The following is a 57,671-nucleotide window of genomic DNA, read 5'->3' as shown; positions in this document are numbered from 1 at the left end:
GCGGTGAATGTAGCTTCAGACAAAGCGGTGGCTGATCACGAAGGCTCAGTTCCAGTTGCAGCTGATAACAGCGCTGAGCACGGCGCTGCAGATACTGTTGCAGTTGTTGTAACAGATGCCGTAGCGGTGCCAGTAATTGTGGGTGATGTTCAATTTGGTACCACAATTCAAGCCGGGCACAGAATTGGTCCGGCGGCTGGTAATAATGCAGCAGTGGTGGTAACTGACCTTGGATCTGTTGCAGATAATGCTGCAATTCTGCACCAAAACGCCGGCTCAGCTCGGTAGCCGGTAACTGTAGCAGCGCGCCAAGCTGGCCGATGCCAAGCCGTTGCAGCTGTTGTAATAGTGCGGGCGCTAAATCCAGCAGCGTGACCGGACACTGTGAAAGTGCCAGGCGCTGCGCAGCCTGGGTTGACGCGATCTGACCGGGCTGCGTCAGGCACAACAACCGGGCAGCTTCGGCAGTGGCAGCCCCGCCATACTGAAATTGCAGGCCCGGCTTTTGTTGCAGCATCTGCTGCAGTTGCCTGAGAAAGCTATCCAGCCCGCCATACAGTTGCAACATCGGGTCCAGCCGCAGCCACAAAGCAGCAGGCGGCGCCAGTGCCAGATCGGCACAAAGCTGATAACAATCCTGCGCCAGTAGCTCCAGCAGCTGTTGTTCCAGCTCACGCTGCCAGGGCAGTACCTGCAGCTTCGCACAAAGCGCACAGGCATGCGCCAGACTCTGGCCGGGCCGGATGCCCAAAGCCTGCGCCGCCGGATTCGCCTGTTGTACCTGTAACTGTTGTGGATGCAATAATACCACTGGTTTGGACAAATCTGGTGTTGCGGCATCCGCCTGCAGCTGTGGCAATAAATCCAGCTGCAGTTGCGGGAAATATAAATAAAGCCATAAGGTCTGCATCAGCGCCCCCCCAAGCGTCTGTGTGGCGCGGGTATGACACTCAATGGACTGAAGTTTTTCATCGGTCAGATCGCCAGAGCTGCAGGAGGCGTCAGTTGTTCTTTCTGCGGCGACAGTACTGGCTTAACCAGCCTTGGCCAGCGCTGACTGAAATTAACCAGCTGCTGTGCGCCGGGCCAGCCGCCGCGACGTTTTAACACCCGCACCTGCAGGCCTTGTGGTGCCGGGTTCAGCGCCAGGCTCAGCCCTACCGGTAAACTCAGCTGCGACTGCTCAGAAGGGCGTAGCAGAAATAACTCAGCCTGGCCTTCTGCCGCAGCCAGTTGCAAGCGTTTGAGCCGGGCAATATTCAACGATTGCTGCCACAACAATACCGTGCTGCAGCAGCCACTTTTCAGGCATTGCTCGGCGGCCCACAGCGCATCCTGCTCCTGAGCGCGAACTTCGAGCTGTTGCCATAGCGGTAAGCCCTGATTGCTGAGAAAAGGTGCATGCAACTGGGCGGGGGCGTTGATATAGACCTGTAATTTATTCCGGCTGCTTTGCTGTTGCAGATAGGGCAGTAATAAGCGGAATTCACCGATACCAAAGGCTGTGCGCAGTTCAATCACTTGCTGACAGGGCCAGCCGCCTCCGAGTAAGACGTCGAGTTCAGCAAAACCGGTTGGGTACAGTGTTTGTTCCGGGCGCGGTGCCTGGTTCAGATGCCAGACATGACCTTGTTGTTTCAGTTCAGACAGCTGCATAATCTCACCAATACACTGTTTATATATACAGTATATTACTTCAGTTTGATGCTGCAAGAGGCTGGCAATAAAAATGTCCGGTCAACCTGTTCAGACCCTTTGGTGCAGGACAGGCGACAGCTCTGTAACCAGCGCTGTCCCACTTTTTCTACCGGTTATCTGAATGATTCGAAAATTGAAGCAGTTAGCAAAACCAGATCTGTGGCAGCACGCAGCCTTTGTTACAGTCTGAAGCCGGCTATTCACAACTATTTCCTGCAGATCTGCGACTCTGATCATGGCGATAGCAAACAGGAGAGCCATCATGCGTACATTGTTATTTATCTGTTGTGTGTTAACCAGTTCCGCAGTTGCGGCCCAAACCCAATATGTGGCGGCAGATCAGTCGATGGAAACGGCTTTGTGTATCAGCGCTGCTACTGACAAAAAAGCTGATTTTAAGCAAGAGCTGAAATACAACCGGGTTGGTGCAGCTGTTGCGGCCAACAAGCTGGTCTGCAATGACATGCCGGTGGCCAGTTTTGCCTTTCAGGCCGGTAATATCGCGGTGTATCAGCATCTGAAAAAATATGTGCGTGGTCATGTCGACATTCAGGATATTGCCGCCAAACCGCTGCAGGGCAGTGTGATGGTGCAGGGCCGTTGAGATGACAATCAGCAGTTGCGCAAAGGCCCGCGCCAAGCGGGCTTTTGCACTGTCAGCTGCCGGGCAACCCCAGGCTTTATCAAGGTAAATCAAATAACAACGCAAAAACCGGTTCAGCGCCACTGCTGAATTGCCAGTCGGTCAAATCAGCGATTTTCACCCCGTCACCCGGCTGCAAGCTAATGTGCTGTTCGCCACTTTGGCCACTCAGACTACCTGACACCAGATGCAGATAGAGTTTACGTCCGGCCTGCGTCTGAAAGTTCAAGGCACTTTGCGCGTCCAGCCGCAGCTGAAACAATTTGGCATTCTGCTTCAGTCGCAAACTGCCTTCTGCGCCATCTTTTGAAGCAACCAGCGTCAGCCCCGGTGTTTGGGCAAAAGGTTTTTGCTGGTAACCCGGTTCACCACCCAGGCTGTCCGGCTCAATCCAGATTTGCAGGAAATGTAGATCCTGATTGGTTCTGGCGTTAAATTCGCTGTGCATAATGCCGCGACCTGCGCTCATCAGCTGATACTCCCCGGCCGGCAGCTCGGCGACCTGACCGGTGGAGTCTCGGTGCGCAATGACACCATCGAGCACCAGACTGATAATTTCCATATCGCGATGGCCATGAGTATCAAAACCGGCACCCGGTGAGACGCGGTCATCATTGATCACCCGAAGGGCAGAGAAGCCCATTTGCGCCGGGTCGTAATAACGGCCAAAGGAAAAACTGTGGCGGCTTTGTAACCAGCCAAAATCGGCACTGCCGCGTTGACTGGATTTTCTGAATTCGATCATCGGATGACTCCTGTATAACTTGTGAGCGTCAGACGGCGACCGCCGGGTCGCCGTTCATTGGGATGCGGTGCTTGGGGGCTGCTGCGTTAGGCCAGTTTTTTCGCCAGCCAGTTGTCGATGGCAAAGCGACCAGCACCGCTGAACGTCAGGGCCACACTGATAGCCAGCAGCGACAGCGCAAATTCATAGCCGTTGTTGCTCATAAACAGGCCGTTGGCAAAGTGCACGCTGAAAATTGCTACCAGCATGGTAATGGCCAGCACAAAAGCCGCCGGACGAGTCAGCAGACCCAAAATTAATGCCAGCCCACCGAAGAATTCAGCACCACCGGCCATCAATGTCAGCGGAATGCCTGGAGTTAACCCGATGCTTTCCATCCAGCCGGCAGTGCCTTGCAGGCCATAACCGCCAAACCAGCCAAACAGTTTTTGCGCGCCGTGTGCGGCGAAGATGATGCCGGCCGGAACCCGCAGCGCCAGACTGCCGATGCTGTTGGCTGAATCTTGAGTGTTTTGTACGAAAGTTTTGATTAAGTTTTTCATTTGTCTTGCTCCAATATGTTGTTGAGGTTCTGCCGCATTCGCGATGACTACCTGCATTGCTGCCTGCGTTCTGCTGCGTTGAGATAAATGTAGCCGGCTTGCTATTGCGAAAAAAGCGGAATAAATTGACACACATGTTCAAAATATTTGAATTAAGGATATCCCGCCGATGGCCATGCAGCCCGTATTGACTCTTGAGGCACTTAGAGCGCTGGATGCTATTGATCGCAAAGGAAGTTTTGCTGCAGCGGCTGAGTCTCTATACAAGGTGCCTTCGGCGCTCAGTTACACCATCGCGCGCCTCGAAAGCGATCTTGGTGTGCAATTATTTGACCGTAGCCGGCAAAAAGCGCAGTTGACCCAGGCCGGTCAGCTGCTGTTGCAACAAGGCCGGCATTTATTGCTGGCCAGTCAGCAATTAGAAGAAGCGGTACGGCAACTTGATACTGGCTGGGAACGCCAGCTGGTCATTGCGGTGGACTCAGTGGTGCCGCTGCAGCCGTTATTCAGTCTGATTGATGAGTTTCACCAGCTGGGCCGGCTGACACAAATCGTGTTGTCGGAACAGGTGATGGCGGGTGGCTGGGAAGCATTACAAAGCGGCCGGGCTGATTTGGCGATTGGTTTATCCGGTGAAGGTGTCTCTGGCCAGTTTCAGTTGCAACCAATGGCGCCGCTGGAATTTGTGTTTGCGGTCGCGCCACATCACGAACTGGCCCAGTTGGACCGGGTCGTCACTCAGCAGGATTTACAACAGCAAACGGCGATTGTGGTCAGCGATTCGGCGCTGGACCTGCCGGCGCGGGATTCCGGCCTCTATGACAGCCGGCGCCGGGTCGTGGTCAGCAGCATGCAGGCTAAAATCGCCGCGCAGCAGGCCGGGCTTGGCGTGGGTTTTTTGCCCAGGCATCTGGTCAGTGATGAGATCCGCGCTGGCCGGCTGATTGCCAAAGCCTGTGAAGTACCGCGGGCCAGCACGATGATGTATCTGGGCTGGCGTCGTCAGAGTCAGCCGGGGCAGGCATTGTTATGGTTCAGCCGGCAGCTGAGCCAATATGACTGGGCTGCCGTATTTCATGCGCCCTATGAATAAACCAGCCACTGACACAGGACCTGCAGCATGCAATTAGGTGAACATCGCGGTGTAATTTTTGATTTAGACGGCACGCTGGTGGATTCCCGGCTGGATTTTGGTTTGTTATGCCAGCGGCTTGGCTGGCCGGCCGGCACGCCAATCCTGGAACATCTGGCGACGGTCAAAGACCCACACGAGTATCAGCGTGCGCTTGGTATCATCGAACAGTTTGAACTGGAAGGCGCGGCAGCGGCACAGTGGATGCCGGGCGCAGCCGACTTGCTGGCTTTGCTGCAACAACAGCAAATCCCGACCGCAATTCTGACGCGCAATATGCGCAGTGCCACCTGGCATTGCCTTGAGCGCCTTGGGATTGCTGTCGATATCGTGCTGACGCGGGAAGATGCGCCCGCCAAGCCAGATCCGGCTGGTTTACTGCAGATAGCCAGCGCATGGCAGTTGCCACCTGCTGAGTTAATCTTTATCGGTGATTTTCATTTTGACCTGGCGACAGCGCGGGCCGCCGGTATGCCGGGCTGTTTGTACCTCAATGCCCAGAATGGCCATTACCGCACACAGGCCGATTTTGTGCTGGCACACTTTGCTGACCTCAGTCTCTGTTATCGAATGGCACCGCTTACATCTGGTTAGGCAAAGGTTTGCATTTTCATTACATGTCCGGCTTCTTCCCGGGTAAAAAACGCAGAACATCAGCCAGATCAAAGACATTTACAGCATAGGTTGCTAGACTGCTGAGAGTTTCAGTCTTCAGTTCCAGCAGTCAGAATTATCCGGCTAGGTTAAATCTATAGCCGAATCAAAGGTGTGGCGTGTCAGTTGCAAAAATAAGTCCGTCTCAGGTCAAGATTGGTTATTTCATTCAGTTACCCGTGAACTGGATGAAACACCCGTTTCTGACCAATAAATTCAAAGTCGAAAATCATGAACAAATTGCCATTATCCAAACGCTGGATTTGGAATTCGTTTATTTTTTTCCGGATAAAAGCAGCGTAGCTGTATCCGATGAGGCAGCCCCGGCTGAGGAACTGGCTCAGCATGCCAGCGAGTTACGCTATAAGCTGGAGCGGGAAAAAAACGAACGGATTGAGCAGGCTAAAGAGCAGCGTCGTCAGCTGCAACGCACCGAAAAAGCTTTTGAGCAGTCGATGGTGCAGGTGCGCAATGTGATGTCGAAAATTGGCAGCCGGCCATTGCAAGCTGTTGACGAAGCAACGGAACTGGTGCATCAGATTGCAGATACGATCATCAATGCAGATTCATTAGTGTTGCATCTGATTTCGCAAGCCAGCAAAGAGCAGGAGAGTATTTACTTTCATGTGTTGAACGTGTCTGTATTGTCGATGATGCTGGCAAAAAATCTCGGTATGACAGCAGAGCAAGTCAAATTGACCGGACTTGGCGCTCTGTTCCATGACATTGGCAAGCTCAAAATTCCTACTCAGATCCTGCGTAAAACCGAGCCTTTAACCGCGCCAGAAGCCAACTTACTGAAAATGCATACCCGCTATGGTATTGAACTGCTGAAACTCACAGAGTCTTTCCCCAAAGCGGCCTGGCCGGTCGTGGAACAACATCACGAATATTTAGATGGCAGTGGTTATCCGCTGGGTATCAAAGATGCCGAGATTGACGCCATGGCCAAAGTGGTGGCCGTGGTCAATGAGTTTGATAATCTGTGCCATCCGGTGGATGTCAGTAAAGCCCGCTCACCGCATCATGCCATGTCATTTTTGTTTAAATCGATGAAAGGCAAACTCGGTGCGAATGAAATGGGTCAGCTGATTAAAATGATGGGCGTGTACCCGCCCGGCACTATAGTGCAGCTCAGCGACGATCGGGTCGGGTTGGTGATGTCAGTCAACAGCGATCAACTGTTGTACCCGAATGTACTGGTTTACGACTCACAAATTCCGCGGCTGGAAGCGCCGGTGATTTCCTTGCAGGAAGGCAAACTCAGTATCGCCAAAGTGCTGAAGCCTTCTGCACTGCCGCAGGCGGTGTATGAATATTTGAATCCGCGGGCGCAGGTCAGTTATTTTATTCAGGGGAACGAGCGTAAATGAGAGCAAGCGCTCAGAACTGCAGCTTAAATAACAACTCAGCCAGATCCGGTTGCCAGTGATATTGCGCTGGTACTTTGATACCACACACTATCACCCCTTCAGTCCGTAACAGGGCACTTTGCTCGGCAGCCTCTGCACTGCCGGGTGCAAAAGCCAGGCTCAGGTTGCTGCGTACCACCCGATACCAGGGCAATGGCGTCGGGCTGTAACCCAGCGCTTTTCCGACCAGCCGGGCACGTCCGGGCAACCCCGCTAAATCAGCGATTTGGCCATAACTCGCCACTTTCCCGGCCGGGATTTGTTGCACTGTTTGCCAGATCCGGCTGTAATGAGGGTTCATCTGCACCTGATATCAATAAAGTTTTGGAGTCTTTATGCCTGCAGCGCCCATTCCTGTCAAATTGCTGGAAAAACCGGAACCACCCGGTAGTAACGAGTGCTGTGGCAGTGGCAGTTGCTGTCCATGCGTCTGGGATTATTACCGCGAACAACTGGCGTTGTGGCAACAACAGCAAAAACAGCAGTCTGGTACAAAAACAGCAACAGAATAACTGTCCGGGCCTTGCTCAAACGTAGATTGCTGATTAGTGTTCAAGCAGTGCCGGTTGTTTGCCGGCCTTAAGGATGTTGTCGAATGGCTGTGCCTGAGGGTGGATCGCTGCAAAGTAGCATTTTATTCAGCATTCTGGTGTTATTCATCGCCACCACCGCTTATTTGCTATTTATCCGCTCTTTGCCGGGACAGCCTCAGTCACATCAACGCCGTGCCTTACAGCTGTTTAGCTGGTTTTTCCTGACTGAGTTCCTGGCCTATCTGGTGTATTGCCTGCGTTTTATCGATATGTACCTGGTGTCTGTCGTCTTGAATAATCTGCTGTATCTGTGTGGCGTGTACTTGTTTTATTGTGGCGTCAGGTCGCGCTATCAACTGGACATCAGCCGGAAAATACTCGGCTTCATCTGCATCCACCTTCTGGCTTTAGGGGTTTTGCTGTATTGGTTTACTGCGATTCATAATGAGATTTTTATCCGTCTGCCGCTGGCGCTGGGATCATTTTGCGTGCCTGTGTTGATTACCTTTTCCCTGATCCGACAGCAGCAAAGACCGGGCAATCTCGGCGACCGGGTGTTACTGCTGTGCACCATAGTCACATTGTTGCTGTTACCACTGTTGTACCCGATTTTTGGTTATTTACTGCAGCCAGACCAGCAAGGCCAACTGATGGTGATGACGCTCGTCACTCTGACTCTGGAGACCTTGTGTATCGGTGGGTTGGCTATTTCATATATCTATGATTTGATTGATAAACTTCGCAGTGATGCCAATACAGACAAACTGACCCAAAGCAGTAATCGCCGCTACTTTTTTAAAGTGGCACCGCAATTTCAGCAACGGGTCGCCGCGGGGGAACAGATCAGTCTGGTTTTGCTGGATATCGACCATTTTAAGCAATTAAATGACCGCTACGGCCATCAGGCTGGTGATGCGGTGTTACGCCATTTTGCGACATTGCTACGCCAGCATCTGCAAAGCAAAGATCTGATTGTCCGTTACGGTGGTGAAGAGTTTTTATTGGTATTGCCCGGATATACGCCTGCGCAGACTTTACCGTTATTGCAGCAGTTTCAGGCCAGATTACGCCAGTCGCCGCTGCAGTATGAGTCAGAGGAACTGATAGTGCGCGCCAGCTATGGCGTAGCGGCATTACACGCCGGGCAAGATATTGATCATTGCGTGCACCGTGCAGATTTAGCTTTGTATCAGGCCAAAGCCAATGGCCGTGATAACGTTGTACTGGACAGTCCGGCCACCGCTTCCTAAATCAATCCGGCATGGTATAGTACGGCCCAAGCCCTCCTTGGCGCTATATAACGATAACAATCAATTCCGGGATCCCTATGACCTCAACACATGACGTGCTGGCTGGCCAGAAACAATGGCTGGGCCATCCGGTCGGACTTTTTGTCTGTTTTTTTACCGAAATGTGGGAGCGTTTTGCCTTTTACGGCCTAAAAGCGCTGCTGTTTCTTTATCTGACCCAACATCATTTATTTAACGACAAAAACGGCTATTTGCTGCTCGGCACCTATGCAGGTCTGGCTTATGCACTGCCGGTGGTGGGCGGACTACTCGCCGATAAATATCTTGGTATGCGTAAAGCCGTGACTTTTGGCGGTGCGCTGATGGCCGTTGGTATGTTAGGCATGGCTTACAAAGGCACGCAGGCCAGTGCCGAAGGCGGTGCCGATTTACTGGCGCTGCAGGTGATGTACGCCTCGTTAGCCCTGGTGGCGGTGGGTGTTGGTTTCCTCAAACCCAATATCTCCACCATTGTTGGCCGGCTTTATACCGACAATGATCCGCGCCGCGATTCAGCGTTTACGCTGTTTTATATGGGCATCAATTTAGGCGCGATCTTCTCCAGTTTGTTTGTCGGCTGGATTGGCATTGCCTACGGCTGGGAATATGGCTTTGGATCGGCCGGTATCGGTTTATTGCTTGGTTTAGTGGTGTTCTTAAAAGGCTCTAAACACTTCCACGGTCAGGCTGAACCGGCCAACCCGACGTTACTCGATGAAAAAGTCGCAGGGCTGCGCCGTGAAACGCTGATTTATCTGCTGGCGCTGGTTGGTGTTGCTGTGGTGCAGCAAATTCTGCAAACCAGTATCGATTTTGGTGCTTTAGGCGCATTGCTTGGTATGGCGCCAGGCGCGGAAATTACCGCCACTGAGGTTGTCGCTGTGGCTTTGACGCTGGTGCTGATGGTCTGGTGGTTTAAATTCATTTTCATTCAGTGTAACGCTTTGGAACGCGCCAACATGATTATGCTGATGGTGCTGACCGCCATTTCAGCGGTGTTCTGGGGGTTGTACGAACAAACCTACGGCAGCTGGCTGGCCTATTCGGACCGGGTCATGCAGAGCCCGACTTTTGATTTAGGGTTCTTCAGCTTTGCGTTTAACTCTTCACAGCTGACTTTTGTCGCGTCGTTTTTTATCGTGCTGCTGGCATTTCCATTTGCCTGGTTATGGCCCTGGCTGGACCGTAAAGGCTGGAATCCTTCGGCTCCGAATAAATTTGGCATTGCGCTACTCTGCGCCGGCCTTGCCCATTTTATCCTGCAATATGCGGCGCTGAACCCACTGGAGAGCGGCCTCGCTGGTTTCTGGTGGTTTATTCTGGCGTATTTCGTGTTGGTGATAGGTGAGATGGCATTATCGCCGATTGGTTTATCTGCCGTTACAGCCTTGTCCGTGGCGCGTGTGGTCAGCCTGATGATGGGCGTCTGGTTCCTCGCTTCTGCTTTTGGTGAAATGATTGCCGGCCGCTTTGGCGCTTTAGCTTCAATGCCCGCCGGCACTGCGGTACCGGATGCACTGAATATCTATGCCGAAGTGTTCGCCATCCTGGGTTGGGTTGGCCTCGGCTCCGCGGTACTGATGTTTGTGTTGTCTCCAGTGCTGACTGGTTTGATCCGCCGCGCGCAGCAACAACATCCGCAACAGGGCTAGACAGATGCAATGGCTGAGTGACTGGCGTCAGCGTTGTGGTCAGATATGGCAACAACTGGACTTATCGCAGCGCTGTTATCTGATCTCGGCGTTATTGGTATTGGCCTGGCTGCTGAGCTTTAATAGCCAATACTGGCTGCTCGGCTTGCTGGGTGTCAGTCTGTTTATCGCTGCGGTTAATGATATCTGGCAGGGCTTTTTACGCATCTGGCACAGTTTACCGGGCAAGGCCTTTATTTTGGTTTGTTATGCCGTGCTGGCGAATTTCTGCTTTGCGCTGGCGGACAGTTCGGTCAATAACCTGATTGGTGTGCGGCCTGAAGTGGTGCCTTTTAGCGTGAACCTGACGCTGATGCTCCTGGCGCCATTCTGGAGTTTCCTGCTGGCCTTTGTGTTGTTGTCGGCTTATCTCATCCTGCATAGCATCAAACTGATGTTGCTGGTTATGCTGCGCCCGCTCGGTGTGCGCAGCCATCATCTGCAGGATGGCAGTTATCCGAAACTGACACTGGCCGCGCGCTTATGTTTTTTGCCGGTGGTGTTCACTTACATGGGCGCGGCGATGACCGGTTATGTCACCGGCGATACTGCGGCTATTGATTTGTTCCGTGAGCCGGTAGCAGTGCAGATTCAGCCTGCAGAGATCGCTGCAGCTCAGGCAAACGAAACTGCGGTTGCTTCAGAGCAAGCAGAGCCTCAGGTCAAAATGTTTGGCGGCGAGATATCCGGCCTGTCCGGCATTAATCCGGAAGTGCGCTGGATCAACCGCACTGTGGCCTGGTTTTTATATCAGATTGAAAGCCTGAGTAAATCACAATGCGTGATGCAAGGTGCTGAACATCTGGTGCATCTGAATGATTACGAAGTGTTAGTGATCACGCCGGATGCACAGCAACCGTATGGCTACCGGTATCAGGTCAGAGCCTGCGGTTCACCTTATTTGCCGGATCTGAGCCGAAAGTCGGTGGCGCCTGCTGCATCGTCAGGCGGCTGAAAAAGACGGCAGCTAGTTGCAGAACTGAGTTTCGTCCAGCCCAAAAGCCGCTTTATGCGGCTTTTTGTTTTTCTATCAGTACTTTGACATCAGACGAGCCGCTTTCTATACCTTTGCTGGATAAGGAACAGGGAGGTGAGCAATTGGCACGCAAAATCATTCCGCTTTTGGGCTGTCTGTGGCTATCCGCTGCTAGTGTCGCGGCCGATTTCAGTCAGCAGTTCAGTGTGATTAATGATAATTCCTGGTTATCAGGCTATGAGGACCAGCAATCACAAGCCTCCCGAGCCTTGTTTAGCTGGGATTTGCAGCTCGAAGCCGGACCACAATGGCTGGTCGCTTCAAGCCTGAAAGCCTTTCGTGGCCGCAATGGCGAATTGCTGACCGGCAATATCCAGGGTATCTCCAATATCGATGCGGCGCAGTTCACTAAAATCTATGAACTTTATGTGCAATATAAATTTGACGATAACAGCCGGCTCAAATGTGGTCAGGTAGATGCAAATCTGGAATTTGCCTTTGTGCCGGTGGCCGGCGGCTTCATCTCGCCGCCTTTAGGTATTACGCCGACAGCCATAGCTTTACCGACTTACTACGACCCGGCTGCATCCTGCAGTGTATTTTATGAGCCAGAACATGGTTTTCAATGGATGGCCGGCGTATTTGCCGGGCAGGAACATACTAATTTCTCTTCCCAATTTATGGTGGCCGAAGGCCGTTATGTCTCAGCGACCGGTCGTACTTCGTATGGCTACTGGCACCACCATGGCGACTGGACAACTCTAAATGACCAGCAGTTAAGGGCCATTTCTGGCTGGTATCTGAATCATCAGCAGCAAGTTTCAGAGCAGCTGGTGCTGTTTGCTGTCTGGTCCGGGCTGAACGACGATGTAGATATTTTACATCAGCACCGCATGCTCGGGTTGGTGTGGGAGCTTCCGATCGCCGGACATCAGCTGGGGCTGATGCACAGCACTGTGACAGCACAAAACCGGCAATCTGAGCAAATGATTGAAGGATATTGGCAGTGGTCTGTAACTCCTCAGTTGCAGCTGCAGCCTGTGCTGCAATGGATAAATCATACAGATCCGGCGTTGGACGCCAGTCTGGTGACGACGTTGCGTCTGATCGCGCAATTCTGAAGGGAGGACATTATGACGTTACGAGAAAAGGCGAACTGGGGCCTCTGGCTGATTTTTACCTTGTTTGTGGCTATAGCCGGTGTTGGCTGGTGGGGAAATCAGCAACAGGAACAGGTATTGGACCGAACTATACAGCAAGCCTGGCCTGCGATGAAAAGTTCAGGAACCGCTGTGAGTTTAGTGGATGAACAACTCTTTTCCATGGAGCAGTTATTACAGGGGTTACAGGTTGATAGCAATGCAATGGCACAGCGTGATCAACAGTTGGCGACGGCGATCAAAAATTTGGCAACCAATCCGCTACCGGATCGCAGCCTGTTGCGTCAGCTGGATACTGCGCTGGAGCAGTTTGTACTGGCGCAGCAGCAACTGCGTCAGCAGTTTGTCCGGTATCAGCAGCAATTGTCGGGTCTTGATAAAACCGTGTCCCAAATTGTTGAAATTGGCGAAATTGTCGAAGAAGTCGGTGACAGTCAGGTGGAGACACTGATTCAGGCGCCGCGACAGACCATTAGTTGGGAAGGTGGGCTACAGCGCAAGTGGGACGCCGCTGATGGTGGTATGGAAGCCAATATCGGTTTTTTCCGGCAATTGTATTTTTTAGAGCAAATTAAACGGCAAGGCCCTCAACCAGAATTGGTTAAAGAGCTGAATGACTCCATTGCATTTCAACAAGATGCCGTCGATGGTCTGGTCGCGACCGGACTTTTTGCCATTCCTGCACCTAACCATTTTGGTTCGGCAACATTAGGCGATACCTATCTGCAACTGTTTGAACAGCACAAGCAGCAAATCCAGACAACGCTGGATGCTTTGGTTCAAATGCAGCAACGCCAGACGGAGTACCGTGCTGCCAGCACAACACTTGTTACCGCGCTAAACCAGCTGCAACAGTCCTTAGATAGCAGCACCGCCGACATTGTGGCCCAAGGGCCGGCAACTGCCGGTTACGTTGCTAAACTTCTGCTCGTCACCGGTGGGGTCACTTTAGTATTGCTGGTGCTGATAGGTACTTATGTGCGCAAAGGAATGCTGGCACAGCTGCATCAGGTGGCGAAAAATCTGCACGATGTAGCGAGCGGCGACGGCGACCTGACCCGGCGGCTGGAAGTCAAAAGCGACGACGAACTGGGGCGGATCGCCGAAAACTTCAATCTGTTTGCCGGCAAAATTCAGCATATAGTGCAGGACATCCATCACAGTGCGCAGGTATTGATCGATGCCAGTGTGCAGAGTCAGCAACTGTCAAAACATCTGAAGCAGGAAGCCGAGGATACTGAGCAGCATAGTACTGGCCTGGCTAGCGCGATGCAGCAACTTGACCATTCGGCGCAAGACATCGCCAACAGTTGTGGCATTGTGGTGAAGCAGTCAGAACAAACCTCCAGTGCGGTGTTGCAAGGGAATGCTGCGATTCACGGCACTATCAGTCAGATGCAACAAATGAGCGATACCGTGCATCGTTCTGCCAGCGCGCTCGAGCAGCTGACGGCAAAAGCCGAAAAAATTGACCAGATTGTTGGTGTGATACGTGGTATTGCTGAACAAACAAATCTGTTGGCGCTAAATGCCGCTATCGAAGCCGCCCGCGCCGGTGAGCAGGGGCGTGGTTTTGCCGTGGTGGCGGAAGAAGTGCGCAATCTGGCGCAGCGGGCAGAATCCTCATCACGGGAAATCTCCGCAGTGATAGCAGAAATACAGCAGGAAACCCGCTTGTCCCATCAACAAATGCAGCAATCTGTCTTATTGGCTGATCAGAGCATGCAGGCTTGTGAGCAGTCGGGCAGTGCTTTAGCTGTGGTGCAGGATCAGATCAAATCTGTCGTAGAGCAAATTAATCGAATGTTTAATGCAACCTCTGAACAGGCGCAGACTTTGAACCAGATGTTGCTACAAATACGTGAAGTTGCATCATTGGCAGCAAATTCCAGCCAGGAGGCTGGTAGTGCACTGCAGTTAATAGATGGTATGCAGGGAAGGGCGCAGGATTTAAACCGTTTGGTTGTGCAGTTCCGTTTCTGAGCCTGGCCACTGCGCTAAAACGCTTTTGCCGGTCTGTTCAGCGCGCCAGAGGCTGTCAGGGCTTGCCGACGATGACACCCGGTTATAGGCTAGGCGTTTTCTCAGTCACGGGTCCCCTTTATGTCAAAGTACATGTTATTCCCGGTGGCGCTGCTGTGTAGCAGCGTCACTGTCGCCGATGAAGGACAATGGCAACCCTATCAATTGCCGCAATTACAACCACAACTCAGTGCCCGCGGCATTAGTGTGCCGGCAACCGATTTGGCCGATTTAAGCAAATATCCAATGAATGCGATTGTCAGTCTTGGATATTGCTCCGCCTCTTTTGTGTCACCACAGGGCTTGGTGATCACCAATCATCACTGCGCTTATGGCGCTATTCAGCAAAATTCAACGGCCGAAAATAATCTGATTGCGAATGGTTTTCTGGCTAAAACGCAGGCCGAAGAGCTGCCGGCTGGCCCGTCAGAACGCTTGTATGTGACTGAGTTGGTTGAAGATGTGACGGCGAAAGTCAGCGGGGCATTACCAGAGAAACTGACTGATTTGGTTAGGTTTGAGGCCATTGAAAACAATCGCAAGCAGCTTATTCAGGCCTGTGAAAGTGATGCCAATTACCGCTGTAACGTGGTCAGCTTCCATCATGGCCTGCAATTTTTCCTGATTAAACAGCTGATGATCCAGGATGTCCGGCTGGTGTATGCGCCGTCTGAAGCGGTCGGTAATTTTGGTGGTGATATCGACAACTACGAATATCCGCGCCACACCGGCGATTATTCGTTTTTGCGCGGTTATGTCGGTAAAGACGGCAAACCGGCGCCTTTTGCTAAAGACAACGTGCCTTACCAGCCGAAATTTCACCTAAAAGTAAATGCCGCTGGCGTCAAGGCCGGCGATGGCATTTTACTGGCCGGTTATCCGGGCCAGACCAGCCGCTACCGGCTGGCAGAAGAAATTGCCTTTGCCCGCGATTGGCAATATCCGGCGAGCGTCACTACCTTTAACCAGATGATCCAGACCATTGATGCTTTTGGTGTCAAAGATCCGGCATTGCAGGTGCGTTACGCCTCAGTGGTCAAAGGCTACAACAACCGGATGAAAAAAATGCAGGGCCTGCTCGATGGCTTTAAAGTGACCGACATTCACGCTATTAAACAGCAGCAACAGCAGGAATTACTGGACTGGATAGCGGCAGACAGCAGCCGCAAAAGCCATCAGCAAGCACTGGCAGCGCTCAAAGAAGTGGTCAGTGCTGAACAACAATATCAACAACAAACCTGGTATTTTGACAATGCCAAACGCAGCGATTTGTTCAAAGCGGCACAGGATTTATATCGCCTGGCGCAAGAGCGGCAAAAACCGGACAGCGAACGGGAGCTTGGGTATCAGCAGCGCGACCTGAAAATGTGGCAGGGCCGGTTAAAACGGCTGGATACCAGCTTTGCGCCAACGGTCGATTTAGCGCTGTGGAGCCAGCAGCTTGAAGTCTATTTACAGCAAAAACCGCTGCTGCGCGTCAAAGTGCTGGACGATGCGTTAGGTTTAGTACCGGGCATGACCGCCACGCAAATCAGTGCCAGCTTAAAACCCTGGTATGACAGCACCACCTTAGGTACCAGCGCCGGCCGGTTGGCCTGGCTGGAAAAGACTCCAGCCGAGTTTGCCGCAAGTGCAGATCCTTTTATCAAAGCCGCTGTTGCAGTCTATCAGCAACAAATCGCGTTGGAGCAACAACAAAAGGCCATTCAAGGTGCGTTGTTAAAAACCCGTCCGGCCTATATGCAGGCGGTGATTGCCTTTAATCAGAGCAAAGGTAAACCGGTTTATCCGGATGCCAACAGCACACTGCGCATCACTTACGGCCATGTCGACGGTTATCCGGCGGCGGATGGTGTCTATAAAACACCATTCACGTCAGTGCGCGGCATGATCGCCAAACAGCAGCCAACAGGGGTTTTCCAGCTACCGGCAAACCTGGTGAAAGCCTATCAGGCGAAACAATATGACGGCTATTTTTATGCCGATCTTGGCGCCAAACCAGCGCTGCCGTTTGATTCAGTGCCGCTGAACTTTTTATCCAGTGCTGATACTACCGGCGGTAACTCTGGCTCTGCGGTGATGAATGGCAAAGGCGAACTGATCGGCCTTAACTTTGATTCAACTTATGAGTCGATAAGCAAAGACTGGTACTTTAACCCTGCTATTACCCGCGCTATTCATGTTGATATCCGCTTTGTGCTGTGGATGATGCAGTATGTTGATGGTGCGCAGAATCTGCTGGATGAGATGTCGATTGTGCGTGACTGATATCGCGACTGTCTGAGCCGTATTGGCGACTAAAAACCGGGCTTTGGCCCGGTTTTTTTGTGGATGAGCTCTGTGTCAGGCGCAGTTAAAAAATACTAAACAGCGCCGGATTCAATAAACTCAGGATTGACATGCCCTCTAAGAAAGCAAAGCTGCTGGCGTCATGTAAATCGTCTTTGCTCAGGCCCAGTACTTCCATAATTTGTTTGTCGGCCAAATCATACAGCTGAAACACCTCTGGGTTTGCTTCACTGAGCGCCAGACAACTGGCGAGATGCAGGATCAGGCTCACTTTATTGGCTGCTGAGTACTCGGGCTGATTCAGTTGTTTCAGCGGCTGGATGATACGGTCCGGCAGCTGCCAGAGCTTCAGTAACTCGACTGTGCAGTCAGCATAAGTGAAGCCCAGCAATTCTTGCTGTTTTGTCCAGGGTTTCTTGCCTTTTTTATATTGGGTGCAAACCTGTGCTATGTCCGGTTTTACCTGCACTACCACCAGTTCACCAAGATTATGCAGCAATCCAGACAAATAAATCGGCTCATCTTTTTTTACGCCGAGATGAAATGCCAGATGTTTGGCGATAAGCGCCGTGTTGATGCTGTGCTCCCAAAACTTATCCAGGGCGATGATATCGGGTTTCAGGCTGGCAAAAGCTTCGGCAGCGCCGCTGGCTACCACCAGATTGTAAACCTGAGTTTCACCCAGCACCTGCACCGCTTTTTGCACTGTTTCTACTTGTTTGGGGAAGTTGTACAGCGCGCTGTTGGCAAGGCGCAGCAACTTGGAAGACAGGACCGGGTCATACGAAATCAATTCGGCAATTTCATCGATATCGCTGATGTCGTCATCGATAATTGATTTAATTTTCAGACAGGTATCTGGTAACGCAAAAATATCACCGACCTGACGAGCACATTCGGCAGCGTTCAAGTTGCACTCCGTTTTTTCTATGAATTCGCTTTATCTAGTGTTGCTTCCCGGCGCTGATTTACAAGGGGGCAAGGCGAATTTCCGGACATTTTTTTCTGTCATGCAACTGCAGCTATAACTTCACACCATTGTCATGCAGCAAAGCTAACGTCTTGTTTTTTCTGTTCAGGAGCGACAAATGAAGGCGTTAAAATTTTCACTGGCAGCTTTGCTGGTCTCGGCGGCATTAACTGGTTGCACATTAGAAGGTGATGACGGTGCACCGGGCGCGACAGGCCCGGCGGGGCAAACCGGTGCCACAGGCCCGTCCGGTACTAACGGCAGCAATGGCAGTAACGGTCAGAATGCGCCGGTTGGCATGCAGTTACAGGCGGTCGCCCGCTATGTGACTGGCAGTTATGGCGCCGGTGCGGCGGAGATCACTGCGTTTCATGCCCAGTCCAAACGGATTTTTGTCGTCAATGGCGCGGCAAACCGGGTCGAAGTGCTGGATGCAGCTTCGGTTAAAAGTCAGGCCCTGTCGGATCCACTGACCGCCAACACCCTGACCAGCCAGCCTCTGACATTGCCTGCCACTGTCACAGTGCGTAACAGCGCCGATCAGGATGAAACTGTCGCCTTAGGTTTTGCCAACTCCATCAGTGTTCAGGGCCAGCTGCTGGCTGTTGCGGTGGAAAATAAAACCCGCAGTGATGCCGGGGTGGCGCTGATTTATGATTTAAGTCAGGGCGCGCCGTTGTTAAAACAAGCCATTCGGGTCGGGGCTCAGCCGGATATGCTGACCTTCAGCAGTGATGGCAAATGGTTACTGGTCGCGAATGAAGGCGAACCTGTGGCCGATTATTCGGTTGATCCGGAAGGTTCAGTGTCGCTGATCACACTGTCCAACGGCGTTGCGGCCACACAAGCTAAAACTTTCAGCTTCAGTGCGCTTAATAGCGACAAAGCAGCGCTTGCGGCCAAAGGCGTGAAATTCGCCGGGCCTGCCAGCACCACAGTGGCACAGGACTTAGAACCTGAATATATCGCGCTGAGCCCGGACCTGAAAAAGGCCTGGGTGGTGTTACAGGAAAACAATGCCATCGCGGTGATTGACCTCGCTACGGCGAAACTGGATAAAATTCTTCCGCTTGGGTTTAAAGACCATAGTCTGGCCAAAAACAGCCTGGACGTCAGCAACAGAGACGGCGTGAATCTGCAAACAGTGCCTGGTTTGTACGGCATGTATCAGCCAGACACGCTGCAAAGCTTCAGCTGGCAGGGCAGTGCTTTTTATGTCAGCGCCAACGAAGGGGATGCACGCGACTGGGCTGGTTTTTCTGAGCAAAAACGTGTGTCGGCACTGAAGCGTTCTGCCACGCTCAGTGCCCGCCAGCCTTATTCGGCTGATGGACTGGGCCGCCTGAATGTCACTACAGCGCTGGGGCAAAATAGCAATGGCGAATATGACGCTTTATATGCCTATGGCGCCCGCTCTTTTAGTATCTGGGACCAGAATGGTCAGCAGGTGTTTGACAGCGGCAATGACTTTGAGCGCATCGCCTCCGGCGTCCATGGCGATAAATTTAACTCCAACCATTTGACGGTCGAAGGCGATAACCGTTCTGACGATAAAGGCCCTGAGCCGGAAGCGCTGGCACTCGGGCAAATCAATGGCCGGACTTATGCATTTATTGGCACAGAGCGAATGAGCGGTATCTATGTCTATGATATTTCTAATCCTTATGCGCCGCAGTTTGTCGACTACGCTTATAACCGAGATTTAAATGCCGTTTATAACATTAACGACGACAAAGTCCCGGCGGAAGTAACAGGCAACGTGACACAGGCCGGGGATTTGGGGCCCGAATCGCTGTTATTTATTGCGCCGGCCAATAGCCCGACCGGCAAACCTTTACTGCTGATGGCCAACGAAGTCAGTGGGACTTTAACGGTGTTTGAACTGACGCCGAAGAGTTAAGATTAATTTGCTTCCACAAGGCCAGCAGTCGCTGGCCTTATTCTTTTCTCAACCAAATTCTGTGCTTAATGCTAATTTTGTGTAAACTATTGTTTTACTGCATTCTTTTTTGTTTTTTTTTCAAGTCGTCTATACTCGCCACTATGGCCTTGAGTTTCCGGATACAACCTGAATTGCCAGATGGTTCAGCACAGAAGGACATCGTGAAAAGGTTATTTATCTGTTTATATTTGCTGTGGTGTCAGACTGCTGTCGCAGGCGCTGCCGCAGAACTCTCGCCGCCGGTCCGGGTCATTGCGCATCCGTCCGTTCAGGTCGATGCTTTATCACCGGCTCAGTTACGCAGCATCTATCTGATGCGTCAGGTCGTCTGGCCTGATGGTGTCGCCATTCGTGTTTTTACCCTTGCGCCGCGCTCTGCGGTCAATCTGCAATTCTGCCGTGATCAGTTACAGCTGTTTCCTTATCAGTTGGAACGGGTCTGGCAAAAACTGACGTACTCCGGGACAGGAACGCCCCCTACCGAATTACAGGATCAACAGGCCATGTTGCAGGCAGTTGCCACAACACCAGGTGCCATAGGTTATATCGGGATACAGGATGAAACTCAGGTTGTTAAAGTCATTCCAATCAGGCCTTAGCGCTTGCCTGCTGGCAACATGTGGTCTGTCTGATGCTGCTGCGGCTGATAACTGGCACTGGCATGGTTTTGTCTCGCAGGGGCTGATGCAGGCCAGTGACAGCAATTTTGTGAATGATGACGGCGCCGTCAGTACTGAACTGACTGAATTTGGCGTCAATGGCAGTTACCAGTTCAGTGCCGATTTACGTCTGTCTGGGCAGCTGATGTACCTCGATGGCGGCAATCGTTATGCGTCGGGTGGCCGCGTGGATTATTTATTCCTGAACTGGACCGCGATTAATAGCCTGGACTGGCAGCTGAATTTATATGCCGGCCGCTTTAAGAATATGCATTGGCTTTATTCCAGCACCCGCGATGTACCGATGACCAGGCCGATGATAGTGCTGCCGCAGTCGGTGTATTTTGACGCTTTTCGCGATATTGCGGTCGGTTCTGATGGCATTGCGCTGCAATCGACCAATACCACAGCCATCGGTGAGTTTGAATGGATTTGGAGCTATGGCGCTATCCCAATCAGCAAAGAAATGGCGCGTCGCGTCATTGCAACTCAGCTACAAGGCGATACCGAGCAAAAGTACGTGCATCAGGCGACACTGTTTTTCCGGCCTGCAAATAGCCAAACGCAGTGGGGCATCTCTTTACTCGATTCCGGTTTTGAATATCGTCAGGCACAACCTGACCTGTTTTTTGACGGTAAGTTTACCGTTCAGCGGGTGATGGCTAACTGGCGCTACAGCGCTGAATTATGGGAGCTATCCAGCGAATTGATGCAGGAACGGGTATTTGCCCGTGGTTTTTATCTGCCCGGCTTTAACCGCAATCAGTTTGCACAGGGGGCATTTTTGCTTGGAAGTTATAACTGGTCGGAAAATACCCGGCTCTATGCCAGTTATGACTGGTACACCGCCAATAAAGATGACCGCGGTGGTGCTTTGCTGCCGCTGCAAAGCGGTGGACTGATCGCGCGGTATTTCGGTTATCAGCGGGATTGGGGCCTTGGCATTACACAGGAGCTTGACCGTAATTTGCGGCTGAAGCTGGAGTATCACTGGATCACCGGCACCGGACGATTGGGGCCCAATGTGGTGCCTGCTATCGAAATTAACCGCAATCGTCAGCATGATATCTGGGCGGTGCAACTGATGTACTGGTTCTGATCTTATGCGGCCATTTTTAAGTTTACCCTGGAAAATTCTGGCGCTGACTTTAAGCGCTTTGCTGCTCATGACGGTGGTGCTCACCAGTTTTGCCATAGTAAAAATGGAGCAGGACTTCCGTTTGCAGCAACAAAAGCAGTTACAGCTGCGCCAGCAACAATTTGAACTGCTGAATATGCTGCTGGAAAACCAGCTGCGCAGCTGGCTTGAGTCCTTCACTGATATGGCCAATATCCGCGAGCAAGCCGATTTCAGCGCTTTTGCCACAGCGCTGGCGCGCCACTATGACACCATCGCACTGCATCTGAATGTCGAGCATCAGTGGTTATTTGATAAAGACGGCGTGTTGCTCTATGCCTCGACACCGGAAGTGCCGGGCCGGGTGCGGCAGGCGGTGCAGCAGGTGCTGATGGAACTGCAACCTTTCAGTGAAATCGTCTGTGCTGAGCATTGCGCCAAGCTGGTGCTGGTGCCGGTGCAGAACCAAAGCGGTGATGTCGCGGTGGCCGCGTTGTCGACCACGTTGCTGGATGTACTGGCATCGCTGAAACAAGGCGTGGGATCGGAAGTGGCGATAGTGCGGATTGAAGGTGATCTGGAGCGACCTGCGCGTGAGTTACAGCTGTTAAGTTTATCCAATGCCAGCCGGATGGCCTCAGTGTTTTCGGCGTTGCCAGCTGAAGCAACGGTCAAGCAGGCCATCGAAAATGGCCTGCCGGTGCAGATCGGCACCGAACACTATCTGATCAGTTTCCTGCCGCTGGTTGGCAATGGTCAGGGCTATTATCTGGCGCTGGTCGATGACACCAATAAATTTGCCCGCACCAAAGCCGACTATCAGTACCAGATTGTGATTTTTGCCTTAGTTTGTTTTGTGTTGGTGGCCGTGCTGATTTATTTCAGTACGCAGCGGCTCAGTCTGCGTTTACTGCAGATGGCTCGGCATTTACCGCTGTTGGCGCAACGCCAGTTCCGTGAATTTCGCGACCACAGTCAAAAGCCGCCTTTGGTATTCTCCGATGAACTGGACGTGCTCGGTAACGCGGCTAATCAACTGAGCCTGGAGCTGGAACATCTGCATCAGCAGATTGAACACAATACCCGTGAGCTGGAAAACATCGCGATGTATGACCTGCTGACCGGCTTACCAAACCGTAATATGTTGTTGTTCCAGCTGAAAAAATATTTGGCGGCGCTGGAGCGGCATCCAGGGCGCATCGCTGTGTTATTTCTCGATCTGGATAATTTTAAGCTGGTCAATGATACCCAGGGCCATGCAGCAGGTGATTTGTTGCTGGTCGAAGCCGCCAACCGGCTGAAAACCTGTATCCGGCCCACTGATTTGGCTTCCCGCTTCGGTGGCGACGAATTTGTGCTGGTGCTGCCGGACGTGATGTCCGACGAGCACCCGGCTGAAGTCGCTAACCGTATTCTGCAGGCGTTTCAGCAGCCGGTGGAGCTGAATGGCCAGCTGTTTTACGTCTCCGGCAGTATCGGCGTGGCCATGTCGTCTGATCCGCAATCCTTACCAGATGATTTAATTCGCCAGGCTGACATTGCGATGTATAACGCCAAAGAGCAGGGCGGTGCCGCCTTTACCGGCTATAACCAGCAAATGTATCAGCGACTGTCGAGCCGCATTCAGCTGGAAAGCGACATCAAAGATGCCATCCGCCTGCAACAGTTTTATCTGGTGCTGCAGCCGCAGATTGAGTTATCTACCGGCCGGCTGGTGGGGTTTGAAGCACTGCTGCGCTGGTCGCATCCGCAGCGGGGGATGGTGACACCGGACGAGTTTATCGGCGTGCTGGAAAATTCGCCGCAAATGGTTGAACTCGGCTATTGGGTGTTCCGCCGCAGTTTTGAACTGGCGCAGCAGTTGGTTGGTCAGGGTTATCGCCATATCCGAATTGCAATCAATTTATCAGCAGGTCAGTTTCTGGATCCGCAGTTACCAGAAGTGCTGCAGGGCTTGCTGGATGAGTTTGACCTGCCGGCTAACCATTTTGAGCTTGAACTGACCGAACGGACGCTGGTGAAGAATATTGAAACCACGCTGCAGATGATGCGCCAGCTTAAAGCTATAGGTTTTTGTTTTGCCATCGATGATTTCGGCACCGGCTATTCCAGCCTGAGTTATTTAAAGCAAATGCCGGTCGACATTATCAAAATCGATAAATCCTTTGTATTTGGCATGCTGGAAAACGATGCGGACTATCAAATTATTGTCTCTACCATCGCCATGGTACAGAAGCTGGAATTAACAGTGGTGGCCGAAGGCGTCGAAAACCGTGCCCAGCTGCAGCTGCTGAAAAAGCACAAATGTGATGTGGGCCAGGGCTATTATTTTGCCCGGCCATTGAATGATGAGCAGTTAAAGCATTTTCTCGCGGATGAAGTGCCGGACGGATTTCTGCGTTTATCCTGAACGTGAAAACCGCCGGCACTGTTATCTAACGCAGTGGTGTATTGATCAGCGGCCGTCCCGGATGGGGCTGCATTTGATCATAACTTTCAACGCGGTTGCGGCCGTTGTATTTGGCAAGGTACAACGCCTGATCAGCATGGCGCATCAGCTCCGTCGTTTGATAGCCGCTGATTTGGCTGTAAGAGACGCCAAAGCTGGCAGTGAGTTTGAGCCCGCTCTGGAATTCGCTGCAATCGAGCTGTTCAATCGCATCGCGGCAAATTTCCGCCAGCATCAATACTTTATCCGGCTGGCAGTCCGGCAGGGCGATGGCAAACTCCTCGCCACCAATGCGGCCAAAAATATCGCCGCTACGGATAAAATGATTACAGATGCGTACTGTAGCCTGCAACGCTTTATCGCCCACATCATGGCCGTAGTTGTCATTGATCAATTTAAAAAAATCTAAATCAAAGACAATCACACCCAATGATTTTTGCTGCTGTTTGCAGCGTTTCACCTGCTTTTGCAGCTGCAAGTCAAAAAAGTGCCGGTTGCTGATCCCGGTCAGGCCGTCGTTTTCGGCGGCCAGTTTATAAAAGCGGTGCCGGCGGACCAAGCGATAGGTGATATACACCAGTAAAATACTGGCAAAACTAAGCAGGCCTATATACAAACTGTCGCGCTCAGCTTGTTGTTTTTTGAGTTGATTTTCCAGTTCTATGACGCGCAACTCTTCTTTCATCAGTTTTAATTGCTGATTTTTTTTCAGCAATTCGCCTTTTGCGAGTTGATAAGCCAGCTGGCGGTTGGAGTGTTCATCCCGCATCGCGCGCTCAGCGTCGGAATATTGTTGGTGGGTGGTGTAAGCGGCCTGAAAATTGCCTTCCTGTGCTAATGCAAGTGCTTTTAGTTTCAAACCAGCAACTACCGGTCTGCTGTTTTGTAGACTTTTCGCCGCAGCTTCCAGCTTTGCAATTGCAGCAAGTGCGCCCGGGTAGTCGGATAGCGCGACATGCGCTTGGGCAATCAGGTGATAAACATCAATCAGTAACCGGTTGTATCCGGTTTTTTCTACTTCGGGTAAGCGCGCGTGCAGATAATCAAGCGCGAGTTTTGGCGATTGATTGGTTAGATAATACCAAGCTGCGTGTGTATTGCTGGCTTGCGATATCATGATTTCGCCCGCATCGGCGCATTGCGCGGAAATCGCTTCGATTTCCGGAATTGTTTGGGCAACACCTAATGCATGTTTACTCTTTAAATTTAAATATTGGTTGATGCACTGGTCGCGGGGCGACAATACGGTCGTGTCCAGTAGCTGCAAGGAATCGAGGCTTTCCTGATAGAGTTCTGCTTCCGAGTATATCGATGCAGCGCTAAGATAGGCCTGATTACGCCATTTTACATCGTCAATGTCAGGCATGAGCGCCATTGCAAAAGAGAGATTGGAAAAAGCCTCCAGAAATTGCCTGCGAATCATCTGTACATTAGACAGGGTCAGCGCAGCCCGAAATCGGATTAACACCGGTTTGTTCGGAACCATCAGTGCTTTGAACTTTATTTCGGCGCTCTGGTAACTATCTTTGTAGGCTTCCTGATAGGCCGTTAGAAAGTTTAGAAAGTCGCGTTGCTGTTCATCCATTTCAGCTGCGGCAAGCCGCAGCTGCTGCATTAAATCTGCGTAACGTACAGGGTCAGCGCTGCGTTGTTCATCTGCGGCATTGAGCAGTTGGTCAATAAAAGGTTTAGAAGCTGCAGCCACATAGCAAGACAGACTCAGTAAACAAATTGAACTGACTTTCTGTAGCAACTTACGGTAATTGACCACAGACATGACCTTAGTGCCGACGAATTTTCACCGGAGGGTCTTCAGGTTCGTCGTCATCTGGTTGAGCAGGCTCGTCTGGTGCCACGATGATAAAACAACCGCGACCTGTTAAACCAACCGTCTGGATTAAGCCTGACAAATCAGCCGTAGCGATCGATTCAACGATTGCAGCAGGTAGTTCCGTTTGCTCAGCCAGGCGGCGCCTCTCTCCATGGCGCTGAGATTGGGGCAAGGTGCTTATAGCGAGCTGTTCGAGTACCTCAATGATCTTTGACATAACATAATCCTTATGATGATTACTTGGAGGAGAGTCTCTACTGGTGTTTGCAGTCCCGCCGAGACCGTTTCATGCGGCAAGTTATTACACTTGTCAGTAAAACAGGTTATAACCCGGCTGAAAAGAGGTTTCGCAGTTTTCAGTGTTAAAAGGTTCAGCTTTTTTTCATCGGCATATACAGCTTGCACTTTGCAACAACGCTATGTTAATCATCAAGTTATTTGGCTGGAACGGAACGGACTTATGCAAAAGGGCAGAATCGTCATTGTAGGCACTGGTATCATGCTTGGCGCTCATATGACTCCGGTAGCGAAAAGCCATCTGCAGGCTGCAGATGTGGTATTTGCTGCGGTGACTGATGGCATCACCGAGCAATGGTTGCAAACAATGAACCCGGATGTCCGCAGCTTTGCGCCTTTGTACGAACTGGGGAAGTCACGTCACCAAACATATCAGAAAATGATTGAGCTGATGCTGGCTGAAGTGCGGGCCGGCAAGTTTGTCGTTGGCGCATTTTATGGGCATCCCGGCGTTTTTGCCTATGCACCGCATAAAGTGATAGAGCTGGCACGGCAGGAAGGCTATGAAGCGCAGATGTTAGCTGGTATCAGCGCTGCTGATTGCCTGCACGCCGATTTAGGGATCGACCCCGGTCGGGTCGGTTGCCAGTATTATGAAGCCAGTCAGTTTATGTTTTATCAGCGCAAGATAGACCCCAGTGCCTATTTGGTGTTGTGGCAAATCACCCTGGCTGGCGATCGCACTATCGCCCGTTTTGACACGGGCGAAGCAGAACTGGAATTGCTGGTGGAGTTGCTTTCACCACAGTACCCGCCAGAACATCAGGTGGTGATTTATGAAGCAGCCAGTATGCCGTTTGAACAACCGCGGATGGAATGGATATCGCTTGGTGATCTGCCCAAAGCCCGCTTGACGCTGAAGTCAACACTGGTGGTGCCTCCCGCGCTTCCCTTACAGAAAAACGATCTGATGCTGGCGCGGCTGCAGGCTCTGCAACAGTCGTAATGCAGAAATCACAGTTGTTAACTGCCAGCGCCGGCAAGTGACCATAAACCTGAGCAAATAAATTGACTGCATTTTCATCCCCGCTGCAAATTACCCCACTGACATCAGAGGACCAATCATGGTTTATTAGGCTGTTTCACGACGCCAGAACCATGCAATACATCGCACCAGTCAAAACCCCGCCAGAAATCATCCAGCAGTTTGAAAATTGTTTAACTGCGATGCAAAGTTCTGTCTGCACTCATTATTATCGTGTCAGTCTGCGCGGCAAACCCTTGGGATTACTGTCAATGCTTCGATCAGGTGTTGCAGCAGCGCCCGTCGAGCTTGGTATCATGCTGGTGCCAGAGGCCCGTGGTCAGGGCATCGCAGATCAGGCACTAGCGGCTTTGTGCTTAATTGCCTTTGAGCAATATCATCACCCTGTAGTTCTGGTGTGCTTTGACCCGCGAAACCAGGGCGCACTGCAATTGAATATACGTCTCGGCTTTAGCGATGCACCGCCTGCGTTACGGAAAAAAACGCAGTTAAACTGCTGGTATTTGCCCGGTAGCGAAACGGTGTTGGGAACACTGCGCCAGATTGCACAGCGAAGTGAACAGGAGTTTGCGTCCTGACGTGCTGATACAAGGCATTGCGGCAAGCCGAATCACGCGACTGGCCGCACATTGTTTTTAACGCTGCACCGGCTGACACATTGGGCTGGTTTTGACTACATAAGGCCGCAGGATAGGCGCCATGCCTTTAAGCACCTGCAGCGGCAGGGCAGACGTGAAACTGAAATCATCAGCACCTTTTCCTGGTACAAAAGCGGTCAGGGTACCGAAATAACTGTCACCTAAATAAAACACAAAAGTCGCGGTACGGCTGGTGGCGGTTGATGCCACTGTTTTGCCACGGATCACTTGTGTCGCCACGCGGTTATCACCGGTACCGGTTTTGCCGCCGACTTGCAACGGTGAGCTGTCCGCTTTGACAAAACTGCCGTTTAAGCGCCGTGCTGTGCCGTCTGCAACCACTTGTCCTAGGGCTTTTTTCAGTGCCCGTGCTACTTCCGGCCTCATCACGCGCTCGCCGGCGCTGGCATTAAAGCCAAGTTGCACTTCATATGGGGTCCGCGCAGCAAAATGCAGGCTATCGATGCGGATGGTCGGTAAACGCATACCATCATTCTGGATAATACCCATCAATTCAGCGAGCGCAGCAGGGCGGTCGCCCGAGCTGCCCAGTGCAGTACCAAGGCTTGGTACTAAGTGATCAAACGGATAACCCAGTTTGGCCCAGCGCTGATGAATGTCGGTAAAGGCTTCAACTTCCAGCATGATGCGGATGCGGGCGTCGCGTGCTTTGCGGTTCGGTGTTTTAAATAACCAGCGATAGACCTGCTGACGCTGTTCGGCGCTGGCTTCAATCACTTCTTTCATCGTCGCTTGCGGGTGATTGTTCAGATAATTCAGCACCCAGAGTTCCAGCGGGTGGGCGCCGGCGATATAACCCTGATCCGGCAGGCTAAACTTACCCGGGCCGTATTGCGCATACATATCCTGCAGTTTTTTATTGGTCAGCTTGTCGCTGTCCGGCAGTTTGTTGCGCAAAAAAGTGGCGAAATCGGTGAAACTGGCGTCTGGTAACAAATAGCGGTGCACGGCCGCGAGGCGATCCGGCGTTTGTTTCAGACCATCAAAAAAGGTTTCCAGCCGCTCGTCCATCGGCTTTTGCTGATACTTGCGGAAGAAGCGGCGCAGAAATTCGCTGCCTTCCTTGTCGACAAACTTACGCAGATATTCTTCCCGTTTTGGATCATTGTCGGCGCGCAGCAACAACGATGTACTGCCTTGTGTCTGATAACTGCTGGCGTAGCTGACGATATCGCGCAGCAGGCGGACAAACGGCAGGTTATGCGATTGCTGCAATGACTGACGAATGGTCGGTACTTTACCGTCTTCATCTTTATTGAAGTTGTTAAATACCTGCAGGCCACCGCCGGTGAAAAAACGTTCCGCCGGTGAGGCAGAGTATGTGCGTTCCAGCGAAGCTTCTAACATCGCTGGCAGGCTGCGATCAGCAGTGGTCGCCATGTAATTGGCCGCCCAGCGCGTGATATGGTCGTTAGGTGCGATATCCATCGTCAGCAGGCTGTCGGGGAGTTCGTCGACAAAGGACTGATGCAGTTCGGCGATAATTTCCAGGTAGCTGGCCAGCACCCGCAGTTTGGCTGTAGAACCCAGCTCCAGTTTGCTGTGTTCGTTTAAATCAAACGGCTGATCAGTACTGTCAGTTTGTACCCGCACTCTGTTACCGTCGGCGGTTTTCTCAAACAAAGTAAAGCTATAGAGCACATCACCGGTGCGTGAGGAGGACAACAGCCGCTCACCAATCAGGCCATGCTGTGCGGCGGTATTCGGATTTGCCAGGCTTTTTAAATAAGCACTGACTTTTTGCTGCACCTCACCGTGTAAAGTGCTGTGCGCATTCAAATCCAGCCGGTCCAGGTCATACATTGGCTGATTCAGCAGATTACCAAGCCGCAGCCGTGCTGAGTTAATACCTTTGCGGCTGTCGGCCTCATCTTTAGCTTTGTTCGCCTGTAACCGGACAAAAGTCAGTTGTTCACTCAACGCTTTGTCGCGCAGTGACGCATCGATAATGCCGGCGCGCGCCAGCAAACGGATGTGGCTGTCGGTCAGCTCTTCCAAATCAGCATGGCCTTGCAGCAGGTAATAAGAAGGCCGGCGCTGGGCAATCATCAGCGACAGCATCTGGCGGAAATAACGTGCACGCTCGGTGGCAGTTTCCGCTTGTTCCGGCTGTGCCAGCAGCGTATTGGCGCGGTTAAAATCAGTGCCAAACCAGGCATATAACGCATCGCCGACACCGTGGACTTCGCCATGCCCGGGCGCGGATGACAGCGGCACCGTATTGAGATAATCCTGTACTATCCGGGTTCGTACGCCCTGGGTGTTCGGGCCGTGCTGATAAGCGCGGATAGTGCCGGAAATGATCTGAATGGCTTTGTCTTCAAAGCTTTGGGTCAGGCCCATTGGCGAGTGGCGGAATTTTTCAATTTGGGTCGCAAGCGTCGAGCCACCGGCCGACTGACCGCCAATGGCCAGCACTTTGCCAACCTGACTGACTGCCGCCATCACGAACCGTGGCCAGTCCATCACCGGGTTGGCTTGTGGTGGGATGGTCAGCAGGTTGCGGTTTTCAATAAATAACAGACTATGGGCAACCAGCAACGGGATTTGTTGTGGATGCTGATAGACCCGTTGCGGGTAATTAAAATCAAAAATGGTGTCGTTGCGACAATCAGCTAAAAACAACCCGCTTTGGACTTTTTCCCGATACGGTGGGAAAAACCCTTGTGCCGCAAAACCTTGCATTGCCGGCGAGAATTCGGCCTGGGCACGGATGACAAAACCGCGCTCCTGTAAGCGGGCTAATAAATCCGGTAATTTGGTGTAGCCATGACGTTCGTCAAAAGGGCCGGCACCTGGATAGATGACCCGGCTGGCTGGTGCATTTTGTAATTGATAAGTGAGCGTTTTCGCATAGTCGCTGATTGGTTTGGCGCTGTAATACGCAGTGCGCATCTCAAAAGCGACAAGCACAGCCGAAGCGGCTAGCAACAACAGCAATAACACCGGAATTAAAGAACGCCGCTGTACCACCACAGCCGGTTCAGTCGGAGGCATCGCAGCTGGTTGTTCCCGGTAATTTTCAAACTGAATGTTTTCAAGAGGAAGTTGCGGTGACAACGGCTGAGTCCATTTGCTGAGCTGAAAAAACAGCCGCAGATTTTAGCCTGAAGCGCGTTGGATTGCAGCTTAAATTTCAATACCAAAGCAGCTTAATGCGCCGGTTCTGACGGGAAAGGCGGTAAGTCTTCGCCGAACCAGAACTGCAGATTTTGCTGCAAAGCGCGGTCTTTACGCAGCCGGTCGATCACCGCATTAACCCTGAGAACTGCCAGCTGGCCCCAATTATTGTCGGGACAAGCGACGGCTCCGGCCAGCCAGTCCTGATAACCGGCGATCGGCAAAAACACCAGCTTACGCTGCGCATGCATCGCATAAAAATTCAGGCTGCTGATGTAGTCGATGGTGACGTCCAGCTGCTGTTGACTGAGCATTTGCAGGTGCAGCATGCTGGCGTCTTTGCCGGTGTTAAAACTGACATGATTTGGGCTGTGCAGGCGGTGCTCATCCAGCAGCGGCTGTAACTTGCCATATCGGCGCTGTGGCGGAAAACCAAAGCGCAATTCACTTTGCAGCAGTTTAGCCAAATCGACCGGATTGCCAAAACGCCGGCTGATTTCTACCGCCAGTTCCGGACGGGTAATAATGCCATGCGGTCGGTAATAATGGGTTGGTTTACTGAATAACCGGCCTTGTTGTGCCGCCGGTTCGGCTGAATACAAAGCACAGGGATAACACAGGTTTTCTTTGGCATCGAGACGCTGCCGGATCCTGACTTGCGGTTCGACCAGAAATCGATGCCGCACATCCGGCAAATACACCTGCAGCCGTTCTATCAGCACATCGCAGAATCCGGCGCCTTGATCCGGCCCTTCCAGAATAAAAAATGGTGCTTCCGGATTCATGCCCCACTGAATGTGAAATTGCCGGTGATTACTCTGCTGAATTTGCAGGATTTGTTGTTCCGGTAATAATGCCGGCAGCTGCTTTTGCTCCAGCTGCGTGGTTGGCGCCCGCACCGGATCTGGTGTCGACGATTGCAATCTGTAAAGGTTCAGACCAAACAACAGCAAAGTCGTGACAATCAACGACAACAGAATTTTCATGCGGCAAACTGCAAGGCGGTGGTTTTTTGTAGACTAGCACAGTGGCCGGGCAGATCCAGCCACTGTTATACCGGGAGTATTAGTCGTGGTGATGGCCGCCGGCGCCATGAGCATGGCCATGGGCGATTTCGTCGGCAGTGGCTTCGCGCACAGAGACCACGTTCAGGTCAAAAGTCAGAGTTTTGCCGGCCAGTGGGTGATTGACGTCCACTTCGGCTTTAAACATGCCTACTTTGACAATTTTCACCTGACGCGGACCATGTTCGGTCTCGACGACAGCTGTCATGCCCGGCGCCCATTTTTTCGCGCCTTTTAAATGTTTGACCTGAATGCTTTGGATAGCATTGTCGTCACGCCCGCCGTAGGCGTCTTTGGGTTCGACAACCAGTGACAATAGGTCGCCGGCCGACTTGCCTTCCAGCGCCTGTTCAATGGCTGGCAACATATTCTGGTGGCCGTGCAGATACAACATCGGCTCGCCTTTGGCTGAATCTTCAATCAGGCCTGATGCGTCTGAAACGCGGTAATGCAGTTGGACAACGCTGTCCTTGGTGATGATCATCTCTGAGTTTCCAAAATTCCGGGGGCGGCGATTATAACAAGTTCACCGCCCGGCGGAAGGGGCTTAATGATCACAATCATGATGATGTCTGTGGCGGTGTTTATGGCGTTTTGGTTTGTGCCAGTGACGTTGTTCCTGATATTCCCGCACTTCAACAAAACGCACCGACTGACCACAGGCGCGGTAATGGTGGCAATAACGGCCCCAGTCGCGCTGATGGGCATAAGGGGCTTCAATCACGACGATGCGGTCATAGGACGGGTAGGGATCGGCGACTCGCACGTGGCCATGAACTCCCGGTAACACCTGGCCATAAAGATTGACCTCTACCTGGCTGGCTGCTTTGGCGGTGCCGGCTGTGACGGCGACTGACAACACAGCTGCGAAAAGAAAACACTTGTTCATAATGCCTCCGGCGCTACTTCAGCACATGCTGATGCAGCTAATATGGCGAAGTCATCTGAACCTTTTCTGAATCAGTGACGGCAGTTGTGGCTGTTGCAGTGGCCAGCTTTTAGGGTCGAGCTGAAAGAACTGCTGCATTAACCGATAGAGCTGGGGCTGACAGTCGGCCAGATAGGCCGGCATTTCAAAGAATAATTCACTGAGCACGGCAAAAAATTCAGCCGGATTGGTGGCGGCATAAGGGTCAATCCAGGTTGGAGAGCTTTGTTGCAAATCGCGTTGCAGCTGGTCGAATGCCGTCTGCATCTGCCTGGACCATTGCTGTTGCAGTTCTGCTGTCGGCAGGGGCGGGAAGCCATTCACGCTGCCGGTTTGCTGATCCAGCTGATGGGCAAACTCGTGGATCACCAGATTGCGGCCATCGTCAGCGACTGCAGCGCCGGCTAAGGTATGACGCCAGGACAAAATGACCTGGCCCTGTTGCCAGGATTCGCCTTCCCGCCATTCGGTTTTTTCATGTACCACGCCGACGCCGTCCGGCTGGTTCAGGTCGACGGCAAAGGCATCGGGGTAAACCAGCACCTGACGGAGTCCCGGATAATCATTGACCGGCAACCGGGCCGTCAACAGACTGGCTTGCGCGGCAATCAACACCCGCATCTGGTCGGTCACCGTCAGGCCATCACAGCCAATAAATTCCACTTCGGCGATAAAGCGCTGTATTTGCTTTCTGACTTGCTGCTGCACGTCAGCCGGCAAGGCGCGATAGAGCGGCCAGCGCTGCTGCAGAATTTTACGCCAGGCCGTTGGAAAAGACTGTTGTGCCAGTTGAATGCGGCGCTGACGGCGGCGATAAAGCGGATAAAAAACAGTGCCCAGAGCCAGCACCAGGATCAGTAGCAACAGCAGGTCGCGGCCATACTGTTGTAAAATAGGTTGGAAAAAGTTTGAAAAAAAATCAGTGGGCATTTTGCTTCAAAGTAGCAGGATTTATTCTGCTGAGATGGGCGTGATTGTGGCAGAATTCAAGCTCTGACCGGCAGAACTGCGATGGTCATCACAGATTTCTGGAGTAATTTTCATGAAAATATTCGAATTAAATCAAGAGCTTTCCGTGGCGCAAACCATATTGGCACAAATGCGCGATCCGGATATCCAACTTGACCGCTGGCGTTTTCGCCATAACTTACAGCGCCTTGGTATGTTACTGGGGTATGAATTATCCAAAACACTGCAATATCAGACTTTTCCGTTACATACCTCATTAGGCGTAGCCCGAGGGGCAGATTTAGATCAGCAACCTTTGCTGATTTGTGTTATGCGGGCCGGCTTGCCGTTTTATCAGGGCTTTGCCGATGTATTTGATCAGGCTGACAGCGGTTTTATCGGCGCTTACCGTCAGGCTGAACAAGCGGGAATGGAACAGGATATTTTTCTCGGTTACAGCGCCAATCCGTCGATTGAAGGCCGTGACGTAGTGCTCATTGACCCGATGCTCGCCACCGGCTCGTCACTGCTGAAAGTCTGGCGTTTACTGGCACAAAGCGGCACGCCACGCAGCTTGCACATAGCGGCGGCTATTGCAGCGCCTGAGGGCCTGGCACTGTTGCAACGCGAGCTTGGTACAGCAACGCATTTCTGGCTCGGTGCGGTCGATGAGCGCCTGAATGAACAGGCTTACATAGTGCCGGGCCTGGGCGACGCCGGCGACTTATGTTTTGGCGAGAAGAGCTGACTATTTACCATACTCAATGCCGATGATGCCGGTGCAGGCGATACAGCAGGATGCTGACCGCCAGCACCACCAGTGGCAAACTGAGGCTCTGGGCGTCTTTCAGCGGCAGTTTTGGCCACCAGTGCTGGATGGACGCCAGCAGTTTGTCACAAAGCGCTACTGCGTAGTAACTGATCGCCACCACAGAGACCCGTTCTACCGCGCGTTGCAGGCTCAGTTGTAACCTCACCCGCTGGTCCATCGACGCCAACAAGCCGGTATTCTGCCGCTCCAGTTGCAAGTTGATGCGGGTGCGCAGCAGCTCGGTTGAGCGACCGAGGCGGTTTGACAGATTACGCTGGCGGTTTTGCACCGATTGCGCCGTGCGAAAGGCCGGTGTCAGCCGGCGCTCAGAGAAATCCTGCAAGGTCATCATGCCGTCGACCTGCTGCTCGCGCAGCGCCTTTAACCGGTCCAGTGTCAGCTGGTAGTAGGCAGCGCTGGCATCCAGCCGGGCGTTATTGTTGGCGATCAGATGTTCCGTCTGCGCTGATAACTGGCTGATCTCACGCAGCAATTGCTCGTCAGAGCCTTGTTGCTGTTCGATGCGCTGGGTGATATCCGATAGTTGTTGTTCCATCAGATGTAACTGACTGAGCGCCTGGCGGCTGGTTGGCCAGCCGAGCAGGCTGAGTTTGCGGTAATTTCCCAGATCAAACAATTGCTGCACCAGCCGCGCCAGTGCCGACGGCGATAAACCGTGGTCCAGCAGCAACATACGGCCGGCGCCTTCCGGGTGCTTACGGAAATCGGTCCAGACCCTGGCTTTGCCATCGGCAAGCAGGCTCGACATACAATGTTCGGCGGCAAACAAAGCGCCGGCGTTGGCTTGTTCGGATGCCGGTAAGACCTGTAGTTGCACCACGCGAAAGAGCTGGCCTGGGAGTGGGTTAAACCAGTCCAGACTTGGCAGAAAACTCAAGGGGTCTTCAAAGCCAGTGGCCTGACCGGATTTAATAAAACTGTAAGTTGAAAACTCAGAATGTCGCTCCCAACGCAGCATCACCTCGCCCAAATCCAGGTTCAGGTCAACATCGCCTTCCAGCAACGCAACGCCATATTGGTGGGCAAGCTGTTGCAGCTGCTGAAATTCGAGTGGTCGCGAGGCCAGCCCCACCGTCAGCATCCAGTGACAGATCCGGCAAGGCGCCTGCAGCGCCGGGAAAAACCGTTGTTGTAATTCCTTTTCCAGTAAATCGCGTTGTGGGTGATTTTTCAGGTTCAGCATAAGACCTCCGGGTCAACGACGACTGCAGTCTGTCAGCCTTCTGTGTCAGGCTGGCGACAGCAGATGCTTTCTGACTGCAGCAAAGGTTATTCCAATCAGAGGTTTTTTTAATTCTATGATTTTTAAATATAAAAATTCATGAGTTGGACGGTGATGCCACGGTGGGTACCAGTCTGGTGCAGTATCAGGCGAAAAAGGTGCAGCCGGTAAAACGGCCATGTTACATTAACACTTTGTGATTTTAACGATGGTTAGATGGCGATGGTGCCGGTAGAAGCGATCCTGATCCTGCTCAGTCCGATATTTTTTCTGTTTATTGCCTTTGAGTGGTATCAAAGTGCGTGCCGGGACAGTGGCATCTATCAATGGCGCGATTCGCTGGCAAATTTCGCCACGGCCGCCATGCATCAGGGCGGTGATGCGTTGTCTCTATTACTGCTGATGCCGCTGTTTTACTGGCTGGCGCAGTTTGCGTTGTTCGACCTGCCATTTAATCTGCTGAACTTATTGCTGTTGTTTCTGCTGCAGGATTTTCTGTATTACTGGTTTCACCGCGCCTCGCACCGTGTGCGCTGGCTTTGGGCCTCGCATGTCGCGCATCACAGCTCCCGGCTGATGAACTTCAGCACCGCCTTTCGCCAAAGCCTGACTTATCCGTTGTCCGGTATGTGGTTATTCTGGGTGCCGTTGGTGTTGCTCGGCTTTGACCCCAAACTGGTGCTGGCGGTTGTGGCCATTAATCTGGGCTTTCAGTTTTTTGTGCACACCCGCGCCGGCAGGCATTGGGGCGCTTTGGGTTATGTGCTTAACACGCCGTCCTGGCATCGGGTACACCATGCCTGTAATGATATCTATATCGATAAGAATTTTGCCGGCGTGCTGGTGATTTGGGACCGGCTGTTTGGTACTTTTGAAGCTGAGCACGACCATACGCCCTGTCGTTTTGGTATCACTGATGATTTTGAATCGGTCAATCCACTGACTATCACTTTCCACGAGTGGCGGCGAATGCTGGCCGATGCTGCCGCGGCACCCGGTTTGGCGGCAAAATGCGCCGCACTGTTTGGCCCGCCACGACCTGAACGCATAAATTCCTCTGAGGAGCTGAGATCTTGATCAACCTAAGCCTGATGGGCTTGTTTATCCCGACTTTTTTATTTGTTTCTATCACGCCAGGCCTTTGTATGACGCTTGCACTGACCGTCGGCATCAGTCAGGGCGTGCGCCGGGCGTTGTGGATGATGTGGGGCGAATTACTCGGCGTTGGACTGGTAGCCTTAGCTGCAGTGCTTGGCGTGTCGGCACTACTGCTTAGTATGCCTGGCCTTCTGACGGCGTTTAAATGGCTTGGCGGCGCTTATCTTGGGTATCTGGCGCTGCAAATGTGGCAAAGCAAAGGCAAACTGGCGATCCCGGAACCGGGGCAGGCGCAGCAAAGCTCACGCCGTGAATTGTTCACCCAGGGCTTTGTCACTGCGGTGTCTAATCCCAAAGGCTGGGCCTTTCATATGGCGCTGTTACCGCCATTTATCGATGCCAGTTTACCCTTCTGGCCCCAATTGCTGGTGCTGTTGGCGATCATTTTACTGCTGGAATTCGCCTCCTTGCTGCTTTATGCCAGCGGCGGCAAAGCGTTGCGCGTGCTGTTTATGCAGGACGGCAACGCCAGACTGATGAACCGTATTGCTGCGACGCTGATGGCTGGCGTAGGCATCTGGCTGGTGTTGTCCTGAGTGAAACCAAGTCAGCAAGTTTTCCTTAGTCAAAGCGCCAAATCAGACTGAACTGGCTCTGATAGAAGTTGCGTTGTAATGGCCAGCCCGCCCACTGGCCGCGACTGGCCTGATGGCTGTTCATCCGGCTGAATTCACTGAGAAAAACCCAGTGCTCACTGAGCGGGAATTGCCAGGCGAAAGTCCAGTTATGACCGCGCCCGCTGTTGTCGTCACCCGCTGTAGCATCACGATCCCATTGTTGCCAGTGGTCATACCGCAGTGTCGCTTGCCACAAGTCATGCTGATAATTCAGCAAAACAAAAGCGGCGCGGTAGTCGATTAATACCGTGTCATAACCCATCTCAGTGCGGCCATCCAGATACTGACTGACCAGACGCCAGCGCTCGCTGAGTTGCTGTTGGAAGGCCAACTGATCAAACTTGTTCAGCCAGGCGTATTGGCCCTGAGCCAATACTGTCGGGTCGGCCCGGTTGTCATAGTGGTAAAAACGCAATTCGGTGTCTTGCCTGTACAGGTAGTGCAGGCCGCTATACCAGCCGGTGTGGCCGTCCAGTTCAACAAAAGGTTCGACCCAGTCCGGTTGAAGCTCCAGCGGAAAGCGACGCAGGCTCGGGTAGTGCGCAAAGTCCACGCGGCCACCAATCCGGGTTTGCAGGTTATGCACAGCAAAACCGCGCCATGCAATTAAGCTGCCCAGCGGGTCGTTGTTACGAAAAGCGCCAAGCACCGCCTGCCAGCTATGATTGCTGTTAAATGCCCTGCCGGGCCGACTGACATTCAGCTCCAGCGTTTTTGCCCGCAGTTCTTCAGCAAACCAGCTGTTGATGGCGGAAAAACTGCTGCTGTAAGGCGAGCTCCAGACCAGATCGGTATTTTCCAGCGACAGGGCCGGATAAAACCAGCCGGCTCGGACTTTCAGTCGATAGCCATCCAGTGGTAACGGCTGATATTGCAGCCAGGCTTCAGTCACGCCGCTGGCGGCATCAAGCGCCTGCTGATGACTTAAATGCAAACGGGCAGACCAGGGACTATCGCTATTGATTTGCAGCGCAGCCAAAATTGGCCCTGTGGTCAGACGGTCATCGCTGATGGCGAGTTGGCCAGTGCCTTGCTGCCACCAGGGGCCCAGGTTTTTATGTTGTTCGCTGTGCTGCACCCAACCGAGTTCAGCTTTTGCCTGCAGCTCCAGCCAGGGCGTCAGTTCTGCGCTTTGTGCACTGGCAACAAGCAGTATAAATGCTGCTGCAGCATGATGGATCTTTGGCATTACGAACATCCAATAATGTTAAATGGTTAAAATCTAAAGTTTTTCACAGCTGATACATGCTAATTTAGCAGTTTTATTTCCGCTGGGGTGGCATTTATTCAGCCGGTCAGCCTGCTATACTGCCAGCCGGTTGAGCCTGGCAGTTCCTTGCAACAGCGCATGGCAGGCCAGAGTCTGGTGACTGAGCGTTGCGGGACATTGTGCCCGGGCAAATGGAGAGATCTGATGTCTTTAATTCGTGTTCTGTCGTTATGTTGTTGCATGTTGCCGGCATCACTGCTCGCGGCAGAAGTGCAAATCAGGATCCTGGACCAGCAAGGCGTGCCACTGGCTGACGCTGTCGCGGAACTACAACAGGCGCAGCCGCAGGCAAATCTTTCGGCACAAGCAGTAAAGCCAGCCGAAGTTGCACAAAAAGACCTGACCTTTGTGCCTTTTGTTTCTGCGGTGCAAAAAGGCACTCAGATAGAATTCCCCAATCAGGACAAAACCCGTCACCATGTTTATTCATTTTCGCCGGCCAAAGTGTTTGAGCTGAAACTATACGCCGGTAAACCCGAAGCGCCGGTGCTGTTTGATAAAGCTGGCGTGGTCGCGTTAGGCTGCAATATTCACGACTACATGCAAGCCTTTGTTTACGTCGGCGACAGTCCCTATCTTGCGGTCAGTAACAATGATGGCTTGGTTCAGCTAACCGGCGTCGTGGATGGTCAGTATCAGCTGAAAGTCTGGCATCCATGGCAGGACGCAGAGCAGCCCACAGTCGCTGTGACAGTTCCTGCTGCTGCAGTAATTGAGATTAAATTGCCGGTCACCCGGCAGGAAAAACCGCAAAAACCGAAAAAGGGTTTTGGCAATTCGTATAACTGAGCTTTTCACTTTTTTATAACAAAGGAATCGATATGGCTACCGTGACTCTTAAAGGCAATCCGTTTCAGACCGTTGGCAATTTACCGGCAGTTGGTGCCAAGGCACCTAATTTTGTTTTGACAGGTGCAGGCCTCGCCGATGTATCACTGGCCGATTTTGCCGGCAGCCGTTTAGTGCTGAATATTTTCCCGAGCGTGGATACACCAACTTGCGCGACCTCTGTACGTAAGTTTAATCAGGCACTGAGCAGTCTGAACAACACCAAAGTGCTGTGTGTTTCTGCCGACTTACCTTTTGCTCAGGCCCGTTTTTGCGGCGCTGAAGGTCTGGAGGCGGTGCTGAACGGCTCTAGTTTCCGCAGTAACTTTGGTCAGGATTATGGTGTGACTTTCGCCGATGGCCCACTGCGTGGTTTATTGTCGCGCGCTGTGGTGGTGATTGGTACTGATGGCACCGTGTTACACACAGAGCAGGTTGGTGAAACGGCTGACGAACCGTCTTATGAAGCGGCGATCGCGGCGCTGGCATAATCCTGAAGCGTATGAACAAGCAGCCTGCGGGCTGCTTTTTTTTTGCCTCGCATTTCGTGATATTTTGTGTTTCATGCACACGCGTTCGCTCAACAGTATTGTTAGCTCTAGTTTTTTCCAAGAGTCAATAAATTAAAAAGATAATAAAAACATATATATAAGTTTTGTTGTTTTGTTTCTTCTGGATTTAGCCTGAATTTAAGAGTACAAATGTGCGCTGAAATTAACAGGTAATACCAGAGCGATGCCAGCGATTTTCCAAACCATTTATCAGGAACTATGCCAGACCCTGTTCCGCCAATCCGGCTTCATTGCCGCAGTCGAGCCATTTCTGCGTAAGTTAATCCCGGCTCATCGTGCCGGGTTATACCGGGCACGCATCCTCAGTATCACGCCACAAGCAGGTTGTTTGCGGCTGCGGCTTAAAGTCAGCCGCTTGTTTCCGGCATTTGTCGCCGGCCAGCATCTTCAGCTGTTTGTTGAGCTGAATGGCCGTTTGCTGGAACGAACCTTCAGCATTTGTAGCGATGTGCAGCGGTTATCTGAGCAGCATGAGCTGGAGCTGGCTGTGCAAATTCAGCCACAAGGCCGTTTTACCGGCGCCTTGCCAGGAACGCTGCGACCCGGCATGTATGTACATCTGAGTCGCCCGGTTGGTGACTTTTGTTTTATGTCGCAGCAACCGGCTTGCCTGATTGGCGCCGGTAGTGGCGTCACACCGTTATTTTCGATGCTGAGTTCGATCAGCCGTCTGACCCAACCTCTGACCTTTATCTACAGCTTTCGTGGCAAGGAACGCTTGTTGTTTGCTGCAGAGTGGGCAGCCTTGCAGGCGAAGTTTCCGTTGCTGCAATTGGTGCTGTGGGACAGCGCAAGGCAGGGAAGGCTGACACCTGAACGGCTGCTCGGTGAGCTACAACCTGATCTGCAGGCGCATTTCTATTTATGTGGTCCGCGACAGTTTACCGCCGATTTTAGTCGGGCTTTGTTAAACACAGGTGTTGCGGAAGCTGCGATCCGCAGTGAAAGTTTTGGCGTTATTGCGCCATCTGCCGGCGAAACTCAGCCTGTATCGCTGCAGCTTGGTCAGCATAGCTATCCGCTGGGCGGGCACGGCAGCTTGTTGCAGCGCGCCGAACAAACCGGGGTGACAGTGCCTTATGGCTGCCGGCGCGGAGTTTGTATGCAATGCCTGTGTGAAAAAACCAGCGGTGTGGTCAGAAACTTGCTGACTGGTGAATTGTCCGACGCCGGCCCCGGCCGCATTCAGCTCTGTATCAGCGAAGCAGTAAGCCCAGTCAAAGTACAAAGTGTGGAGATAAGTGCCTGATGGAAAAACATCAATCACAACAACCTGATGCCCTGCAATTGCATGCGCTCGCCGCTGAGCTGGACCAGTTGCTACAAACGGAAAAGGCAACTCTTGGTGCTGCTGATGCGCTTTACCTGCAGCGATTGGTATTCTGGCAGCGCTGCTGTGCCCTTACCGGCCGGCTCGGCTTATTGTTATGCTGGTTCAGCTGGTGGTGGTTATTGCCTTGTGTGTTGCTGCTGGCGCTGGCCAAAATCCTCGACAATATGGAGATTGGCCACAACGTGTTGCATGGTCAATATGACTTTTTGCGCCATCCAACGCTGAATTCTCAACGTTTTGAATGGGACATTGTCTGCGATTCCAAATCCTGGCAACGCACGCATAATTTTGAGCATCACACCTACACCAATATAATCGGCGAGGACCGTGATTTCGGTTATGGCCTGTTACGTCTGTCTGATGACCTGCGCTGGCGGCTGCAAAATAGCTGGCAACTGGCGACTTATCTGCTGCTTAGCACTTTTTTTCAGTGGGGCATTGCCTATCATGAACTGGCTGCGCAACGCGTCTTTTTTGGCAAAAAAAAGCCGGGGCGTTTTAGTCAGGTCAGTGACCTGCAACTGAAAAAAGCCTTTTTTACCAAAGCCCGGCGCCAGCTTGCCAAGGACTATCTGGTCTACCCATTGCTGTGTTGGCCTGTGGCTGTGCAAGTGCTGGTTGGCAACTTTGCCGCGAATCTGCTGCGCAACTGGTGGACATCGACGGTGATATTTTGTGGTCATTTCACTGAACAGGCGCAAGTGTTTCAGCCAGAGCAATGCCAAAACGAAAGTCGCGGCCACTGGTACTACCGGCAGATTCTGGGCTCCTCCAATTTCAGCGGTCCACGCTGGTTACATATTCTGACTGGTCATTTGAGTTGTCAGATTGAACATCATTTGTTCCCGGACCTGCCAGCCTGGCGTTATCCGGCTTTGTCAGCCAAAGTGCAGCAAATAGCGCAGAAATACGGTATTACCTACAACACAGGTTCATTCTTCCGGCAATATCTGACTGTGCTCAAGCGGATTTGGCGTTATTCCTGGCCCTGAACAGTTGCTTTCCGGCGATGGATTCGTCAGTGTAAAGCGGTAAGTTTTATTAGCAGGACAACATCGATGACAACTTCCACTGTATGCGGGCTGCGCCAGATTGCCTACGTCGTTGCTGACGTACCTGGGGCTGTAGCTTTTTTTCAGCAGCTGGGTTTGCCTTTGTTATTTCAGCCAGCGCCACAACTGGCTTTTATGGAGCTGGGGGACGTCCGGCTGATGCTGACTCTGCCACAAGGCGCCGGCGTTTGTGGCCAAAATTCAGTGTTATATCTGCAGTGCCAGCAGATTGAGCAGCAATATCAGCGTTTGCTGGACGCTGGTGTCAGTGGTGAGCGGCCACCGCAGTGTGTGGCGCCGATGCCGGATCATGATTTATGGCTGGCGTTTTTCCGTGATCCGGAAGGTAATTTGTTAGCGCTGCTGGAAGAAAAACTGACGAAAATTTGATATTTTCCGGCAACCTGAAGTTCTGATTGCCAAGCTGCAGTCAGACTTATTAAACTCGGTGAGAATAACAAAAATAATATATAGCTGAGGCATAGCTTGCGAAACTTATACTCCGGTTTTTTACTGGGATTGCTGTTGATTTGTTCCAGTCTGTTTTATGGGCTGGCTTTAACCAATTCAGACCGCAAATTTCAACAGGACAGCTCAGTGCTGGATGGTACCTGGCGTCTGGTTGCTGTGCGCCAGTTCGACAGCAATGGCAAAGCTGTTCCGGTCTCAGTTCCGTCACAGGCACTGCAAACGCTGAAAATTGTCGCCAACCGTCATTTCAGCCGGATAAACACGACTACAGATGGCCGTATTGTCAGTACCAGCGCCGGGCTGATTGAACTGACCGCCGATTTGTATCATGAATACAACGGCTTTAAACCTGATCAGGCGCATAGGCAGGCTTATCAGTGGCGCCTGACGGATGGACTTCTGACACAACGCCGGACAGAACAAGGCCGGGTGACGGAAGAAATCTGGCAACTTATTGATTAATATAAGAACGATTTAGGTTTCATCTTTCCCACGTTGAACGAAATTCACGCCACTGTAAATTATTTTGTGCAGAAGCTTCGCCCAGCCGCCAAGAGCGCTGAAATGCACTAAGCTTGCTCAGAACAGGGCAAGTCGACGGGGCAACTTATGAAATCCACCAGTTTTCTGTGCTTAATTCCGCTTTTGCTGTTTATCTCCTCCTGTGGTCCAAAAACGCCAGCGCCTGACAGTACGGCGCAACCTGCAACAACACCGGCAGCTGCTTCCACTGTCGCAGAACCCGCCAAACCAGCTTTAAGCTGCCAGCTGAAACTTGGTTTTGAAGCCTGGGAACCTTATCAATACACGTCACTGGACAATAAACCGGCCGGGCTTGATATCGAACTGGTGCAAGCGATTGCCAGTCAAATGGGCTGTGAGATTGTGGCGCAACAGGGCACCTGGATGGATCTTATTGGGGCGTTGAAAAGCGGCGGCGTCGATTTGCTGCTCGGCGCTTCAGTCACGCCGGCCCGGCAGGAATATGCTTATTTTTCCGACTCTTATCGCCAGGAACAGTTTGTACTCTTCGTACGTTCGGACGATGTCGCCGGTTATCCGCAGAATACCCTGGCGGATTTTGTCGGCAGCGGTAAAAAAGTCGGCATCATCAGCGAATATTATTACGGTGCTGAATTTGCGGACCTGTTTAAACAAGAGACGCTGAAGCCGCAGTTTGTCGAGGCTTCACTTGGTGAGTTGAATCTGGCGAGACTACTGGATCAGGACATTGACGGCATGCTGGAAGACAGTTTTGTTGGTCATGCAATGCTGCGCCGCAAAGGGCTGGAAAAACAAATCGGCGTACATTCGATTTCAATGGGCAACACTGATGTATTTGTGATGTTCAGCAAAGCGACAGTGAAGCCGGAGCAAGTCAGTGCTTTTAATCAAGCGCTGGCAGCCATCAAAGCTGATGGCAGGTATAACGCTATAGTGCAGCGATATACTCATTGAGCGCTAATCAGTTAGCTGCAGCAGCTGACTGGTAAAACTGGTTTTGAGGTAAAAGCCGCGCGGCAACGCCTGTACAGGTTCGCCGCCGGCACCAATGGCGCGGGTCAGTGCCTGACTATTCGCGCCTTTAGGCCGTAGCTGCAGCACTTTGCCGTGGCTGCCTTTGATCTGTGCTAAACCACCGAGCGCCAGCAAGTCCATTAATTCCTCCCAGTCCTGACGCAGCAGTTGTTGTTGTTCAGCGCTGGGTTGCCACAAAAACGCCCGTCCTATCATGCGCTGCGCCAGTGGAATACCACGCTCTGCCAGCACTGGTACCCAAAGTACATGCTGTAGTTTCCGGCAGACCCATGAGTCCTCCCAGCGCTGCAACGCGGCACCGGTCATTGGCGCGACGCAGACATAAGTACTTTCCAGCGGTTTGCCGCTTCGGTCTATGGGGATAGTTTTTAATTCAACGCCGAGATGGGGGAAATCCGGCTCAGCTTTAGACCCGGCACTGGCACCTAAAGCCAGTTCTAACAATTGTCCGACTGTGCCTTTGTCTTTTTGCAGATCAGCCGGTAACTGTTGATTGAGTTCCGCTGCCAGTTCGGCCAGCGTAAAGCCGGCCAGTTGCCGGGCTCGTTGCAGTAATTCAGTGGTGGAGTCAGGAGAAGCAGGTCGCATAAAACAGTCCGTCTATCACTTTGAGTACACTAACATTTTTAGTCAGAACTTTCTGGTGAATTAATCAGCAACCCAACTTATACACAGAGCAGAGGCTGTTTTTAGTCGGGTTGAATTGCTTTAACAGCATGAAATACAAAGAGTATTTCCAAAGTTATTGTTTTAGCAATGGAAACCGGATTAAGTTATTCAGGGATAAAAACAAGGATATGCACAGTTATATGCACAGTCACTGTGTAAAAGTGCACAGGCGGATACTGTATAAATGCCAAGTTGTGGATAACTTGGGGGCGACTTCAGTTAAATTCAGTTTGCTGTCCCTTCGACTTTGTGAAAGAATCAATCCAACGCTGTTGTAAACAAGCCAGAGGTTTGTGTGATCGATGCCGAAGGCTTTCGGGCCAACGTCGGTATAGTGATTTGTAATCACCAGGGACAGGTGTTTTGGGCTCGCAGATACGGACAGCATTCGTGGCAGTATCCGCAAGGTGGTATTGATGATGGCGAAACGCCGGAACAGGCCATGTATCGGGAACTCCACGAAGAAGTCGGACTCAGTGCCGCAGATGTAGAAATAGTTGCAACGACCAAACACTGGTTGCGCTATAAACTGCCGAAGCGGCTGATCCGGCGTGATTCGAATCCGGTGTGTATCGGCCAAAAGCAAAAATGGTTTTTGCTGCGGCTGACCTGCCGGGATGAAGACGTTAATCTGCTGAAAACCACGCATCCTGAGTTTGATGACTGGCGTTGGGTCAGTTATTGGTACCCGGTGCGGCAAGTTGTGGCTTTTAAGCGGGAAGTTTACCGCAAGGTCATGAAAGAGTTTGCCCCAATCGCTTTACCTTTTATTCGACGGGAAATTAAAAAGAAATAACAAATGCCGGCCGCTGGCTGGCATTTTGTTTTGATGTGAGGTTGGAAATGCTCAGCCAGTTGCGGCGCATTGTGCAGGACGTAGCTCAGGAGCCATCGCTGGAAAGCGCTTTGGCCGGATTAGTCCGCAACGTCAAACAGGCGTTACGCACAGAATGCTGTTCCGTTTACCTTGCTGATTACGAACAACAACATTTTATGCTGATGGCAACTGACGGGTTGAACCCGCATGCCATTGGTAAAGTCTCGATAGGTTTCTCTGAAGGCCTGATTGGCTGGGTCGGTCAGCGCGAAGAACCGATTAATCTGGCACAAGCCCATCTGCATCCCCGTTTTAAAGTTACCCCTGAAGTTTCTGAAGATTGTTTTTCGGCTTTTTTAGGCTGTCCAATCATCCATCACCGTAAAGTGCTCGGGGTGTTGACGATTCAACAGTCAGACTCGCGCATTTTTAACGAAGACGAAGAATCCTTTTTAGTGACCTTGGGCGTGCAACTTGCGTCTGTGCTGGTCAATGCGGAAATGCGCAAGATGTCTTCTGGCGGCACTGCGTCTGCGCAGCAAAACAGCCAGATGCAAGGCCTGATTGGTGCGCCTGGCATAGCGATTGGTGAAGCTTATGTATTGCAGCCTGCCAGTGATTTTGATGCCATTTCCTTAAAGCACACTGACGACCCGGAAAAAGAGCTGAATCGTTTTTATCGCGCCGTTAAAGTCACCAAGGCCGAATTTAACCGACTCGCAGAGCGCATGAGCGGGCATCTGCCGGCCGACGCGCTGGCGATTTTTGACGTCTATCACCAGCTGCTCGATGCAGCCAGTCTTGGCAATGAAATTGAAGCGCAGATTAAGCAAGGCTGGTGTGCCAAAAGTGCCCTGAAGCTGGTCGTTGAGCGTTTTGCCCGCCAGTTTGACGATATGGACGACCCATACCTGCGCGAACGTGGCACTGATATCCGCGACTTAGGCCAACGGGTACTGAATCATCTGCTGGAAACTGAGCAGCGCCAGCATCGCCTGCCAGAGCATGTCGTGTTAGTTGCCGAAAATGTGTCGGCTTCAATGCTGGCGGAGATCCCACGCGCTCAACTGGTAGCGATTGTCTCCCTTAAAGGCTCGGTGAACTCTCACGCCGCCATTATGGCCCGTGCCCTTGGTATTCCGGCGGTGATGGGTGTTGATGAATTACCGTTGATGCAATGGCAGGGGCAACGGCTGATTGTCGATGGTTATCAGGGCCATATTCTGGTGTCGCCGGCCGATGCGATTTGTCAGGAATATCGCACGCTCATCAGTAAAGACGCCGAACTCAGTGCGCGTTATCAGGCCGAATTACATTTGCCGGCCAAAAGCAGCTGCGGTCATGATTTCAGCCTGATGGTGAACTCGGGCCTGGCGATTGAACTGGAAACCACACAGTCTGAGTTCACCAATGGTGTCGGTTTATACCGTACTGAGTTCCCTTTTATTATGCGCAGTCGTTTTCCGACTGAGCTGGAACAGGTTGAGTTGTATCGTAAAGTGCTGCAGGGTTATCCGGGTAAACCTGTGGTGATGCGCACATTGGACGTTGGTGGTGATAAACCGCTGCCGTATTTTCCTATTTCCGAAGAAAACCCGTTTTTAGGCTGGCGCGGCATTCGCCTGACGCTGGACCATCCGGAAATTTTTCTGGTACAGATCCGCGCCATGCTCAAAGCCAATATTGGCTACAACAACCTGCACATCCTGCTGCCGATGATTTCAGATCTTGCCGAAGTGGACGAGTCTCTGCGCTTGATCCGTCAGGCCTGGTTTGAAGTGGACGATGAGTTTAATGGCGAAAATATTGTCGCTAAACCCAAAGTTGGCGTGATGATTGAAGTGCCGTCAATAATGTTCCAGCTGCCGGAGCTGGCACGCAAAGTCGATTTCTGTTCGGTTGGGACCAACGATTTAACCCAGTATCTGCTTGCAGTTGACCGCAACAACCCGCGGGTCGGCAATTTGTATGATGCGATGCATCCGGCCGTGTTGCGCGCGCTGAATCAGCTCGGGCAACAGGCGCAGGGCTTACAATTCCCGATCAGTATTTGCGGTGAGCTCGGTGGCGAACCGCTGGGCGTCTTGACGCTGGCGGCGATGGGCTTTAACAGTTTTAGTATGAACCACAGTAATCTCGCCAAAATCAAATGGTTATTGCGCCGGATTGATATGGCGGAACTCCGGCTGTTGTTACCGGACGTGCTGGCCTGCCAGTCGCCTAAACAGGTGCGGGTGCTGGTGCAACGTTTCCTCGATCAGAAACAGCTGTTGAACCAGTTGCGTGCCTGAATCTGATTGTGTCCCACCGCAAAATTGCTTGGATTTCACGCCGCATCTCGTATGATGTGGCCCTTTATGTTTATTGATAGTCACGAGTTATCTGATGTCACAATCTTATCTGGTATTTCCGCAAATTGACCCGGTGATTTTTAGCCTGGGGCCGCTGAGCATTCGCTGGTACGGCCTGATGTATCTGATTGCTTTTGTGATGGCGAATCTGCTCGCCAACCGCGCAGCCGATAAACCCAATTCCGGCTGGACCCGCGAGCAGGTTAGTGACCTGATGTTTTTTGGCTTTTTAGGCGTGGTATTAGGCGGCCGCATTGGTTACGTGCTGTTTTACAACTTCTCCGGTTTTATCGCTGACCCGTTATATCTGTTCCGTACCTGGGAGGGCGGCATGTCGTTCCATGGCGGCGTGCTGGGAGTATTGACGGCGATGTGGTGGTTCAGCCGCAAGTTCAACAAGAGTTATCTGCAGTTGGGCGACTTTGTGGTTGTCCTGTTGCCGTTAGGTTTAGGTGCTGGCCGTATCGGCAATTTTATTAATGGTGAACTGTGGGGCCGGACATCGGATGTGCCTTGGGCTATGTTGTTTCCCGGTGCAGGGCCTTTACCGCGCCATCCCAGCCAGTTATACGAATTCTTTTTTGAAGGCATAGTGCTGTTTTTCCTGCTGCTATGGTACAAAAAACGCAATCCGCCAGCGGGTAATGTCGGTGGTTTGTTCCTGTTGGGTTATGGTGTATTCCGCTTTGGCATAGAGTTTTTCCGCGAACCGGATGCGCATCTGGGTATTCTGAGCCTCGGGATGTCGATGGGCCAGTGGCTTTGTATGCCGATGATACTGACCGGTCTTGGTTTAATTGTCTGGGGCTACCGCCGGGAAGGAGTAAAAGCATGAAGCAATATCTCGACCTGATGCGCCACGTGCTGGAAACCGGTCATCGTAAAAGCGATCGCACAGGCACCGGCACTGTCAGCGTGTTTGGCTACCAGATGCGTTTTAACTTAGCCGAAGGCTTCCCCTTGGTCACGACCAAGAAATGTCACCTCAAATCGATCATTCACGAATTACTGTGGTTTTTAAAGGGTGAGACCAATATCGCTTACTTAAAAGCCAACGGCGTGTCGATTTGGGATGGCTGGGCGACGGATGATGGCGAATTAGGGCCTGTCTATGGTGCGCAATGGCGCAGCTGGCAAGGCGCGGATGGTCAGGTGATAGACCAAATCAGCCAGCTCATCAACGACATTAAACGCACTCCGGATTCTCGCCGGCTGATTGTCAGCGCCTGGAACCCTGCAGTACTGCCAGATACGCGTTTTTCACCGAGCGAAAACGCCGCGCAAGGCAAGCAGGCATTGCCGCCTTGTCATACACTGTTCCAGTTTTACGTCAACGACGGCAAATTATCATGCCAGCTGTATCAGCGCAGTGCCGACATTTTTCTCGGTGTGCCGTTTAATATCGCCAGCTATGCCTTATTAACGCTGATGGTGGCGCAGGTTTGTGATTTGGCGCCCGGTGATTTTATTCACACCTTTGGTGATGCGCATCTGTATCTGAATCACCTGGAGCAGGTGGAGTTGCAGCTGAGCCGCACGCCGTATCCGCTGCCACAGATGAAACTCAATCCTGCTGTGAAAGACATTTTTGCTTTCCGCTTTGAGGATTTTGAACTGCAGAATTATCAGGCGCATCCGCATATTAAAGCGCCGGTGGCGATTTAGTTGCTGCTTTTCAAAATAGAAAAAAGCCGGTGTTTCACCGGCTTTTTTTCTGTCTGCGGTTGCGACCAAAAAGTTTTTAAATAAATTCAATTTTCGCTTTAAACCAATCCATTACAGCAAGCGACTACACTGACAACAACAATTTAAGATGGAAATTGCATCCCGATGCAGCAACAGGTGGAAACCTGGGTTAATCAGGCAAAAAAAGGTGATCAACAAGCTTTTTATCAGTTGTATCATCAATTTAAAGGGCGAGTTTATGCAATTTGCCTGCGGCTGCTGGCCGACCGCAGCCAGGCTGAAGATGCCACACAGGAAGCTTTTGTCCGCGCCTGGCAACAACTACCGGGGTTTCGCGGTGACAGCAGCTTTTCGACCTGGTTACATAGCATCAGTAGCCGCACAGCGGTTGATATCTGGCGTAAAAACAAAGTGATGCGTTTAGTGGTTGATGAAGAGCCGGAAGAGCAGGGGTATTTCGACGCGCCGGAGATGCCGCAACTTGAACAGGCAATTTTGCGTTTGCCCGCGCAGGCCCGAGCGGTTTTTGTGCTGTTTGCACTGGAAGGCTATCAACATAACGAAATCGCCGATTTGCTGGGAATTGCCGAAGGCAGCAGCAAAGCGCAGTATCATAGGGCCAGACAATTATTACGGAGTTGGGTTGATGAAAACTGAGCAGCAATTAGATGCGATGATTTCGCAGTTAGCACCCGCTTTAGAGCCGCAACGTGACTTGTGGCCTGACATCTCAGCAAGGCTGGAGCCGCGTCAGCGGCGTGGTTATGGCGCCTGGCTTGGCGTTGCCGCAGCAGCGGTACTGACGTTGTGGTTCTGGCCACAGCAGCTGGTGCAGGTACCACAGCTTGCTCAGAACGGGCCTGTGGCCGTTAGCAATGAGCCGCAAGTGCAGCAGGCAGAAGCACAAGTACCGATGGCTAACGCCGATGTTTCTTTGCTGGCGGTCAGCGAGCAACTGAGTCGTCAGCTGAATGAAGAACAGACCCGACAGCTCAAAGCATTACAAAAAATCCCGGATGGATTCAGCGATTGGTCGCAACAAATCGCTATCTGGAATAAAGCACAAGCACAAATTGAGCTGGCACTCGCGTTTCAGCCGGACAACCAAAAACTTATTCAACAATTACAAAGACTTCAGCAACAACAACTTAGCTACATTGCCAAACTGGTTGAAACCAGCGAACTGACTTAGGAGTAAGACCATGACCAAACCATTTAAACTGACAGTCCTGATGCTGGCATTGCTGCAGGCGCCGGCCTGGGCCGCTGGTGAAGCTATTGATCAAAGCCGGAACGTGTCGGCGTCTGAGAAAATCGAAATCGAAAACATGCGCGGTGAAGTACGGATTGTCGCTGTAAAAGCGAATACATTCAGTGTCAAAGGCACACTGGACGAAAAAGCCGAAGGCTATGAGCTGACTTCAGAAAACGGTGTCACCCGCTTTGCGGTGAAAATGCCACGGAGTCTCTACAATGGCTGGAATTCGGATAAACAAGAAGGCTCAGATCTGACCATCGAAGTACCTGTTGGCAGCGAGCTGAAATTCAGTGGCGTGAATGCCAACGTCTCCGCCAGCGGCATTGAGGGCGGTGCGCGGCTGACCACAGTCAACGGCAAAGTCGATGCTGAAAAGCTCAAAGGCGATATTGCACTGGAAACCGTTAATGGTGAAATTAGCAGCCGGGATAATTCTGGCCGGATCCAAATCACCACTGTGAATGGCCAAATCAATGACAAAGGTTCAGCCGGTTCGCTGGAGCTGGAGTCCGTCAACGGCGAAATCAGCAGCGAGAGTCGTGCAACGGAAGTCGAACTGGAGGTGGTCAACGGTGAAGGGCGGCTGGATTTAACCGGTACCGAACGTTTGGAATTCAGTAGTGTCAACGGCGAGATCCGGGCAGCAATCAAAAACAGCAAAAAGCCGCGGATTTCGGCCAGTAGTGTCAGCGGTGCCAGTCGTGTCACGCTGGATGCGGATGTCAGCGCCCGTTTTGATTTAGAAGCCAGCGCCGGTGGTGATATCGACAACGGCCTGACGGCAGACAAAGCGACCCGCGCTAAATACGGACCACGCCGCCACCTGGAATTCCGTACCGGCAGTGGCGATGGCAATGTCGAGATTTCGACCGTATCCGGTGAAATTGAGCTGAAAAAACACTGATTAAAGTTCGAAGCTGCGTACAGTGGTGACAAGCCACTCACTGCCCGCCTGATAAAACAAGACCCACTGCATAGTGGGTCTTTTGTTTTCAATAAGTCTGCTCTGTGCCGGTCAGAACCGGTAGTTCAGCTGTGCGCCCAGCAACCAGGCGTCATTGCGATAGTGTGCGCTGAGGCCTGATTTATACAAAGCAACTTCCTGCACATTGTATTCGCGTTCGCGAATATTCAATGCATCCATCCACATCCAGCCCGCTGCAAGGTCCAGACTCCAGCGTGCACTTAGCTGCTGGTTCATGCCTAAAGTCCACCAAACACGGTCGTTGGTTGGCACCCGCGCTGTGCGGTGCGATTGTTCAATCGGGTTTTCATCATAAGCGAGGCCGGTTTTGAACATCCGGTCTTTTTGCTGCTGCCAGCTCAGCCCCACAGCCACGGAAACGCTGTCGCGCCAATGTTCCGGAATAAAGCCGATATAACCGGTGCTGTTGAGATTTTGTGGCTGTTGTGTCGACAGGGAAATACTTGGCGTATCGGCGGTGCTGATGATGTCGATAGAGCGGAAATCACTCCACATGGTCCAGCTCAGGCTGGCTTGCCAGGACCAGGTTGTATTGAGCTGATGATCCAGACTCAGTGCGAGGCTCGCCGGCGTGGTCAACGCTAACTGACTGGCTTCAATTGCAAGTGGATTTGTCGCAAGCTTGCCAGTTTGTTTGCTAATCGCCGGCAGCGTTGGGCTCACCACAATAAAATTGCTGTTGCCGGCCACTTGCGCCCCGGTGATCGGGGTGTTGGTGATTTCTGAATCACCCTGCAAGTTAAACTTTACTGCACTGTGATACGCCACAGCGACACGCAGTGCTGGCGTCAACTGACCGTGCAAGCCCAGGCTATAGCCAACAGCTAAATCATCGCCGGTGACAGAATAGTGGCTTTGACACAGCAGCGGATTATAGACATCGGCTTTGTACAGCTGATTGATGCCGGTACCCAGTTCACACAGGCCGCTATGGTCTTTAAATTTGGAGAGTGTGCCCTCAGCGTGGTTTAAATTGATCCCGATACCTGCAGACCACTGCTCTGTCAGTTTGTAAGCGGCGACGGCCGTGACGGCTAACACTTCTATCGCGGTTTCGTCGGCAAAATAACGGCCGGCCCAATCGTCCTGATAGTCCGAAGACAAACCAAATGGCACATAAAAACCAGTGCCGACACTGAACTTGTCATTAAGCTCCGTGCTGTAAAACACAAAAGGCACGGCTTCGTTCAAACTATTTTTGCCATCTGCACGACCAATAACGGGTGAGCCGTTGGCACTTTGTGCGCTGACCTGGTTGTACCGGGTCTCAGCGTGGATCAGATTCAAACCGCCCGCCAGTTGTGAGCCGTCTAGTCGAGTAATAGCGGCAGGGTTGGAATGCACTAAAGTCGCGTCGGTGATTTGGGCACCACGGCCGGCGTAGGCGTTACCCATGGCGCTGACGGATTGTTCAAACAGTTTATAACCTTCAGCGTGCGCAAGCTGACTGTAACAAACTGCAGAGATGATTAAAGCGAGGCTGGTTTTTTTCATCAGGACTTCAAACTCTGTATTTGGATTATTGTTCTGGACAGACCAGTTTTAAGGCGCCGCAGTATAAGGGGATTGATGCAAGAGGCATAGCGAAAGGTGTCGCAAAAAAATGTGATTAGTCGCAAAGCTGATTTGACTTAAATAGCTAATTAATAGCGAAATTTACTAAAGTACCGAAACATCTTGTTGCAACTGAGTACTGGATTGTATCTATATCATAATGATTTTAAAGCATAAAATTTGTGTTATTGCATATGGCACGACAGCTGCACTCTTTTAGCACAACCAGTCAGCACCACAGTTTTAAAAATTGACCACCAGGCAAGGAATTTAACATGAACAATATCTCTCAACTTTCCAAAGCAATGTCGCTGGTATTATTGACCTCGACCTTGTTGCTCAGCGGCTGCGAATCTGCCAATAGCAGCCCGGATACCGAGAAAAAGGACGTTGTGGTCAGCATTCCGGTAGAAGCGGCCAAAGTCAGCCGCGGCGAAATCAGCAGCACCTACCGCACCACCTCCACCCTTGAAGCCAAAGCTGATGCTGAAGTGAACAGCAAAGCCACCGGCATCGTGCAAACCCTGTTAGTTGAAGAAGGCGACCACGTGCAGGCTGGTCAAGTTCTGGCAACTCTTGATACTGAACGTCAGCAACTGGCACTAGCTAAAGGCAAAGCTGATTTGGGTCAGCTGAAAAGCGAATTAGAGCGCGTTGAGAAAATGCACCAGCGCAAACTGGTCAGCACAGACGTATATGACAAACTGAAATGGCAGGTCGAATCGCTGGACGCATCAGTGCGGATGCAGGAATTAGCGCTGCGTGATACCAAAATTGTTGCGCCAATCAGTGGTGTGATTGCCCGCCGTTATGCCAAAGTCGGCCAGTTAATCACTGAGTTCTCCTCTAAATCCTTGTTCCATGTTGTGTCTCAACAGTACTTAGAGGCGGTGATTAACCTGCCAGAGCATCAGTTAAGCCGAGCCAAAGTAGGCCAGACTGCATATCTGAATTTTGCTGGTATGCCACAGTTACAAGCCAAAATCATCCGGATCTCACCGGTGGTCGATGCAACCACAGGCACAGCGCGCGTCACTATCGGCGTGCAGAATGACGATTTAACTTTAAAAGCCGGTATGTTCGCCCAAATCGAACTGCAATATGACACTAAACCCGATGCCTTATTAGTACCAAAACGCGCCGTACTGGCGATGGATAACAGCAGTTCAGTGTTTGTGGTCAAGGATGGTAAAGTCGCACGTAAAACCGTGAAAACCGGTTACGAAAATGACGCCATGGTAGAAATCACCGAAGGTATCAGTGCCGGTGACGAAGTGGTCACCGCCGGTCAGGCCAGCCTGAAAGATGCCAGCGCTGTGACCGTGATTTCCAGCAACAGCTAATCCAGACCGCACGGGAAGCGCTATGCTTCCCGTCTTCCCATAAGAAATTACAACAGGAACGCGTTTATGAAACTGGTCAACGTTGCCGTGGCCCGTCCGGTCACTATTTGGATGTTTACTCTGGGGATCATGTTGTTTGGTCTGGTCGCGATGTCGCGTCTGGCGGTCAATCTGTTACCAGACTTGTCTTATCCAACTTTAACCATTCGAACTGAATACGCAGGTGCAGCGCCTGCTGAAGTCGAGCAGCTGGTCAGTAAACCGATTGAAGAAACTGTCGGAATCGTCAAAGGCATCCGTAAGGTGGAATCCGTATCCCGCGCCGGTCGCTCCGACGTGATTATGGAATTCGACTGGGGCACAGACATGGACCTTGCAGGTCTCGAAGTGCGGGAAAAGCTTGATGTATTGTTGCTGCCACTTGATGTCAAAAAGCCATTACTGCTGCGCTTTAACCCGAATTTAGATCCGATAGTCCGGCTGGCGTTAACCCGCAACGATGCACCTGAAGGCTTAACCAGCGCGCAACAGGTGGCGCTGCGGACTTTTGCTGAAGAAGATTTACGCCGACGTCTGGAATCGCTGAGTGGCGTTGCTGCAGTGCGGCCAGATGGCGGTCTGACCCAGGAAATTCAGGTGCTGATCGACAATGAAAAGCTGGCACAGCTGAAACTGGATATCAAAACCGTCAATGCACGCCTCACAGAACAAAATATCAACCAATCGGGTGGGCGGCTGGAAACTGCTGCGCATGATTATTTAGTCAGGACTATAAATCAGTTCGCCACGCTGGATGAAATGCGTAACCTGTATATCGCTACTGTAAACGGCAGCCACGTCCGCCTGTCCGACATCGCCGAAGTGCGCGACGCCTTTGTTGACCGCAACAGTATTACCTACGTCAATGGCAAAGAAGCCATTGAAATTGCTATCTATAAAGAGGGCGATGCGAATACTGTGCAGGTGGCAAAGACGCTGATAAGCCGGCTTGATGACCTGAAAAAGAACCTGCCGAACGGTTATGAACTGACGCTTGTGTATGACCAGTCCACTTTTATCAGTGACGCGATTAATGAAGTGAAATCTTCGGCCTGGCAAGGTGGTCTGCTGGCGATGCTGGTGATTTATCTGTTCCTGCGTAACGTTTGGACCACGCTGGTTATCTCTATTTCTATTCCTCTGTCAGTTATTGCTACTTTTAACCTGATGCACAGCCAGAATATCAGCCTGAACATCATGAGCCTGGGTGGTATTGCACTGGCCATTGGTATGCTGGTGGATAATGCCATTGTGGTGCTGGAAAATATTTCCCGTTATCGCGAGCAGGGCATGTCACCGCTGGAAGCGGCGAAAAAAGGCGCCAGCGAAGTGTCGATGGCGATCACTGCTTCCACTTTAACCACAGTCGCAGTGTTTTTCCCGCTGGTGTTTGTCGAAGGTGTGGCCGGTCAGCTGTTTAAAGATCAGGCGTTGACCGTCACATACGCTTTGTTGGCTTCGTTGTTAGTGGCCTTAACGCTGATCCCGGCCATGGCGGCGCGTGAGCGGGTGGGCAGTGCCGCTGCTGCTGATGTGACTGCGGCAGAACCGGTGACTGTGCAGAAAAACTGGAAATATTGGCTGACTCTGCCAGTGCGTTTCGTGTATCGCGCTGTCGCGATGCTACTGTCCGCTGTCATCACGCTGTGGACCTTAATCTGGCGTTTAATTTGCAAAATCTGCAGCCTGGTGTTTAGCCCATTAGTGGCACTGGTACAGCGTTTTATTGGCTTACTGGAACGTAGTTATCGCCGTAGCCTGACCGCGTTATTAAAGGCGCGGGCCCTGACGATGGGCGTGACTTTGCTGCTGACTTTGGCCTGTTACGCGCTAATTCCACGGCTTGGCTTTGACGTGATCCCAACCATGAGCCAGGGCGAGTTTTATGTCGAGCTGCATTTACCGGTGGGTACGGCGATTGAACATACCGACAAAGCATTGAAGCAACTGGCCGGCGCTGCTGCTCAGCAAGCACAGGTTGAGCGGACTTATGCTCAGGCTGGCACCGGTCAGCAAATGACGGTTGACCCGAGCATCGGCGGTAGCCACTGGGGCCGGCTTAATGTCGTGTTAAAAGCCGGTTCGACTGCAGCGGACGAGCAGCAAGTGATGCAGGCGATGCGCGATGCCGTGGCAGGTATGCCGGAAGTCACCGCCAAAATCGATACCCCTGAGTTATTCAGCTTCTCAACGCCGCTTGAAATTGAACTGGCCGGTCATGACTTAGGCAACCTCAAAGCGGCATCCGAGCAAGTGGTGCGCGCGCTGGAAGCGCAAAGCCGCTTTACCGACATCAAATCCAGCCTGCGCAGCGGCCAGC

The 57,671-nt window shown here is 52.0% G+C and carries 53 protein-coding genes (2 of these 53 cut by a window edge); 36 read left to right on the top strand and 17 right to left on the bottom strand.

Features of this window, described 5'->3' with window-relative positions; all coding sequences use genetic code 11:
- On the bottom strand, positions 1-910 hold the 5' portion of the coding sequence (locus tag Q399_RS20995; protein WP_037045526.1) for a Y-family DNA polymerase. The gene continues 668 nt to the left of window position 1, outside the view; only the first 910 of its 1,578 coding nucleotides appear in the window; the start codon lies at positions 908-910; its stop codon lies beyond the left edge, outside the window.
- A 65-nt stretch (positions 911-975) separates the two neighbouring features.
- Positions 976-1,656: a translesion DNA synthesis-associated protein ImuA gene (gene imuA / locus Q399_RS0103965; protein WP_157836218.1), complete on the bottom strand. Its 681-nt coding sequence runs from the start codon at positions 1,654-1,656 to the stop codon at positions 976-978.
- Between the two features lie 304 nt (positions 1,657-1,960).
- Between imuA and Q399_RS0103955 the strand changes: the two genes are divergently transcribed.
- Positions 1,961-2,302: a DUF3718 domain-containing protein gene (locus Q399_RS0103955; RefSeq protein ID WP_031565764.1), complete on the top strand. Its 342-nt coding sequence runs from the start codon at positions 1,961-1,963 to the stop codon at positions 2,300-2,302.
- A 79-nt stretch (positions 2,303-2,381) separates the two neighbouring features.
- Here the strand turns inward: Q399_RS0103955 and Q399_RS0103950 are convergent, their stop codons facing one another.
- Both Q399_RS0103950 and Q399_RS0103945 read right to left on the bottom strand, forming a co-directional pair.
- Positions 2,382-3,086: a pirin family protein gene (locus tag Q399_RS0103950; protein WP_031565762.1), complete on the bottom strand. Its 705-nt coding sequence runs from the start codon at positions 3,084-3,086 to the stop codon at positions 2,382-2,384.
- A gap of 86 nt (positions 3,087-3,172) precedes the next feature.
- Positions 3,173-3,628 carry a DoxX family protein gene (locus Q399_RS0103945; RefSeq protein ID WP_031565759.1) on the bottom strand — a complete coding sequence of 152 codons (456 nt, stop codon included), beginning with the start codon at positions 3,626-3,628 and terminating at the stop codon, positions 3,173-3,175.
- Between the two features lie 169 nt (positions 3,629-3,797).
- On the opposite strand from Q399_RS0103945, the gene Q399_RS0103940 reads away from it, so the two are divergent.
- The 3 genes from Q399_RS0103940 (at position 3,798) to Q399_RS0103930 (ending at position 6,787) form a co-directional block, all read left to right on the top strand.
- Positions 3,798-4,721, top strand: coding sequence for a LysR family transcriptional regulator (locus Q399_RS0103940; protein WP_245612821.1), 924 nt, complete (start codon positions 3,798-3,800; stop codon positions 4,719-4,721).
- Between the two features lie 27 nt (positions 4,722-4,748).
- A complete protein-coding gene (locus Q399_RS0103935) occupies positions 4,749-5,354 on the top strand; it encodes an HAD family hydrolase (RefSeq protein ID WP_031565755.1) in 606 nt (201 codons plus the stop codon).
- Positions 5,355-5,533: 179 nt separating this feature from the next.
- Complete coding sequence (locus Q399_RS0103930; RefSeq protein ID WP_031565753.1) at positions 5,534-6,787, top strand: HD-GYP domain-containing protein; 1,254 nt, start codon at positions 5,534-5,536, stop codon at positions 6,785-6,787.
- Positions 6,788-6,797: 10 nt separating this feature from the next.
- Here Q399_RS0103930 and Q399_RS0103925 read toward each other — a convergent pair whose 3' ends face one another.
- Positions 6,798-7,127, bottom strand: coding sequence for an MGMT family protein (locus Q399_RS0103925; RefSeq protein ID WP_031565751.1), 330 nt, complete (start codon positions 7,125-7,127; stop codon positions 6,798-6,800).
- Between the two features lie 34 nt (positions 7,128-7,161).
- Between Q399_RS0103925 and Q399_RS21840 the strand changes: the two genes are divergently transcribed.
- The 7 genes from Q399_RS21840 (at position 7,162) to Q399_RS0103890 (ending at position 16,765) form a co-directional block, all read left to right on the top strand.
- On the top strand, positions 7,162-7,338 hold the full coding sequence (locus Q399_RS21840; RefSeq protein ID WP_084164069.1) for an oxidoreductase-like domain-containing protein: 177 nt from the start codon (positions 7,162-7,164) through the stop codon (positions 7,336-7,338).
- Between the two features lie 83 nt (positions 7,339-7,421).
- The gene (locus Q399_RS0103915) at positions 7,422-8,609 is read left to right on the top strand and encodes a GGDEF domain-containing protein (RefSeq protein WP_031565749.1); all 1,188 of its coding nucleotides are present in this window, start codon (positions 7,422-7,424) and stop codon (positions 8,607-8,609) included.
- A gap of 77 nt (positions 8,610-8,686) precedes the next feature.
- On the top strand, positions 8,687-10,300 hold the full coding sequence (locus tag Q399_RS0103910; protein WP_031565747.1) for a peptide MFS transporter: 1,614 nt from the start codon (positions 8,687-8,689) through the stop codon (positions 10,298-10,300).
- A 4-nt stretch (positions 10,301-10,304) separates the two neighbouring features.
- Positions 10,305-11,294 carry a hypothetical protein gene (locus tag Q399_RS0103905; protein WP_031565745.1) on the top strand — a complete coding sequence of 330 codons (990 nt, stop codon included), beginning with the start codon at positions 10,305-10,307 and terminating at the stop codon, positions 11,292-11,294.
- Positions 11,295-11,437: 143 nt separating this feature from the next.
- Positions 11,438-12,436 (top strand): carbohydrate porin, encoded by a 999-nt coding sequence (locus Q399_RS0103900; protein WP_051685715.1) that lies wholly within the window; start codon positions 11,438-11,440, stop codon positions 12,434-12,436.
- A gap of 12 nt (positions 12,437-12,448) precedes the next feature.
- Positions 12,449-14,458, top strand: coding sequence for a methyl-accepting chemotaxis protein (locus Q399_RS0103895; RefSeq protein WP_031565740.1), 2,010 nt, complete (start codon positions 12,449-12,451; stop codon positions 14,456-14,458).
- A gap of 120 nt (positions 14,459-14,578) precedes the next feature.
- A complete protein-coding gene (locus Q399_RS0103890; protein WP_031565738.1) occupies positions 14,579-16,765 on the top strand; it encodes a S46 family peptidase in 2,187 nt (728 codons plus the stop codon).
- Between the two features lie 85 nt (positions 16,766-16,850).
- Here Q399_RS0103890 and Q399_RS0103885 read toward each other — a convergent pair whose 3' ends face one another.
- On the bottom strand, positions 16,851-17,696 hold the full coding sequence (locus Q399_RS0103885) for an HDOD domain-containing protein (protein WP_031565735.1): 846 nt from the start codon (positions 17,694-17,696) through the stop codon (positions 16,851-16,853).
- A gap of 178 nt (positions 17,697-17,874) precedes the next feature.
- Between Q399_RS0103885 and Q399_RS0103880 the strand changes: the two genes are divergently transcribed.
- The 4 genes from Q399_RS0103880 to Q399_RS0103865 all read left to right on the top strand — a co-directional run bounded on the left by Q399_RS0103880 (position 17,875) and on the right by Q399_RS0103865 (position 23,884).
- Positions 17,875-19,656, top strand: a complete 1,782-nt coding sequence (locus tag Q399_RS0103880; protein ID WP_031565733.1) for a choice-of-anchor I family protein — start codon at positions 17,875-17,877, stop codon at positions 19,654-19,656.
- Positions 19,657-19,859: 203 nt separating this feature from the next.
- Positions 19,860-20,297 (top strand): type 2 periplasmic-binding domain-containing protein, encoded by a 438-nt coding sequence (locus Q399_RS20990; protein WP_051685714.1) that lies wholly within the window; start codon positions 19,860-19,862, stop codon positions 20,295-20,297.
- The gene (locus tag Q399_RS0103870) at positions 20,257-21,456 is read left to right on the top strand and encodes a hypothetical protein (protein WP_031565729.1); all 1,200 of its coding nucleotides are present in this window, start codon (positions 20,257-20,259) and stop codon (positions 21,454-21,456) included. Before Q399_RS20990 ends, Q399_RS0103870 begins: the two co-directional genes overlap by 41 nt.
- A gap of 4 nt (positions 21,457-21,460) precedes the next feature.
- Positions 21,461-23,884 (top strand): bifunctional diguanylate cyclase/phosphodiesterase, encoded by a 2,424-nt coding sequence (locus Q399_RS0103865; RefSeq protein ID WP_031565727.1) that lies wholly within the window; start codon positions 21,461-21,463, stop codon positions 23,882-23,884.
- Between the two features lie 25 nt (positions 23,885-23,909).
- On the opposite strand, the gene Q399_RS0103860 is transcribed toward Q399_RS0103865, so the two are convergent.
- Together Q399_RS0103860 and Q399_RS0103855 are read right to left on the bottom strand one after the other, a co-directional pair.
- The gene (locus Q399_RS0103860; RefSeq protein ID WP_031565724.1) at positions 23,910-25,700 is read right to left on the bottom strand and encodes a GGDEF domain-containing protein; all 1,791 of its coding nucleotides are present in this window, start codon (positions 25,698-25,700) and stop codon (positions 23,910-23,912) included.
- 4 nt (positions 25,701-25,704) lie between these two features.
- Complete coding sequence (locus Q399_RS0103855) at positions 25,705-25,971, bottom strand: hypothetical protein (RefSeq protein WP_031565721.1); 267 nt, start codon at positions 25,969-25,971, stop codon at positions 25,705-25,707.
- 243 nt (positions 25,972-26,214) lie between these two features.
- Here Q399_RS0103855 and Q399_RS0103850 point away from each other — a divergent pair, with 243 nt between their 5' ends.
- The gene (locus Q399_RS0103850; RefSeq protein ID WP_031565719.1) at positions 26,215-26,997 is read left to right on the top strand and encodes an SAM-dependent methyltransferase; all 783 of its coding nucleotides are present in this window, start codon (positions 26,215-26,217) and stop codon (positions 26,995-26,997) included.
- A gap of 62 nt (positions 26,998-27,059) precedes the next feature.
- On the top strand, positions 27,060-27,614 hold the full coding sequence (locus tag Q399_RS0103845) for a GNAT family N-acetyltransferase (RefSeq protein WP_084164067.1): 555 nt from the start codon (positions 27,060-27,062) through the stop codon (positions 27,612-27,614).
- Positions 27,615-27,671: 57 nt separating this feature from the next.
- Here the strand turns inward: Q399_RS0103845 and Q399_RS0103840 are convergent, their stop codons facing one another.
- From Q399_RS0103840 to Q399_RS0103820, 5 genes are all read right to left on the bottom strand, one after another.
- Positions 27,672-30,692, bottom strand: coding sequence for a transglycosylase domain-containing protein (locus Q399_RS0103840; RefSeq protein ID WP_051685802.1), 3,021 nt, complete (start codon positions 30,690-30,692; stop codon positions 27,672-27,674).
- Positions 30,693-30,847: 155 nt separating this feature from the next.
- Positions 30,848-31,801 (bottom strand): hypothetical protein, encoded by a 954-nt coding sequence (locus Q399_RS0103835; RefSeq protein WP_031565711.1) that lies wholly within the window; start codon positions 31,799-31,801, stop codon positions 30,848-30,850.
- Between the two features lie 79 nt (positions 31,802-31,880).
- Positions 31,881-32,363, bottom strand: coding sequence for an FKBP-type peptidyl-prolyl cis-trans isomerase (locus Q399_RS0103830; protein ID WP_031565709.1), 483 nt, complete (start codon positions 32,361-32,363; stop codon positions 31,881-31,883).
- Between the two features lie 63 nt (positions 32,364-32,426).
- Positions 32,427-32,768 carry a hypothetical protein gene (locus Q399_RS0103825; protein WP_031565707.1) on the bottom strand — a complete coding sequence of 114 codons (342 nt, stop codon included), beginning with the start codon at positions 32,766-32,768 and terminating at the stop codon, positions 32,427-32,429.
- Positions 32,769-32,819: 51 nt separating this feature from the next.
- Complete coding sequence (locus Q399_RS0103820; RefSeq protein ID WP_051685713.1) at positions 32,820-33,737, bottom strand: M90 family metallopeptidase; 918 nt, start codon at positions 33,735-33,737, stop codon at positions 32,820-32,822.
- 112 nt (positions 33,738-33,849) lie between these two features.
- Between Q399_RS0103820 and upp the strand changes: the two genes are divergently transcribed.
- Positions 33,850-34,503, top strand: coding sequence for a uracil phosphoribosyltransferase (upp, locus tag Q399_RS0103815; protein WP_084164066.1), 654 nt, complete (start codon positions 33,850-33,852; stop codon positions 34,501-34,503).
- A 13-nt stretch (positions 34,504-34,516) separates the two neighbouring features.
- On the opposite strand, the gene Q399_RS0103810 is transcribed toward upp, so the two are convergent.
- Positions 34,517-35,770 (bottom strand): DUF3422 family protein, encoded by a 1,254-nt coding sequence (locus tag Q399_RS0103810; protein WP_031565700.1) that lies wholly within the window; start codon positions 35,768-35,770, stop codon positions 34,517-34,519.
- 255 nt (positions 35,771-36,025) lie between these two features.
- On the opposite strand from Q399_RS0103810, the gene Q399_RS0103805 reads away from it, so the two are divergent.
- Positions 36,026-36,886, top strand: coding sequence for a sterol desaturase family protein (locus Q399_RS0103805; protein ID WP_245612820.1), 861 nt, complete (start codon positions 36,026-36,028; stop codon positions 36,884-36,886).
- The gene (locus Q399_RS0103800; RefSeq protein WP_031565696.1) at positions 36,883-37,503 is read left to right on the top strand and encodes a LysE family translocator; all 621 of its coding nucleotides are present in this window, start codon (positions 36,883-36,885) and stop codon (positions 37,501-37,503) included. Before Q399_RS0103805 ends, Q399_RS0103800 begins: the two co-directional genes overlap by 4 nt.
- Before the next feature lie 25 nt (positions 37,504-37,528).
- Here the strand turns inward: Q399_RS0103800 and Q399_RS20985 are convergent, their stop codons facing one another.
- Entirely contained in the window at positions 37,529-38,773 is a 1,245-nt protein-coding gene (locus Q399_RS20985) for a hypothetical protein (RefSeq protein ID WP_051685712.1), read from the bottom strand.
- A 225-nt stretch (positions 38,774-38,998) separates the two neighbouring features.
- Here Q399_RS20985 and Q399_RS0103790 point away from each other — a divergent pair, with 225 nt between their 5' ends.
- The 7 genes from Q399_RS0103790 to Q399_RS0103760 all read left to right on the top strand — a co-directional run bounded on the left by Q399_RS0103790 (position 38,999) and on the right by Q399_RS0103760 (position 44,568).
- Entirely contained in the window at positions 38,999-39,643 is a 645-nt protein-coding gene (locus tag Q399_RS0103790) for a methylamine utilization protein (protein ID WP_031565693.1), read from the top strand.
- A 32-nt stretch (positions 39,644-39,675) separates the two neighbouring features.
- Positions 39,676-40,173 (top strand): thiol peroxidase, encoded by a 498-nt coding sequence (gene tpx, locus Q399_RS0103785; RefSeq protein ID WP_031565691.1) that lies wholly within the window; start codon positions 39,676-39,678, stop codon positions 40,171-40,173.
- A 244-nt stretch (positions 40,174-40,417) separates the two neighbouring features.
- Positions 40,418-41,503 carry a flavin reductase family protein gene (locus Q399_RS0103780; protein ID WP_031565688.1) on the top strand — a complete coding sequence of 362 codons (1,086 nt, stop codon included), beginning with the start codon at positions 40,418-40,420 and terminating at the stop codon, positions 41,501-41,503.
- Entirely contained in the window at positions 41,503-42,579 is a 1,077-nt protein-coding gene (locus Q399_RS0103775; RefSeq protein ID WP_051685711.1) for a fatty acid desaturase family protein, read from the top strand. Before Q399_RS0103780 ends, Q399_RS0103775 begins: the two co-directional genes overlap by 1 nt.
- A 66-nt stretch (positions 42,580-42,645) precedes the next feature.
- Positions 42,646-43,029 (top strand): VOC family protein, encoded by a 384-nt coding sequence (locus Q399_RS0103770; protein WP_031565684.1) that lies wholly within the window; start codon positions 42,646-42,648, stop codon positions 43,027-43,029.
- 96 nt (positions 43,030-43,125) lie between these two features.
- Complete coding sequence (locus Q399_RS0103765; RefSeq protein ID WP_031565682.1) at positions 43,126-43,572, top strand: hypothetical protein; 447 nt, start codon at positions 43,126-43,128, stop codon at positions 43,570-43,572.
- Positions 43,573-43,719: 147 nt separating this feature from the next.
- Entirely contained in the window at positions 43,720-44,568 is an 849-nt protein-coding gene (locus Q399_RS0103760; protein ID WP_031565680.1) for a substrate-binding periplasmic protein, read from the top strand.
- A gap of 3 nt (positions 44,569-44,571) precedes the next feature.
- Here Q399_RS0103760 and mutH read toward each other — a convergent pair whose 3' ends face one another.
- Positions 44,572-45,237 carry a DNA mismatch repair endonuclease MutH gene (gene mutH / locus Q399_RS0103755; RefSeq protein ID WP_031565678.1) on the bottom strand — a complete coding sequence of 222 codons (666 nt, stop codon included), beginning with the start codon at positions 45,235-45,237 and terminating at the stop codon, positions 44,572-44,574.
- A gap of 376 nt (positions 45,238-45,613) precedes the next feature.
- On the opposite strand from mutH, the gene rppH reads away from it, so the two are divergent.
- The 7 genes from rppH (at position 45,614) to Q399_RS0103720 (ending at position 52,334) form a co-directional block, all read left to right on the top strand.
- Entirely contained in the window at positions 45,614-46,114 is a 501-nt protein-coding gene (rppH, locus tag Q399_RS0103750; RefSeq protein ID WP_031565675.1) for an RNA pyrophosphohydrolase, read from the top strand.
- Positions 46,115-46,161: 47 nt separating this feature from the next.
- Complete coding sequence (ptsP, locus tag Q399_RS0103745; protein ID WP_031565673.1) at positions 46,162-48,426, top strand: phosphoenolpyruvate--protein phosphotransferase; 2,265 nt, start codon at positions 46,162-46,164, stop codon at positions 48,424-48,426.
- A 94-nt stretch (positions 48,427-48,520) separates the two neighbouring features.
- Positions 48,521-49,321, top strand: a complete 801-nt coding sequence (lgt, locus tag Q399_RS0103740) for a prolipoprotein diacylglyceryl transferase (protein ID WP_031565671.1) — start codon at positions 48,521-48,523, stop codon at positions 49,319-49,321.
- Complete coding sequence (locus Q399_RS0103735) at positions 49,318-50,151, top strand: thymidylate synthase (protein WP_031565667.1); 834 nt, start codon at positions 49,318-49,320, stop codon at positions 50,149-50,151. Before lgt ends, Q399_RS0103735 begins: the two co-directional genes overlap by 4 nt.
- A gap of 165 nt (positions 50,152-50,316) precedes the next feature.
- Positions 50,317-50,829 carry an RNA polymerase sigma factor gene (locus Q399_RS0103730; protein WP_031565665.1) on the top strand — a complete coding sequence of 171 codons (513 nt, stop codon included), beginning with the start codon at positions 50,317-50,319 and terminating at the stop codon, positions 50,827-50,829.
- A complete protein-coding gene (locus Q399_RS0103725; protein WP_031565663.1) occupies positions 50,819-51,364 on the top strand; it encodes a hypothetical protein in 546 nt (181 codons plus the stop codon). Before Q399_RS0103730 ends, Q399_RS0103725 begins: the two co-directional genes overlap by 11 nt.
- 10 nt (positions 51,365-51,374) lie before the next feature.
- Positions 51,375-52,334, top strand: coding sequence for a DUF4097 family beta strand repeat-containing protein (locus tag Q399_RS0103720; RefSeq protein ID WP_031565661.1), 960 nt, complete (start codon positions 51,375-51,377; stop codon positions 52,332-52,334).
- Between the two features lie 111 nt (positions 52,335-52,445).
- Here Q399_RS0103720 and Q399_RS0103715 read toward each other — a convergent pair whose 3' ends face one another.
- Entirely contained in the window at positions 52,446-53,909 is a 1,464-nt protein-coding gene (locus tag Q399_RS0103715; RefSeq protein WP_245612819.1) for an OmpP1/FadL family transporter, read from the bottom strand.
- A 335-nt stretch (positions 53,910-54,244) separates the two neighbouring features.
- On the opposite strand from Q399_RS0103715, the gene Q399_RS0103710 reads away from it, so the two are divergent.
- Complete coding sequence (locus Q399_RS0103710; RefSeq protein WP_031565657.1) at positions 54,245-55,312, top strand: efflux RND transporter periplasmic adaptor subunit; 1,068 nt, start codon at positions 54,245-54,247, stop codon at positions 55,310-55,312.
- A gap of 66 nt (positions 55,313-55,378) precedes the next feature.
- Positions 55,379-57,671, top strand: partial view of an efflux RND transporter permease subunit gene (locus Q399_RS0103705; protein ID WP_031565655.1) — the 5' portion only. 929 nt of this gene lie beyond the right edge of the window; the window shows 2,293 of its 3,222 coding nt (coding positions 1-2,293); its start codon is at positions 55,379-55,381; its stop codon lies off the right edge, out of view.

It is taken from the genome of Rheinheimera texasensis DSM 17496, assembly GCF_000711985.1.
In the GTDB taxonomy this organism is placed as follows: domain Bacteria; phylum Pseudomonadota; class Gammaproteobacteria; order Enterobacterales; family Alteromonadaceae; genus Pararheinheimera; species Pararheinheimera texasensis.
The sequence above is the reverse complement of the archived record's forward strand: the minus strand, read 5'-3'. Positions and strand labels throughout refer to the sequence as shown.

What these genes read in the sequence shown, in the direction of transcription:
- imuA (WP_157836218.1), bottom strand. Translation starts at nt 1,656, where the DNA reads ATGCAGCTGTCTGAACTGAAACAACAAGGTCATGTCTGGCATCTGAAC.
- Q399_RS0103955 (WP_031565764.1), top strand. Translation starts at nt 1,961, where the DNA reads ATGCGTACATTGTTATTTATCTGTTGTGTGTTAACCAGTTCCGCAGTT.
- Q399_RS0103950 (WP_031565762.1), bottom strand. Translation starts at nt 3,086, where the DNA reads ATGATCGAATTCAGAAAATCCAGTCAACGCGGCAGTGCCGATTTTGGC.
- Q399_RS0103945 (WP_031565759.1), bottom strand. Translation starts at nt 3,628, where the DNA reads ATGAAAAACTTAATCAAAACTTTCGTACAAAACACTCAAGATTCAGCC.
- Q399_RS0103940 (WP_245612821.1), top strand. Translation starts at nt 3,798, where the DNA reads ATGGCCATGCAGCCCGTATTGACTCTTGAGGCACTTAGAGCGCTGGAT.
- Q399_RS0103935 (WP_031565755.1), top strand. Translation starts at nt 4,749, where the DNA reads ATGCAATTAGGTGAACATCGCGGTGTAATTTTTGATTTAGACGGCACG.
- Q399_RS0103925 (WP_031565751.1), bottom strand. Translation starts at nt 7,127, where the DNA reads ATGAACCCTCATTACAGCCGGATCTGGCAAACAGTGCAACAAATCCCG.
- Q399_RS21840 (WP_084164069.1), top strand. Translation starts at nt 7,162, where the DNA reads ATGCCTGCAGCGCCCATTCCTGTCAAATTGCTGGAAAAACCGGAACCA.
- Q399_RS0103915 (WP_031565749.1), top strand. Translation starts at nt 7,422, where the DNA reads ATGGCTGTGCCTGAGGGTGGATCGCTGCAAAGTAGCATTTTATTCAGC.
- Q399_RS0103910 (WP_031565747.1), top strand. Translation starts at nt 8,687, where the DNA reads ATGACCTCAACACATGACGTGCTGGCTGGCCAGAAACAATGGCTGGGC.
- Q399_RS0103905 (WP_031565745.1), top strand. Translation starts at nt 10,305, where the DNA reads ATGCAATGGCTGAGTGACTGGCGTCAGCGTTGTGGTCAGATATGGCAA.
- Q399_RS0103895 (WP_031565740.1), top strand. Translation starts at nt 12,449, where the DNA reads ATGACGTTACGAGAAAAGGCGAACTGGGGCCTCTGGCTGATTTTTACC.
- Q399_RS0103890 (WP_031565738.1), top strand. Translation starts at nt 14,579, where the DNA reads ATGTCAAAGTACATGTTATTCCCGGTGGCGCTGCTGTGTAGCAGCGTC.
- Q399_RS0103880 (WP_031565733.1), top strand. Translation starts at nt 17,875, where the DNA reads ATGAAGGCGTTAAAATTTTCACTGGCAGCTTTGCTGGTCTCGGCGGCA.
- Q399_RS0103870 (WP_031565729.1), top strand. Translation starts at nt 20,257, where the DNA reads ATGAAACTCAGGTTGTTAAAGTCATTCCAATCAGGCCTTAGCGCTTGC.
- Q399_RS0103865 (WP_031565727.1), top strand. Translation starts at nt 21,461, where the DNA reads ATGCGGCCATTTTTAAGTTTACCCTGGAAAATTCTGGCGCTGACTTTA.
- Q399_RS0103860 (WP_031565724.1), bottom strand. Translation starts at nt 25,700, where the DNA reads ATGTCTGTGGTCAATTACCGTAAGTTGCTACAGAAAGTCAGTTCAATT.
- Q399_RS0103855 (WP_031565721.1), bottom strand. Translation starts at nt 25,971, where the DNA reads ATGTCAAAGATCATTGAGGTACTCGAACAGCTCGCTATAAGCACCTTG.
- Q399_RS0103850 (WP_031565719.1), top strand. Translation starts at nt 26,215, where the DNA reads ATGCAAAAGGGCAGAATCGTCATTGTAGGCACTGGTATCATGCTTGGC.
- Q399_RS0103840 (WP_051685802.1), bottom strand. Translation starts at nt 30,692, where the DNA reads ATGCCTCCGACTGAACCGGCTGTGGTGGTACAGCGGCGTTCTTTAATT.
- Q399_RS0103835 (WP_031565711.1), bottom strand. Translation starts at nt 31,801, where the DNA reads ATGAAAATTCTGTTGTCGTTGATTGTCACGACTTTGCTGTTGTTTGGT.
- Q399_RS0103830 (WP_031565709.1), bottom strand. Translation starts at nt 32,363, where the DNA reads ATGATCATCACCAAGGACAGCGTTGTCCAACTGCATTACCGCGTTTCA.
- Q399_RS0103825 (WP_031565707.1), bottom strand. Translation starts at nt 32,768, where the DNA reads ATGAACAAGTGTTTTCTTTTCGCAGCTGTGTTGTCAGTCGCCGTCACA.
- Q399_RS0103820 (WP_051685713.1), bottom strand. Translation starts at nt 33,737, where the DNA reads ATGCCCACTGATTTTTTTTCAAACTTTTTCCAACCTATTTTACAACAG.
- upp (WP_084164066.1), top strand. Translation starts at nt 33,850, where the DNA reads ATGAAAATATTCGAATTAAATCAAGAGCTTTCCGTGGCGCAAACCATA.
- Q399_RS0103810 (WP_031565700.1), bottom strand. Translation starts at nt 35,770, where the DNA reads ATGCTGAACCTGAAAAATCACCCACAACGCGATTTACTGGAAAAGGAA.
- Q399_RS0103805 (WP_245612820.1), top strand. Translation starts at nt 36,026, where the DNA reads ATGGCGATGGTGCCGGTAGAAGCGATCCTGATCCTGCTCAGTCCGATA.
- Q399_RS20985 (WP_051685712.1), bottom strand. Translation starts at nt 38,773, where the DNA reads ATGCCAAAGATCCATCATGCTGCAGCAGCATTTATACTGCTTGTTGCC.
- Q399_RS0103790 (WP_031565693.1), top strand. Translation starts at nt 38,999, where the DNA reads ATGTCTTTAATTCGTGTTCTGTCGTTATGTTGTTGCATGTTGCCGGCA.
- tpx (WP_031565691.1), top strand. Translation starts at nt 39,676, where the DNA reads ATGGCTACCGTGACTCTTAAAGGCAATCCGTTTCAGACCGTTGGCAAT.
- Q399_RS0103780 (WP_031565688.1), top strand. Translation starts at nt 40,418, where the DNA reads ATGCCAGCGATTTTCCAAACCATTTATCAGGAACTATGCCAGACCCTG.
- Q399_RS0103775 (WP_051685711.1), top strand. Translation starts at nt 41,503, where the DNA reads ATGGAAAAACATCAATCACAACAACCTGATGCCCTGCAATTGCATGCG.
- Q399_RS0103770 (WP_031565684.1), top strand. Translation starts at nt 42,646, where the DNA reads ATGACAACTTCCACTGTATGCGGGCTGCGCCAGATTGCCTACGTCGTT.
- Q399_RS0103760 (WP_031565680.1), top strand. Translation starts at nt 43,720, where the DNA reads ATGAAATCCACCAGTTTTCTGTGCTTAATTCCGCTTTTGCTGTTTATC.
- mutH (WP_031565678.1), bottom strand. Translation starts at nt 45,237, where the DNA reads ATGCGACCTGCTTCTCCTGACTCCACCACTGAATTACTGCAACGAGCC.
- ptsP (WP_031565673.1), top strand. Translation starts at nt 46,162, where the DNA reads ATGCTCAGCCAGTTGCGGCGCATTGTGCAGGACGTAGCTCAGGAGCCA.
- lgt (WP_031565671.1), top strand. Translation starts at nt 48,521, where the DNA reads ATGTCACAATCTTATCTGGTATTTCCGCAAATTGACCCGGTGATTTTT.
- Q399_RS0103735 (WP_031565667.1), top strand. Translation starts at nt 49,318, where the DNA reads ATGAAGCAATATCTCGACCTGATGCGCCACGTGCTGGAAACCGGTCAT.
- Q399_RS0103730 (WP_031565665.1), top strand. Translation starts at nt 50,317, where the DNA reads ATGCAGCAACAGGTGGAAACCTGGGTTAATCAGGCAAAAAAAGGTGAT.
- Q399_RS0103725 (WP_031565663.1), top strand. Translation starts at nt 50,819, where the DNA reads ATGAAAACTGAGCAGCAATTAGATGCGATGATTTCGCAGTTAGCACCC.
- Q399_RS0103720 (WP_031565661.1), top strand. Translation starts at nt 51,375, where the DNA reads ATGACCAAACCATTTAAACTGACAGTCCTGATGCTGGCATTGCTGCAG.
- Q399_RS0103715 (WP_245612819.1), bottom strand. Translation starts at nt 53,909, where the DNA reads ATGAAAAAAACCAGCCTCGCTTTAATCATCTCTGCAGTTTGTTACAGT.
- Q399_RS0103710 (WP_031565657.1), top strand. Translation starts at nt 54,245, where the DNA reads ATGAACAATATCTCTCAACTTTCCAAAGCAATGTCGCTGGTATTATTG.